The organism is Streptomyces sp. NPDC041784, assembly GCF_055591025.1.
Window position 1 is genome coordinate 1 of record NZ_JBVJAB010000017.1, and the last position, 55080, is coordinate 55080.

General features: G+C 72.0%; 55 protein-coding genes and 1 pseudogene (1 of these 56 only partly in view). 28 read left to right on the forward strand and 28 right to left on the reverse strand.

The window, feature by feature from the left end:
* The first annotated feature begins 609 nt into the window (after positions 1-609).
* Both ACZ6D7_RS31375 and ACZ6D7_RS31380 read left to right on the forward strand, forming a co-directional pair.
* Complete coding sequence (locus ACZ6D7_RS31375) at positions 610-1989, forward strand: HEAT repeat domain-containing protein (protein ID WP_469498020.1); 1380 nt, start codon at positions 610-612, stop codon at positions 1987-1989.
* An 81-nt stretch (positions 1990-2070) separates the two neighbouring features.
* Positions 2071-2355: a DUF6332 family protein gene (locus tag ACZ6D7_RS31380; protein ID WP_469498023.1), complete on the forward strand. Its 285-nt coding sequence runs from the start codon at positions 2071-2073 to the stop codon at positions 2353-2355.
* On the opposite strand, the gene ACZ6D7_RS31385 is transcribed toward ACZ6D7_RS31380, so the two are convergent.
* The 3 genes from ACZ6D7_RS31385 to ACZ6D7_RS31395 all read right to left on the reverse strand — a co-directional run bounded on the left by ACZ6D7_RS31385 (position 2316) and on the right by ACZ6D7_RS31395 (position 5057).
* Positions 2316-2981, reverse strand: coding sequence for a response regulator (locus ACZ6D7_RS31385; RefSeq protein WP_469498028.1), 666 nt, complete (start codon positions 2979-2981; stop codon positions 2316-2318). The two genes, ACZ6D7_RS31380 and ACZ6D7_RS31385, sit on opposite strands and share 40 nt — an antisense overlap.
* Positions 2978-4213, reverse strand: a complete 1236-nt coding sequence (locus tag ACZ6D7_RS31390) for a sensor histidine kinase (RefSeq protein ID WP_469498032.1) — start codon at positions 4211-4213, stop codon at positions 2978-2980. Before ACZ6D7_RS31390 ends, ACZ6D7_RS31385 begins: the two co-directional genes overlap by 4 nt.
* Positions 4214-4298: 85 nt before the next feature.
* Positions 4299-5057: a TetR/AcrR family transcriptional regulator gene (locus tag ACZ6D7_RS31395; RefSeq protein ID WP_469498035.1), complete on the reverse strand. Its 759-nt coding sequence runs from the start codon at positions 5055-5057 to the stop codon at positions 4299-4301.
* 155 nt (positions 5058-5212) lie between these two features.
* Here ACZ6D7_RS31395 and ACZ6D7_RS31400 point away from each other — a divergent pair, with 155 nt between their 5' ends.
* Complete coding sequence (locus ACZ6D7_RS31400; protein ID WP_469498038.1) at positions 5213-5668, forward strand: nitroreductase family deazaflavin-dependent oxidoreductase; 456 nt, start codon at positions 5213-5215, stop codon at positions 5666-5668.
* 33 nt (positions 5669-5701) lie between these two features.
* On the opposite strand, the gene ACZ6D7_RS31405 is transcribed toward ACZ6D7_RS31400, so the two are convergent.
* A complete protein-coding gene (locus tag ACZ6D7_RS31405) occupies positions 5702-6940 on the reverse strand; it encodes a geranylgeranyl reductase family protein (protein WP_469498041.1) in 1239 nt (412 codons plus the stop codon).
* Positions 6941-7142: 202 nt separating this feature from the next.
* Between ACZ6D7_RS31405 and ACZ6D7_RS31410 the strand changes: the two genes are divergently transcribed.
* The gene (locus tag ACZ6D7_RS31410) at positions 7143-8495 is read left to right on the forward strand and encodes a M20/M25/M40 family metallo-hydrolase (RefSeq protein ID WP_469498043.1); all 1353 of its coding nucleotides are present in this window, start codon (positions 7143-7145) and stop codon (positions 8493-8495) included.
* A gap of 1078 nt (positions 8496-9573) precedes the next feature.
* On the opposite strand, the gene ACZ6D7_RS31415 is transcribed toward ACZ6D7_RS31410, so the two are convergent.
* The 4 genes from ACZ6D7_RS31415 to ACZ6D7_RS31430 all read right to left on the reverse strand — a co-directional run bounded on the left by ACZ6D7_RS31415 (position 9574) and on the right by ACZ6D7_RS31430 (position 12679).
* Positions 9574-10617 carry an NUDIX hydrolase gene (locus tag ACZ6D7_RS31415; RefSeq protein ID WP_469498048.1) on the reverse strand — a complete coding sequence of 348 codons (1044 nt, stop codon included), beginning with the start codon at positions 10615-10617 and terminating at the stop codon, positions 9574-9576.
* A 147-nt stretch (positions 10618-10764) separates the two neighbouring features.
* A complete protein-coding gene (locus ACZ6D7_RS31420; protein WP_469498050.1) occupies positions 10765-10959 on the reverse strand; it encodes a hypothetical protein in 195 nt (64 codons plus the stop codon).
* A gap of 160 nt (positions 10960-11119) precedes the next feature.
* Entirely contained in the window at positions 11120-11596 is a 477-nt protein-coding gene (locus ACZ6D7_RS31425; protein WP_469498052.1) for a hypothetical protein, read from the reverse strand.
* A 138-nt stretch (positions 11597-11734) separates the two neighbouring features.
* Positions 11735-12679 (reverse strand): ROK family protein, encoded by a 945-nt coding sequence (locus ACZ6D7_RS31430; protein WP_469498055.1) that lies wholly within the window; start codon positions 12677-12679, stop codon positions 11735-11737.
* A gap of 236 nt (positions 12680-12915) precedes the next feature.
* Here ACZ6D7_RS31430 and ACZ6D7_RS31435 point away from each other — a divergent pair, with 236 nt between their 5' ends.
* From ACZ6D7_RS31435 to ACZ6D7_RS31445, 3 genes are all read left to right on the forward strand, one after another.
* Positions 12916-13953 carry a LacI family DNA-binding transcriptional regulator gene (locus ACZ6D7_RS31435; RefSeq protein ID WP_469498058.1) on the forward strand — a complete coding sequence of 346 codons (1038 nt, stop codon included), beginning with the start codon at positions 12916-12918 and terminating at the stop codon, positions 13951-13953.
* 207 nt (positions 13954-14160) lie between these two features.
* Positions 14161-14898: a hypothetical protein gene (locus ACZ6D7_RS31440; RefSeq protein WP_469498061.1), complete on the forward strand. Its 738-nt coding sequence runs from the start codon at positions 14161-14163 to the stop codon at positions 14896-14898.
* 86 nt (positions 14899-14984) lie between these two features.
* Positions 14985-15374: a VOC family protein gene (locus ACZ6D7_RS31445; RefSeq protein WP_469498063.1), complete on the forward strand. Its 390-nt coding sequence runs from the start codon at positions 14985-14987 to the stop codon at positions 15372-15374.
* 52 nt (positions 15375-15426) lie between these two features.
* Here ACZ6D7_RS31445 and ACZ6D7_RS31450 read toward each other — a convergent pair whose 3' ends face one another.
* The gene (locus tag ACZ6D7_RS31450; protein ID WP_469498066.1) at positions 15427-16731 is read right to left on the reverse strand and encodes a DUF6986 family protein; all 1305 of its coding nucleotides are present in this window, start codon (positions 16729-16731) and stop codon (positions 15427-15429) included.
* 182 nt (positions 16732-16913) lie between these two features.
* Between ACZ6D7_RS31450 and ACZ6D7_RS31455 the strand changes: the two genes are divergently transcribed.
* Positions 16914-17825: an endonuclease/exonuclease/phosphatase family protein gene (locus ACZ6D7_RS31455; RefSeq protein WP_469498069.1), complete on the forward strand. Its 912-nt coding sequence runs from the start codon at positions 16914-16916 to the stop codon at positions 17823-17825.
* 58 nt (positions 17826-17883) lie between these two features.
* Here the strand turns inward: ACZ6D7_RS31455 and ACZ6D7_RS31460 are convergent, their stop codons facing one another.
* From ACZ6D7_RS31460 to ACZ6D7_RS31475, 4 genes are all read right to left on the reverse strand, one after another.
* The gene (locus ACZ6D7_RS31460; protein ID WP_469498072.1) at positions 17884-18846 is read right to left on the reverse strand and encodes an electron transfer flavoprotein subunit alpha/FixB family protein; all 963 of its coding nucleotides are present in this window, start codon (positions 18844-18846) and stop codon (positions 17884-17886) included.
* Positions 18847-18897: 51 nt separating this feature from the next.
* The gene (locus tag ACZ6D7_RS31465) at positions 18898-19686 is read right to left on the reverse strand and encodes an electron transfer flavoprotein subunit beta/FixA family protein (RefSeq protein ID WP_469498075.1); all 789 of its coding nucleotides are present in this window, start codon (positions 19684-19686) and stop codon (positions 18898-18900) included.
* 217 nt (positions 19687-19903) lie between these two features.
* Positions 19904-20413 carry a flavin reductase family protein gene (locus tag ACZ6D7_RS31470; protein WP_469498079.1) on the reverse strand — a complete coding sequence of 170 codons (510 nt, stop codon included), beginning with the start codon at positions 20411-20413 and terminating at the stop codon, positions 19904-19906.
* Positions 20414-20622: 209 nt separating this feature from the next.
* Positions 20623-21036 carry a TlpA family protein disulfide reductase gene (locus tag ACZ6D7_RS31475; protein WP_469498082.1) on the reverse strand — a complete coding sequence of 138 codons (414 nt, stop codon included), beginning with the start codon at positions 21034-21036 and terminating at the stop codon, positions 20623-20625.
* 75 nt (positions 21037-21111) lie between these two features.
* Between ACZ6D7_RS31475 and ACZ6D7_RS31480 the strand changes: the two genes are divergently transcribed.
* Together ACZ6D7_RS31480 and ACZ6D7_RS31485 are read left to right on the forward strand one after the other, a co-directional pair.
* Positions 21112-21528, forward strand: coding sequence for a DUF4395 domain-containing protein (locus ACZ6D7_RS31480; RefSeq protein WP_469498086.1), 417 nt, complete (start codon positions 21112-21114; stop codon positions 21526-21528).
* A 186-nt stretch (positions 21529-21714) separates the two neighbouring features.
* Positions 21715-22443 (forward strand): lysophospholipid acyltransferase family protein, encoded by a 729-nt coding sequence (locus ACZ6D7_RS31485; RefSeq protein WP_469498090.1) that lies wholly within the window; start codon positions 21715-21717, stop codon positions 22441-22443.
* Between the two features lie 220 nt (positions 22444-22663).
* Here ACZ6D7_RS31485 and ACZ6D7_RS31490 read toward each other — a convergent pair whose 3' ends face one another.
* The 4 genes from ACZ6D7_RS31490 to ACZ6D7_RS31505 form a co-directional block, all read right to left on the reverse strand.
* A complete protein-coding gene (locus ACZ6D7_RS31490; protein ID WP_469498092.1) occupies positions 22664-23239 on the reverse strand; it encodes a transglutaminase-like domain-containing protein in 576 nt (191 codons plus the stop codon).
* A gap of 83 nt (positions 23240-23322) precedes the next feature.
* On the reverse strand, positions 23323-24396 hold the full coding sequence (locus ACZ6D7_RS31495; RefSeq protein ID WP_469498095.1) for a threonine aldolase family protein: 1074 nt from the start codon (positions 24394-24396) through the stop codon (positions 23323-23325).
* Positions 24393-25139, reverse strand: coding sequence for an SDR family NAD(P)-dependent oxidoreductase (locus ACZ6D7_RS31500; RefSeq protein ID WP_469498098.1), 747 nt, complete (start codon positions 25137-25139; stop codon positions 24393-24395). The genes ACZ6D7_RS31495 and ACZ6D7_RS31500 overlap by 4 nt, the downstream gene beginning before the upstream one ends.
* Positions 25140-25174: 35 nt before the next feature.
* Positions 25175-26572 carry a DUF6421 family protein gene (locus ACZ6D7_RS31505; protein WP_469498101.1) on the reverse strand — a complete coding sequence of 466 codons (1398 nt, stop codon included), beginning with the start codon at positions 26570-26572 and terminating at the stop codon, positions 25175-25177.
* 254 nt (positions 26573-26826) lie between these two features.
* Between ACZ6D7_RS31505 and ACZ6D7_RS31510 the strand changes: the two genes are divergently transcribed.
* Complete coding sequence (locus tag ACZ6D7_RS31510; protein ID WP_469498103.1) at positions 26827-27510, forward strand: glycerophosphodiester phosphodiesterase; 684 nt, start codon at positions 26827-26829, stop codon at positions 27508-27510.
* Between the two features lie 68 nt (positions 27511-27578).
* On the opposite strand, the gene ACZ6D7_RS31515 is transcribed toward ACZ6D7_RS31510, so the two are convergent.
* Positions 27579-28163 carry a GNAT family N-acetyltransferase gene (locus ACZ6D7_RS31515; protein WP_469498105.1) on the reverse strand — a complete coding sequence of 195 codons (585 nt, stop codon included), beginning with the start codon at positions 28161-28163 and terminating at the stop codon, positions 27579-27581.
* Between the two features lie 81 nt (positions 28164-28244).
* On the opposite strand from ACZ6D7_RS31515, the gene ACZ6D7_RS31520 reads away from it, so the two are divergent.
* Positions 28245-28640, forward strand: a complete 396-nt coding sequence (locus ACZ6D7_RS31520; RefSeq protein ID WP_469498108.1) for a VOC family protein — start codon at positions 28245-28247, stop codon at positions 28638-28640.
* A gap of 306 nt (positions 28641-28946) precedes the next feature.
* Entirely contained in the window at positions 28947-29711 is a 765-nt protein-coding gene (locus ACZ6D7_RS31525) for a VOC family protein (RefSeq protein ID WP_469498111.1), read from the forward strand.
* A gap of 10 nt (positions 29712-29721) precedes the next feature.
* On the opposite strand, the gene ACZ6D7_RS31530 is transcribed toward ACZ6D7_RS31525, so the two are convergent.
* The 4 genes from ACZ6D7_RS31530 to ACZ6D7_RS31545 all read right to left on the reverse strand — a co-directional run bounded on the left by ACZ6D7_RS31530 (position 29722) and on the right by ACZ6D7_RS31545 (position 33294).
* On the reverse strand, positions 29722-30342 hold the full coding sequence (locus tag ACZ6D7_RS31530) for a hypothetical protein (protein ID WP_469498114.1): 621 nt from the start codon (positions 30340-30342) through the stop codon (positions 29722-29724).
* Positions 30339-30500, reverse strand: a complete 162-nt coding sequence (locus ACZ6D7_RS31535) for a hypothetical protein (protein ID WP_469498117.1) — start codon at positions 30498-30500, stop codon at positions 30339-30341. Before ACZ6D7_RS31535 ends, ACZ6D7_RS31530 begins: the two co-directional genes overlap by 4 nt.
* A 329-nt stretch (positions 30501-30829) precedes the next feature.
* Positions 30830-31615 (reverse strand): MarR family winged helix-turn-helix transcriptional regulator, encoded by a 786-nt coding sequence (locus ACZ6D7_RS31540; RefSeq protein WP_469498120.1) that lies wholly within the window; start codon positions 31613-31615, stop codon positions 30830-30832.
* Positions 31612-33294, reverse strand: coding sequence for an FUSC family protein (locus tag ACZ6D7_RS31545; protein ID WP_469498122.1), 1683 nt, complete (start codon positions 33292-33294; stop codon positions 31612-31614). Before ACZ6D7_RS31545 ends, ACZ6D7_RS31540 begins: the two co-directional genes overlap by 4 nt.
* A 158-nt stretch (positions 33295-33452) precedes the next feature.
* Between ACZ6D7_RS31545 and ACZ6D7_RS31550 the strand changes: the two genes are divergently transcribed.
* From ACZ6D7_RS31550 to ACZ6D7_RS31575, 6 genes are all read left to right on the forward strand, one after another.
* On the forward strand, positions 33453-34031 hold the full coding sequence (locus tag ACZ6D7_RS31550) for a DUF5134 domain-containing protein (RefSeq protein ID WP_469498127.1): 579 nt from the start codon (positions 33453-33455) through the stop codon (positions 34029-34031).
* Positions 34032-34199: 168 nt separating this feature from the next.
* The gene (locus tag ACZ6D7_RS31555; RefSeq protein ID WP_469498131.1) at positions 34200-35135 is read left to right on the forward strand and encodes a M56 family metallopeptidase; all 936 of its coding nucleotides are present in this window, start codon (positions 34200-34202) and stop codon (positions 35133-35135) included.
* A 329-nt stretch (positions 35136-35464) separates the two neighbouring features.
* Entirely contained in the window at positions 35465-36142 is a 678-nt protein-coding gene (locus ACZ6D7_RS31560; RefSeq protein WP_469498134.1) for a phosphatase PAP2 family protein, read from the forward strand.
* Entirely contained in the window at positions 36139-36639 is a 501-nt protein-coding gene (locus tag ACZ6D7_RS31565; RefSeq protein WP_469498137.1) for a hypothetical protein, read from the forward strand. Before ACZ6D7_RS31560 ends, ACZ6D7_RS31565 begins: the two co-directional genes overlap by 4 nt.
* A gap of 44 nt (positions 36640-36683) precedes the next feature.
* Complete coding sequence (locus ACZ6D7_RS31570) at positions 36684-37397, forward strand: HAD family hydrolase (RefSeq protein ID WP_469498139.1); 714 nt, start codon at positions 36684-36686, stop codon at positions 37395-37397.
* Positions 37398-37548: 151 nt separating this feature from the next.
* On the forward strand, positions 37549-38313 hold the full coding sequence (locus ACZ6D7_RS31575; RefSeq protein ID WP_469498141.1) for a TetR/AcrR family transcriptional regulator: 765 nt from the start codon (positions 37549-37551) through the stop codon (positions 38311-38313).
* Here ACZ6D7_RS31575 and ACZ6D7_RS31580 read toward each other — a convergent pair.
* Entirely contained in the window at positions 38301-39803 is a 1503-nt protein-coding gene (locus tag ACZ6D7_RS31580; protein WP_469498144.1) for an LVIVD repeat-containing protein, read from the reverse strand. The genes ACZ6D7_RS31575 and ACZ6D7_RS31580 overlap by 13 nt on opposite strands.
* Positions 39804-39980: 177 nt before the next feature.
* Between ACZ6D7_RS31580 and ACZ6D7_RS31585 the strand changes: the two genes are divergently transcribed.
* From ACZ6D7_RS31585 to ACZ6D7_RS31595, 3 genes are all read left to right on the forward strand, one after another.
* A complete protein-coding gene (locus ACZ6D7_RS31585) occupies positions 39981-40619 on the forward strand; it encodes a DUF305 domain-containing protein (RefSeq protein ID WP_469498146.1) in 639 nt (212 codons plus the stop codon).
* Between the two features lie 415 nt (positions 40620-41034).
* Positions 41035-42369: an FAD-dependent oxidoreductase gene (locus tag ACZ6D7_RS31590; RefSeq protein ID WP_469498147.1), complete on the forward strand. Its 1335-nt coding sequence runs from the start codon at positions 41035-41037 to the stop codon at positions 42367-42369.
* 191 nt (positions 42370-42560) lie between these two features.
* Entirely contained in the window at positions 42561-43946 is a 1386-nt protein-coding gene (locus ACZ6D7_RS31595; protein WP_469498150.1) for a nucleobase:cation symporter-2 family protein, read from the forward strand.
* A 152-nt stretch (positions 43947-44098) separates the two neighbouring features.
* On the opposite strand, the gene ACZ6D7_RS31600 is transcribed toward ACZ6D7_RS31595, so the two are convergent.
* Positions 44099-45403, reverse strand: coding sequence for an extracellular catalytic domain type 1 short-chain-length polyhydroxyalkanoate depolymerase (locus ACZ6D7_RS31600; RefSeq protein ID WP_469498152.1), 1305 nt, complete (start codon positions 45401-45403; stop codon positions 44099-44101).
* A 54-nt stretch (positions 45404-45457) separates the two neighbouring features.
* Entirely contained in the window at positions 45458-46144 is a 687-nt protein-coding gene (locus ACZ6D7_RS31605; RefSeq protein ID WP_469498155.1) for a non-reducing end alpha-L-arabinofuranosidase family hydrolase, read from the reverse strand.
* Positions 46145-46449: 305 nt separating this feature from the next.
* On the opposite strand from ACZ6D7_RS31605, the gene ACZ6D7_RS31610 reads away from it, so the two are divergent.
* Entirely contained in the window at positions 46450-47427 is a 978-nt protein-coding gene (locus tag ACZ6D7_RS31610) for a pectate lyase family protein (RefSeq protein ID WP_469498158.1), read from the forward strand.
* Positions 47428-47459: 32 nt separating this feature from the next.
* The gene (locus ACZ6D7_RS31615) at positions 47460-48266 is read left to right on the forward strand and encodes a pectate lyase (RefSeq protein ID WP_469498161.1); all 807 of its coding nucleotides are present in this window, start codon (positions 47460-47462) and stop codon (positions 48264-48266) included.
* A 98-nt stretch (positions 48267-48364) separates the two neighbouring features.
* On the opposite strand, the gene ACZ6D7_RS31620 is transcribed toward ACZ6D7_RS31615, so the two are convergent.
* Positions 48365-49111, reverse strand: coding sequence for a PaaX family transcriptional regulator C-terminal domain-containing protein (locus tag ACZ6D7_RS31620; protein WP_469498164.1), 747 nt, complete (start codon positions 49109-49111; stop codon positions 48365-48367).
* 129 nt (positions 49112-49240) lie between these two features.
* Between ACZ6D7_RS31620 and ACZ6D7_RS31625 the strand changes: the two genes are divergently transcribed.
* The gene (locus ACZ6D7_RS31625; RefSeq protein WP_469498166.1) at positions 49241-50893 is read left to right on the forward strand and encodes an acyl-CoA dehydrogenase family protein; all 1653 of its coding nucleotides are present in this window, start codon (positions 49241-49243) and stop codon (positions 50891-50893) included.
* Between the two features lie 331 nt (positions 50894-51224).
* Here ACZ6D7_RS31625 and ACZ6D7_RS31630 read toward each other — a convergent pair.
* Positions 51225-51353, reverse strand: a pseudogene (locus tag ACZ6D7_RS31630) (helix-turn-helix domain-containing protein); the annotation flags it as partial.
* Positions 51354-51773: 420 nt separating this feature from the next.
* Here ACZ6D7_RS31630 and ACZ6D7_RS31635 point away from each other — a divergent pair.
* Positions 51774-52571, forward strand: a complete 798-nt coding sequence (locus ACZ6D7_RS31635; RefSeq protein ID WP_469498169.1) for a maleylpyruvate isomerase family mycothiol-dependent enzyme — start codon at positions 51774-51776, stop codon at positions 52569-52571.
* A gap of 72 nt (positions 52572-52643) precedes the next feature.
* Positions 52644-53090 (forward strand): hypothetical protein, encoded by a 447-nt coding sequence (locus ACZ6D7_RS31640; protein ID WP_469498172.1) that lies wholly within the window; start codon positions 52644-52646, stop codon positions 53088-53090.
* 436 nt (positions 53091-53526) lie between these two features.
* Here the strand turns inward: ACZ6D7_RS31640 and ACZ6D7_RS31645 are convergent, their stop codons facing one another.
* The gene (locus tag ACZ6D7_RS31645; protein WP_469498175.1) at positions 53527-54105 is read right to left on the reverse strand and encodes an Rv1733c family protein; all 579 of its coding nucleotides are present in this window, start codon (positions 54103-54105) and stop codon (positions 53527-53529) included.
* Between the two features lie 272 nt (positions 54106-54377).
* Here ACZ6D7_RS31645 and ACZ6D7_RS31650 point away from each other — a divergent pair, with 272 nt between their 5' ends.
* Positions 54378-55080, forward strand: partial view of a WD40/YVTN/BNR-like repeat-containing protein gene (locus ACZ6D7_RS31650; RefSeq protein ID WP_469498178.1) — the 5' portion only. The gene runs 383 nt beyond the window's last position; only the first 703 of its 1086 coding nucleotides appear in the window; the start codon lies at positions 54378-54380; its stop codon lies beyond the right edge, outside the window.

A 55080-nucleotide genomic window follows, 5' to 3' on the forward strand; every position in this document is an offset into this window, starting at 1 on the left:
TTCGAGGGCCGCACCTGGGGCGGCTGGCACCACCACGTCACCCTCGTCTCCGCCGCCCACGCCTTCTGCACCCTGCAACGACTGACGCGAGACCCGAAAGACACAGCGCTGGTCTGAGCCTCTACCGGGTCGTCCGCGACCTGCAGACACTCCTCGCCCTCTGGACCGGCGCCTGCCCCACCTGCCACCGCGACATACCCACACTCATACGAACCTGACCAAGCCCTACTAGGACCTGCCACTGTCCGCCTGCTCGGCGGTGACGCGGTGACGCGGTGACGCGGTGACGCGTCTCCCGCACCCGCACCCGCTCTCCGTCGAAGTCGGCCGGCCGTCCACCGCGCGCTCCTGCGAGGGTGGGCGGCCCGGCCGTCGGTGCGGTCCGGGTGCGGGCATCCGGTGGGCGCGTCTGGTCCCCTCCCCAGAGAGGACCCCTCCAGCGCACCGCCGCGCACCACGCACCGCCGCGCACCACGCACCGCCGCACACCACGCGCCGCCGCACACCACGCTTCGGCGGCCGAGTGCCTTACCCGGCCGACGCGCCGTGTGGGATGATCCACGGCATGATCGATTCTCCCGCACGGAAGGGCGTCCACCGCCCCGCCCGATGACGTGGCCGGACGAGGCCGTGGCCGACGGCACCGCCACGACACCCGCCCACCCTTCTCGCATCGCGCTCTTCGACGCCGTACGCGCCGACCCCACCGGCCCCGTCGCCACGAGGCTGCTGCGGCTCGCCCACGCCGACGCTCCCTTCGTACGCCGCGAGGCCCTGGATCTCCTGGACAGCCTGGCCTGGCGTCGGCCCTGGCCCGAGGCCGTCGACGCGGCGCTGGCCCGGCTCGACGACCCCGACGAAGAGGTCCGGCGCCGAGCGGCGCGTCTCTTCGGGTACCGGGGACACCCCGACCGGGTTCTCGCGGCCCTCGGCCGACTCACCGACCCCGTCGTGCGGACCGTCCTGGCCAGAGCGCTCGGCCCCGCCGTCGCCCACCTCGGGGACGACGACCTCGCGTCGGTCCGCTTCCTCGCCCGGCTGCACACCCTGCGCACGGCGCCGCCCACGCGATGGCGCACCCTGGACGCGGCGCTCATGGCCGACGCCGCGCAGGCCGCGCTCCATCTGGAGGACACCGGACAGCTGTGGGGCTCGGCCCTTCACGGGCTGGGGCGCGAGCACCACACATACGCCCTCGTGGCCCGTCTCCTCGCCGACTCCCCGACCCGGGACATCGGCGCCGGCCTCGCGCGCGAGGCGTGCCACAACTGGCGGGCGGCCCCGGTCGAGTTGCTGCCGCAGCTCGTCCGGTATCGCGGCCGGGAGAACACCCCGGCGCTCGGGGAGGCCCTCACCACGGCGCTGATCTCCGAGGCCGCGAGGCGGACTCATGAGGCTCTGGTCGCCGGACTGCCGGGCATGCCCTCCCCGAGCCCCGGCCGGCCACCGTCCGGTACGGCGGCGGTGTACACCGGCGCGTCCGCCGCGGCGCTGCTCGCCGCCCGGCCGGTGGGGATCGTCCGCCTCCGTCACGCCGCCGAGGTCTTCGGCAGCCTGCTGGACGCCGGCCCGCTGACATTCCGGCAGGCGGCCCAGCTGTACAACCTCACCTTCCGCCGGCCCGGCCGCTCGCAGGCGGAGTGCGCCCCGCTGTGGCTGCGGCACGCCGGTCCTTCCGCGCTGTCCCGGCTCCTGGCCCTGATGACACCGCACCTGGCCGACTACGCGGTGGGTGAGTACTACCTGGAGGGGCTCGCGCGGATGGGCCGCCACGCACGGCCCGCGCTGCCGGCCGTGACGGCGCTGATCGACCGGCGTACCCGCATCCCCGTCAACGACTCCACGCGCGATGCCGAGATGCGCCTGGACGAGCGTCTCCTGGCCGCGGCTCTCCGTACCCGCCGCGCGATCCTCGCTGACGCTGACGCGGAGGCGGAGGCGGAGGCGCCGCCGCCTCCGGATCCGCCTCCGACTCCGCGGTCCTCATGATCCGGTGTCGCACCCGGCCGCCCGGACCCGTCCCGGCGGGAGCGGTTGCCCCGCCGGGCGTGCGGCTGTGAGACTCGGCGCATGGGCGGGTACGGGGAACGGCGCACACAGGCCGAACGGGACGCGGTCACCGTGGAGATCGGGTACGCGCTGTTCAGCGCGGCGTTCGTGGCGGCGGTGACCCTCGGGGCGGTCGCCGGCCCGGCGCTGCTCCTCGAACTCCCGGACCTGGCCGAGGTGTTCCTGAAGCGGGCGGGACTCGTGCTCGCGCCCGTGGTGTTCGTGGTCCGGCTGGTCTCCGTGCTCCTCGCCTTCCGGCAGCGGCCTCAGCCCAGCCAGCCCGGCCGGACCAGCCCCGACTCATAGGCGAGAACGACCAGTTGGGCCCGGTCGCGGGCGCCCAGCTTCACCATGGTGCGGCTGACGTGGGTCTTGGCGGTGAGCGGGCTGACGACCAGTCGGCGGGCGATCTCCTCGTTGGACAGGCCGATGCCGACCAGCGCCATCACCTCCCGCTCCCGCTCGGTCAGCCGGCCCAGCTCGGCCGCCGCGGCGGGCTCCTTGGAGCGGGCCGCGAACTCGGCGATGAGCCGGCGTGTCACGCCCGGCGAGAGCAGCGCGTCCCCGGCCACCACCGCCCGTACGGCACGCAGGAGTTCCTCCGGTTCGGTGTCCTTCACCAGGAAGCCCGAGGCGCCGGACCGGATCGCCTCGAAGACGTACTCGTCGAGTTCGAAGGTGGTGAGCATGACCACCTTGACCTCGGCGAGCGCCGCGTCGTCGGTGATCCGGCGGGTGGCGGCCAGCCCGTCGAGCAGCGGCATGCGGATGTCCATCAGGACGACGTCCGGCCGCAGTGCGCGCACCTGGCACACCGCCTCCTCGCCGTCGGCGGCCTCCCCGGCCACCTCGATGTCGGACTGCGCGTCGAGCAACGCCCTGAATCCCGCCCGGACCAGCGACTGGTCGTCGGCGAGCAGTACGCGGATCACTGGTCCTCCCCAGCCTCGGCCGGCAGTACGGCGAGCACCCGGAAGCCGCCGTCGGGGCGCGGGCCCGCCTCGATCGTGCCACCCAGGGCGGCGGCCCGCTCCCGCATTCCGGCAAGGCCGTTGCCGCTGCCGCCCGCGTCCGCCCCGGTCGCCGGGCCGTCGTCGTCGATCCGCAGCCGTACCGCCCCGCCCGCCCGCTCCAGCCGCACGCGCGCGTACCGCGAACCGGAGTGGCGTACGACGTTGGTGAGGGCCTCCTGGACGATCCGGAACGCGGCGAGGTCGGTGCCGGGCGGCAGCCGGGGCGGGTCCCCCTGCACATCGACGGTGAGGCCGGCCCGCGCCGCCTGTTCCACCAGCTCGGTCAGCCGGTCCAGGCCGGGCGCCGGAGCGCGCGGCGCGTCCCCGGGCGTGCGAAGCGTGTCAAGCACCTGGCGCACCTCGCCGAGCGCCTCCTTGCTGGCGGACTTGATGGTGGTGAGGGCGGTACGGGCCTGGTTCGGGTCGGAGTCGAGGAGGGCGAGGCCGACGCCGGCCTGCACGTTGATCACGGAGAGGCTGTGCGCGAGGACGTCGTGCAACTCCCGGGCGATCCGCAGCCGTTCCTCGTCGGCGCGCCGCCGGGCCGCCTGCGCGCGCTCGGCGCGCTCCCTGGCCCACTGCTCGCGCCGGGCCCGGGCCAGCTCCGCCACCGCCACGATCGCCACCACCCAGCCGGTGACGACGATCTCCTGCCCGAAGGAGGCCGGTGCGTCCCCGGAGGGCGGCAGCCACCGGTACAGCCAGTGCGCGACCAGCAGATGGACGGCGCACAGGATGCCCAGCGCCGTCCACGCGGCCCGGCGGTGCCCCGCGACCACGGCGCTGAAGCATGCCACGGCCACGGTGAGGAAGACCGGTCCGTACGGGTATCCGGCGCCCAGGTAGACGGCGGCCGTGACCGCCGTGCCGAGGACGACCGCCACCGGGTACCGGTGCCGCCACAGCAGCAGGCCGCAGGCGACGAGGAGGAGCACGCGCGCGAAGGGGTCGAGCGGGGCCCGCTCGCCCTCCTGGGCATGGGCGGCGAAGGTGGAGCCGGCGAGGACGAAGACCGTGAGCAGCAGGGTGGAGCGCCAGGGCCGGCGGGCCGTGCGCGGCTCGTCGTCGTCCGCCCAGCGGCGCAGCCACGGCGGCCCGTGCCGCCACCACTGCCTCGGGCCGCCGCCCCCGCGCACGTGCTGTTCGTCCATGTCCGCCACGCTAGACGCCCTCGGCCGGGCCGGACGTCCGCCGGACGAGGTGACCGGCCGTACTCCCCCCGTCGTACGACACCCTCTAGCGAAGCCCCACGCCGTGCGCGAGCCGGGTCACCGCGTGCCGGAAGAACGGCTCGCGGTCCTCCACGACCCGATGGAACTGCCCGAACACCTCGAACCCGACCAGTCCGTACAGCTGGGACCAGGCCGCGACCAGGGCCGCGACCGTCTCCGGGGGCAGGTCCGGGGCCAGGTCGGCGGTCATCCGCTCGGCCTCGGGGCGCAGCTCGGCCGGCAGCGGGGGCAGTGGCGGCGCGGCCGGTCCCGGGTCCTGGTGGGCGTCCCGCACGATGCCGATGAGGAGGAGGCCGACCCTGGACGCGGCGGGGACCGTCGACTGCGGAGCGCTGTAGCCCGGCACCGGCGAGCCGTAGATCAGCGCGTACTCGTGCGGATGATCCAGCGCCCAGCCGCGGACCGCCTCACAGACCGCGACCCAGCGCCGGACGGGTCCGGCATCGGCAGGAAGGTCACCGCCACCGCCACCCTCACTGTCACCACCACCGTCAGCCTCCGCTTCCACCACCACGGCGTGCGCCGCCTCCGCGCGCTCGCCGAGGGAGTCGTAGGCATCGATGATGAGCGCGGTCAGCAGGTCGTCGCGGCTCGGGAAGTAGCGGTACAGGGCGGAGGAGACCATGCCCAGCTCACGGGCCACGGCGCGCAGCGAGAGCTTGGCGGCGCCCTCGGCCGCGAGCCGGCGGCGCGCCTCCTCCTTGATGGCGGCCGTCACTTCCATCCGGGCGCGGGCCCGGGCCCCCTGGGCGGTGCTGGTCATACGGGCCAGTCTCGCACGGAAGCGAGAGCGGTGCACTCATTCGAGAGCGGCAGACAAAACAGAGAGCACTGCTCTTGCTATGGAGCACCGATCTCAGGCAGACTCGACATCGAGCGAGAGCAGTGCTCACACTTTCCGCCCAGGAGGCAGCAGCCATGTCCACGCACGTGCAGAAGCCCGGCTGGTTCACCGTCAACGTCCTCAACCGTGCCGTTGCCTGGCTGACCCGCCGTGGTCTGAGCGTCTGGGGGTCCCGGGTCCTGGCGGTCCGCGGCCGCAAGAGCGGCGCGTGGCGGACCACGCCCGTGAACCTGCTGACCGTGGACGGACAGCAGTACCTGGTCGCGCCGCGCGGTCACGTCCAGTGGACGCACAACATGCGCGCGGCCGGCGGCGGTGAGCTGCACCTGGGCAAGCGCGTGGAGGAGTTCACCGCGACCGAGGTCTCCGACCACGACAAGACGCCGCTGCTGCGGGCCTACCTCAAGCGCTGGAAGGCCGAGGTCGGCGTCTTCTTCAACGGGGTCGGCCCGGACTCACCGGACGCCGAGCTGCGCCGTATCGCCCCCGACCACCCGGTGTTCCGGATCACCGTCACGAACCGACGGTGATCCGCGCGCCGCACGCCGAGGAAAACGGCTCCTTCAGGAACCGCTCTCCTCGGCCACCGGCGTCTCCCGCCGGTCCATCGCCGTCAGCACCCGCTGGGCCATCGGGTGCGAGCGGATCAGCTCGCCGAGGGTGGTGCGCCCGCGCGTGATGTCCGTGAACGCCCGCCAGGCCGGGCGGACGCCGGTGAGCGCCGCGTGGAAGAGACCGGGACGGCGCTCGAAGAGTGCCAGCATCCGCTTGCCGACGGCCATCTCCACGCCGAGGCCCGCCTTGACGGCGAACGCGTAGTTCAGGGCCTGGCGGCGGGTGTCCACCGCGTCGTGCGCTTCGGAGATGCGGACCGCCCACTCGCCCGCGAGCCGGCCCGAACGCAGGGCGAAGGAGATGCCCTCGCGGGTCCACGGCTCCAGCAGACCCGCCGCGTCGCCGCAGACCAGCACCCGGCCGCGCGACAAGGGGGAGTCGTCGGCACGGCAACGGGTCAGATGGCCGGAGGAGATGCTCGGTTCGAAGCCGGCGAGGCCGAGCCGGCCGATGAAGTCCTCCAGATACCGCTTGGTGGCGGCGCCCTCGCCGCGCGCCGAGATCACCCCGACCGTCAGCGTGTCGCCCTTGGGGAAGACCCAGCCGTAGCTGCCGGGCATCGGCCCCCAGTCGATGAGGACGCGCCCCTTCCAGTCCTCGGCGACCGTGTCGGGCACCGGGATCTCCGCCTCCAGGCCGAGATCGACCTGGTCCAGCTTCACCCCGACGTGCGCTCCTATGCGGCTGGCGCTGCCGTCCGCGCCGACGACGGCCCGAGCCAGGAGGGTCTCGCCGCCCTGGAGGACGACCGCGACCGTGCGCCGGTCAGGCACCGCCGAGCCGTGCTGCTCGACCCGGGTGACCGTGACGCCCGTGCGCAGCTCGGCGCCCGCCTTCTGGGCGTGCTCGACGAGCTGCTGGTCGAACTCGGGCCGGTTGATCAGCCCGAACAGCATCTGCCGGGAGCGGCGCGTGCGGGTGAAGCGCCCGTTGTTCGAGAAGGTCACCGCGTGCACCCGGTCGCGGAAGGGCAGTTCGAAGCCGGGTGGCAGCGCGTCGCGCGAGGGGCCGATGATGCCGCCGCCGCACGTCTTGTAGCGGGGCAGCTCCGCCTTCTCCAGCAACAGGACGCGCCGCCCCGTGACCGCCGCCGCGTAGGCGGCCGAAGCCCCCGCCGGTCCCGCGCCCACCACGACGACGTCCCACACCTGCCGCACGTCGTCCGCCGAAGAGTTCTCGCTGCTCACGATGGTCTACTGCTCCCGATCAAGCCGCTTGCCGCACCTGTCCCCCGCATCCTACGGCGGAGATCGTCACGGTCCGATGACGGTCCGCTGTGGCAGGATCGGCGGCGTGCGCGACCCCGACCCGGCGGCGCGTACGCTCGCACGGTCCCACGAACGGACCAGTGCCACCCGGTACAACGTCGCACCCACAAGGAGCGTGCCCATGTCGTCGAATCCGGTCGCCGAGACCGTCGCCTCGCTGCTGCCCAGGGCGCGGGCGGAGCTCACCGAGCTGGTGGCCTTCAAGTCGGTGGCGGACTTCGACCAGTTCCCCAGGAGCGAGAGCGAGGCCGCGGCGCGCTGGATCGTGGACGCGCTGCGCGCCGAGGGCTTCCAGGATGTCGCCGTTCTCGACACGCCGGACGGCACCCAGTCGGTCTACGGCCACCTCCCCGGCCCCGAGGGCGCGAAGACGGTTCTCCTCTACGCCCACTACGACGTGCAGCCGCCGCTGGACGAGGCCGCCTGGACCACCCCGCCGTTCGAGCTGACCGAGCGCGACGGCCGCTGGTACGGGCGCGGCAGCGCCGACTGCAAGGGCGGCGTCATCATGCACCTGCTCGCACTGCGCGCCCTCAAGGCGAACGGCGGCGTCCCGGTCCACGTCAAGGTGATCGTGGAGGGCTCGGAGGAGCAGGGCACCGGCGGTCTGGAGCGGTACGCCGAGGAACACCCGGAGCTGCTCGCCGCGGACACGATCGTGATCGGCGACGCGGGCAACTTCCGTGTGGGTCTGCCCACCGTCACCTCCACCCTGCGCGGCATGACCATGCTGCGGGTGAGCGTCGACACCCTCGCGGGCAACCTGCACTCCGGACAGTTCGGCGGCGCCGCGCCCGACGCGCTGGGCGCGCTGATCCGCGTCCTGGACTCGCTGCGCGCCGAGGACGGCTCGACCACCGTGGACGGGCTGACCGACGGCCCGCGCTGGGAGGGCCTCCAGTACGACGAGGAGCAGTTCCGCCAGGACGCCAAGGTGCTGGACGGCGTGCGGCTGATCGGCTCCGGCACGGTCGCCGACCGCATCTGGGCCCGCCCCGCCGTCACCGTGCTCGGCATCGACTGCCCGCCGGTGGTCGGTGCCACCCCGTCGGTGCAGGCGAGCGCCCGCGCGGTGATCAGCCTGCGGGTGCCGCCGGGCATGGACGCGGCCGTGGCGACCAAGCTGCTCGAGGCCCACCTCCAGGCGCACACCCCGTGGGGCGCCCGGGTGAGGACCGAGCAGGTCGGCCAGGGCCAGCCGTTCAGCGCCGACACCACCAGCCCGGCGTACGCGGCGATGGCCGAGGCGATGGCGGTGGCCTACCCGGGCCAGGAGATGCAGTACGCCGGCCAGGGCGGCTCCATCCCGCTGTGCAACACCCTCGCGACCCTGTACCCGGACGCGGAGATCCTGCTCATCGGGCTGAGCGAGCCGGAGGCACAGATCCACGCGGTCGACGAGAGCGTGTCGCCGCAGGAGCTGGAGCGTCTGTCGGTGGCCGAGGCGCTCTTCCTGCGCAACTACGCGGGCTGACCGTCCGGCGGGGAACGGCGGACAACCGCCGTTCCCCGCGCCGATGATGGGGTCGTGTCCCCGAACCGCCGCGTCGCCCACCACGCCGTCGCCGCCCGGCTCGATCGGCTGAGCGACGACGGCCTCACGGACCTGCTGGTGTCCGGCGTCCCGCTGGGCCGCGGTATCGGCGGGCAGGTGCTGCGGGTGGAGGTGGAGGGGCGGCCGGTCTTCGTGAAGCGGATCCGGCTGACCGACACCGAACGGCTCCCCCGGCACACGCGGTCGACGGCGAACACCTTCGGGCTGCCGCCCTTCTGCCACTACGGCATCGGCAGCCCGGGGTTCGGGGCCTGGCGCGAGCTTGCCGCGACGGCGCTGACCACGCGCTGGGTGCTGTCCGGCCACCACCCCGGCTTCCCGCTGCTGCACCACTGGCGGGTCCTGCCCGACGAACCCCGCCCGCTGCCGCCCGAACTGGCCGACGTGGACCGGGCCGTGGCGTTCTGGGGCGGCGCCCCCGGCCTGCGCGAGCGCGTCGAGGCGCTGCGCTCGGCGTCGGCGAGCCTGACGCTGTTCCTGGAGTACGTCCCGGACACCCTCCACGCCTGGCTGGGCGCCCAGTTGCGTACCGAGGGCGCGGACGCCGCGTGCGCGCTGGTGGAGCGGGAGCTGTCGGCCCTCACCGGCTTCCTCCGCGACCGCCGGCTCGTCCATTTCGACGCGCACTTCCACAACATCCTCACGGACGGGCGGCGGCTCCGTCTCGCCGACCACGGCCTCGCCCTCTCCGCCCGGTTCCGGCTCGACCCGCGGGAGCGGGAGTTCCTCGGCGTCCATCGGGAGTACGACCGCGCCTACACCCACGCGTACCTGGTGAAGTGGCTGGTCACCGATCTGTACGGGTACACCGGCGACGCCCGCGAGGCCTTCGTGCGGGCCTGTGCCGAGGGGCTGCGGCCGGAGGGGATCCCCCAGGGTGCCGCCTCGCTGGTGAGCCGTCACGCGCCGGTGGCCGTGGTCATGGAGGACTTCGAGCGCCGGCTGCGGGAACAGAGCACCGCGACGCCGTTCCCGGCGGAGCGGGTGCGGCAGGCCCTCAGCCGAGCGGAGTCCCGGCCTCCAGGTACAACGCCGCCCCGCGCTCCCGCGCCCGCAGCGCCCAGCGCAGCCGCTCGTAGCGGACCGGCGGAAGCAGACCGGCCGCCTCCTCCTCGGTGACGAAGCGCCAGCCGCGCAGCTCGGGGCCGGGCAGCAGCAGGCCCTCGACGGCGGCGGAATCGAGCCGTCCGCCGTCGAAGAGGAGGCGCAGTCCGCCGTACCCGGGCGGCAGCGGCCGCTCCCAGTCGACGACGAGCAGCCGGGGTACGTCGTCCAGGCGGATCCCGGTCTCCTCCTCGACCTCGCGCATCCCCGCGCGCGCGGGCGCCTCCCCCGGTTCCACGACCCCGCCGGGGAACTCCCAGCCGGGCTTGTAGGTCGGGTCGACCAGGAGCACCCGGTCCTGTTCGTCGAAGAGCAGCACGCCGGCGGCCAGCGTCTCGGCGGTGGGCTCGGGGGTCTGCACGATCTCGCAGGCGGAGGCGGCGCCGCTGCCGACGGCCTCGGCGATCCGGGCGGCGGTCTCGTACGGGGTGAGGGCGCCGGTGTCGATCAGGTGGGCGTCGGCGGTGAGCCAGGAGGCGAGCGCCGCCCGGTACGGCTCGATGTGGTCGTAGGACCACTGGCGGATCCGTATCTCGCCGTCGGGGAGGTCGGGCGGGACCTCCCGGCCGGCTATCCGCTCGCGCAGGATCGTTTCCGCCGGAGCGAGGAGGACATGGCGGACGGCAATCCTGCGGGCGGCGAGACCGCCGAAGATCTCGTCCCGGTACTCCTGGCGGAGCAGGGTCATGGGGACGACGAGGGTGCCGCCGAGTTCGCCGAGCAGCGCGGCGGCGGTGTCGATCACGAGGCGGCGCCAGATCGGCAGGTCCTGAAAGTCGCCGACCTCGGCGAGGCGCTTGGCGGGCAGCAGCTGCGGCAGCGCTCCGCCGATGACCTCGGGGTCGAAGAGCGTGCTGTTCGGGAGCAGGTCGATCAGTTCCCGTGCGGTGGTGGTCTTGCCCGCACCGAACGCGCCGTTGATCCAAACGACGGTCACGGTTCCCCCTCTTCTGTTGGCCCCCTGTGGCTTGCCCGCTCCACCCTGCCATGGAAACCAGTTCCCGTTGAGGGCGCGGGAACGCCGCGGCGCCGGTGCCCCTTCCCTGCGGGGCACCGGCGCCACGGCCTCCTGCGTCGCGTCGCGTCAGTCGCTCTGCCCGAGCGCGTCGTCGTCGACGGCCAGGCTCTCGCTGGCGATCGTGTGGTCGAGGGTGCTGAGGGTGTCCCCCACGTTCAGACCGTCGAGGTCCTCGGCCCCCAGGCCGTTCGAGGGGGTGATCGCCGCGACGACGAATCCGGTGGCGAGGGAGGCGATGGCGAGCATGCTGCGCTTCTTCATGCCCGGATCAACTGCGCGGGCGGGCCCGGGGTCACGCGGTTTCCCACGCGGGAGCAGTCGTGGCTCGTGGCGAACGCCCCGACGGCAGGAGCACGACCGGAGAACGTCACCGCACGGCCCGCGAGGGCATCGTCGAGGAGCCGGGCAGAACCGGTCACTGTCAGGCGGCTCCGACACTGCTGACCCACACCCGCAAGGGCACGATCTCCCGCTCGGCCGCGGGCTGTTCCGCGTGGTCGTGCACCTCGACCAGGTCCGACCAGGCGACGACGCCCGGCTCGCCGTCGGTCAGGAACTCCTCGACGACCGGCCCGAGATCGTCGCACACCACGTAGGCGCCGCCGAACGGCAACGCGTCCGGGGGCACCGATCCGGTCGAGCACCGGAGCTGCCCGGCCTGCTCGTCGTGCCACACATAGAACGTCGCCGCCCCGGGAAAGCCCAGCTCGCGGACGCGGTCCCGGATGACGGCGGCGGTCCGCTCGAAGGCGGCCACCACCTCGGAGCCGGACAACGCCGTCCGGTCCTCGTCCCGCGCCCCCAGCGACCAGGTGTTGGTCTCCCACTCGACCTGCCGGTCGGCGGGTTCCAGCACCAGGGGTTCGTCCGCCACCTCGGCGATCCACGTCAACAGCACCGCAGCAGTATCCCCGCCCGGTTCGGGTCCCCGGCACCGTCGCAGGAGACGGCCTCTCGGCCAGGGCGGCCGAACGTTTCCGACGGCAGCGGCGCTCCATGCCCGCCACCCCGCCGGAACGTTCCTCCCGACACTCCGTCAGACGCCGGCCGCCGCCACCCGGGCCAGCGCCGCCGCGGCCGCCCCCACCAGCCCCGCATCCGTGCCCATCCGGGCCGGGGCCACCGTCAGGCGACGGACGAAGGAGAGGGTCGCGTACTCGGCGAGGGAGCGGCGCAGCGGGGTGAAGAGGACCTCGCCCGCCTTGGCCACGCCGCCGCCGATCACCGCGATGTCGATCTCGACGAGGGTCGCGGTGGCCGCGATTCCGGCGGCCAGGGCCTGGGCGGCACGCTCGAAGGAGGCCACCGCGACCGGATCACCGGCCCGGGCTGCGGCGGCCACGGCGGCGGCGGAGGTGTCACCGTCGGGACCGGGCCGCCAGCCGTTCTCCAGGGCCCGGCGGGCGATGTGGGGACCGCTCGCGATGCGTTCCACACAGCCCCGGGCGCCGCACGCACACGGGTCGCCGTCGAGATCGACGCTGATGTGGCCGATGTGGCCCGCGTTGCCGGTGGGGCCGGCGTGCAGCCGTCCGCCCAGGACCAGCCCGCCGCCCACCCCGGTGGAGACCACCATGCACAGGGCGTTGTCATGGCCGCGGGCGGCGCCCTGCCAGTGCTCGGCCGCCGTGATCGCCACGCCGTCCCCGATCAGCTCGACCGGCAGGTTCCCGGCCGCCGCCCGGACCCGGTCGACCAGCGGGTAGTCGCGCCAGCCGGGCACGTTCACCGGGCTGACCGTGCCGGCCGAGGCGTCCACCGGACCCGCGCTGCCGATGCCGAGGGCGTAGGCGCGCGGCCACAGCGGTGACGCGGTCAGCTCGCCCAGCACCTCCTCGACGGCCCGCATCACCGTGTCGCCGTTCTCCCGCGCGGGCGTGGGCCGCTGCGCGCGGACCAGGATCGTGCCGTCGCCGTCCACCAGCGCTCCGGCGATCTTGGTGCCGCCGATGTCGAGCGCGGCCACGAGGTCGGTCTGCATCAAGGTTTCGGTTCTCCCCGTCAGCCATCGAAAAAGGCCCGCCGGTCCTGCGCTGGGGGACGAGGGCCGGAGATTGTGATGGACAGTGTCTCCCGCATCTGACAACGTTGTCCAGGCTCTATGCTCGACGCCACATCCTCATACAACCCCAGGGACCCGCGCATCCCCCCCTCGCAACATTCTGTGGAAGAGGCGTGGCCGGCCTCCCGTGGACGACAGGAACAGGACACCGCATCGTGCCCGAGACGCCCCGCCGCCCCGACAGCCGTTACGGCAACCGTCCCACCATGAAGGACGTCGCCGCCCGCGCCGGAGTGGGACTCAAGACGGTCTCGCGCGTGGTGAACGGCGAACCGGGCGTCACCCCCGAGACCGAACGGCGCGTCCAGGAGTCCATCGAGGCCCTCGGCTTCCGCCGCAACGACAGCGCGCGCGTGCTGCGCAAGGGCCGCACCGCGAGCATCGGCCTGGTCCTGGAGGACCTCGCCGACCCGTTCTACGGTGCCCTCAGCCGCGCGGTGGAGGAGGTCGCCCGCGCCCACGGCACGCTGCTCATCAACGGCTCCAGCGCCGAGGACCCGGACCGCGAGCAGGAACTGGCGCTGGCGCTGTGCGCCCGCCGGGTGGACGGGCTCGTGGTGATCCCGGCCGGGGACGACCACCGCTATCTGGAGCCGGAGATCAAGGCAGGCGTGGCCACGGTCTTCGTCGACCGGCCGGCCGGCCGGATCGACGCCGACTGCGTCCTGTCGGACAACTACGGCGGCGCCCGCGCGGGCGTCGCCCATCTCATCGCGCACGGGCACCGCCGGATCGGCTTCATCGGCGACATGCCGCGCATCCACACCGCGGCGGAGCGGCTGCGCGGCTACCGGACCGCCATGGACGACGCGGGGATACCCGTCGAGGACGCCTGGATGTCCCTGGGCGCCACCGATCCGCGGCGGGTACGCCGCGCGGCCGAGGAGATGCTGGCCGGGCCGGAGCCGGTCACGGCCGTCTTCTCCGGCAACAACCGGGTGACGGTCACCGTGATCCGGGTACTCGCGGAGCAGACGCGCCGGGTCGCTCTGGTGGGCTTCGACGACCTGGAGCTGGCCGATCTGCTCCAGCCGGCCGTCACCGTGGTCGCCCAGGACGCGGCGGCCCTCGGCCGTACGGCGGCGGAGCGGCTGTTCCGGCAGCTGGAGGGCGGCCCGGTCACCCCCGAGCGCATCGAGCTGCCGACCCGGCTGATCACCCGGGGCTCGGGCGAGCTGCCCCCGGCGGACTGAGACGGACCACGCGGGCGAGCCGCACCGGACGGACTGGGACGGACCACGCCGGCGAGCCGCACCAGACTGACTGGGACGGACCACGCGGGCGAACCGCCCCGGACTGACTAGGACGAACCACGCCGGCGAGCCGCACCAGACTGACTGGGACGAACCACGCGGGCTAACCGCACCGGACGGACTGGGGACGAACGGACGGGGGACGAGATGAACGAGCGTCATGAGCACCGCACCCTGGAGGCGCTGGGCCTGGCGGGCGCGCCCCGCGACCAGCCGCTGTCCTACCCCGGCGCCTGGCCGGCGGAGTCCGGGCTGCTCGACGGGGATCTGCTGCTCCCGCTGGACCGTCTCACCCATCCCGGCCGCACCCCGGTCCTGGCCGTCGGCTCCAACGCCAGCCCCGCCCAGCTGCGGCACAAGATGGCCGCGCCGGGCGCCGGCTCACCCGTCCCGATGGTGAAGGCCCGCGTCACCGGCATCGACATCGGCGTCTCCGCGCACGTCAGCCTTCTCGGGTACGTGTCCGCCTCGCCCGTCGAAGCTCCGGGTGTCACCCGCGAGTTGTTCGTCATCTGGCTGGACGACGAGCAACTCGCCGTCGTCGACGCCACGGAGCCGAACTACGACCGGGTCCTGCTGCCCGCCCCGGAGTTCCGCGTCGAGCTGGAGAACGGGGAGACGCTCCCCGAAGTGTTCTCTTACGTGAATCGCCACGGTGTCCTGCACAACGGCACCGGGGCCCCGCGCAGCCATCCCGGGCAGCGGCCGCTGATCGCCGAACTCCTGGCGGGATCACCGGCGTTGCGGATCCTGTTCGGGGTGACCCCGGAGGAGTTCGTGGCCCGCGCGCGGGCCGACGCGGGGCTCTGCGCACGGGGTACGCGACTGTTCGCGGAGGAGAAGCTGGTGACGAACTCCGGGCTGGAACACCGGCGTTGTGGTTAGGATCATGGCACGGCATCGCGTGTCGGTCACCGTCCGGGTGAGGCATGGAGGTGCCCGTGAGTTTGCCTTACGGAGGCATTCCACACATGTCAGTCGAGCTGAATCACACCATCGTCCACTCCCGTGACAACCGGGAGTCCGCCGAATTCCTCGCCCACATCCTCGGACTCGAGGTCGGGACCGAGTGGGGCCCGTTCGTCCCGGTCGGCACCAGCAACGGAGTCACCCTGGACTTCGCCACCATCCCGGCGGAGTCGATCGTCATGCAGCACTACGCGTTCCTCGTCTCCGACGACGAGTTCGACGCCGCCTTCGAGCGGATCACGCGGGCCGGGATCACGTACTTCGCGGATCCGCACGGCAGGCAGCCGGGGGAGATCAACCACCACTACGGCGGCCGCGGCCTGTACTTCATGGACCCCGCCGGGCACGGGATGGAGATCATCACGCGCCCGTACGAGTTCCCGGAGCAGTAGTCCCTGACGGCTTCCCCGAGCAGTGGTCCCGGACGGCCCGCCGGGGCCGTGACTACTGCTCCGAGGCCGTGAGATCGCCTCGCCGAGGTGCCGCGAAGCCCTCCAGGGCAGCCCGGGTCAGCCCGGTCGCGCCGGTCACCTCGGCGAGGTCGAGGGCGCCGCAGTCCAGGCCGCGCAGCAGATAGCCGCCGAGGGCCTTGGCGGTGGCCGGCTCGTCCATCACGTCGCCGCCGGCCCGGTTCGCGTACCGGGACAGGCGCTCGGCGGCCTGCGCGAAGCCCTCACGGTAGAAGGCGAAGACGGCCGCGTACCGGGTGGGGATGTGGCCGGGGTGCATGTCCCAGCCCTGGTAGTAGGCACGGGCGAGGGCACGCCGGGTGAGGCCGTAGTGCAGCCGCCAGGCGTCATGGACCTTCTCGGTCGGGCCCACGGGCAGGACGTTCGTGGAGCCGTCCGAGACACGTACGCCGGTGCCGGCCGCGGCGACCTGCATGACCGCCTTGGCGTGGTCGGCGGCCGGGTGGTCGCTGGCCTGGTGGGCGGCGGAGACGCCGAGGCAGGCGCTGTAGTCGAAGGTGCCGTAGTGCAGGCCGGTGGCGCGGCCCTCGGCCGCCTGGATCATCCGGGCGACGGTCGCGGTGCCGTCGGCGGCGAGGATGGCCTGGCTGGTCTCGATCTGGATCTCGAAGCCGAGCCGCCCCGCGTCCAGCCCGCGTGCCTTCTCGAAGGCATCCAGAAGCCGGACCATGGCGGTGACCTGTTCGGGGTAGGTCACCTTCGGCAGGGTCAGCACCAGGCCGTCGGGCAGGCCGCCCGCCTCCATCAGGCCGGTGAGGAAGATGTCGAGGGTGCGGATGCCCCGGTCGCGCACCGCCGCCTCCATGCACTTCATCCGGATGCCCATGTACGGGGCCGCCGTGCCGTGCGCGTAGGCCTCGGCGACCAGCCGGGCCGCACGGGCGGCGGTCTCGTCCTCCTCGGCGTCCGGGCGGGGGCCGTAGCCGTCCTCGAAGTCGACGCGCAGGTCCTCGATGGGCTCGCGCTCCAGTTTTGCCCGCACGCGCGTGTACACGGGCTCGGCGAGGTCGTCGGAGAGGCCGAGGACGGCGGCGAAGGAGGAGGCGTCGGGGGCGTGCGCGTCGAGGGCGGCGAGGGCCTGGTCGCCCCAGGAGCGGATCGTGTCGGCGGCGAAGGCGTCGCCGGGGACGTAGACGGTGTGGACGGGCTGGCGGGTGCCGGGGTCCCCGGGGTAGAGGCGGTCGAGTTCGGCGTCGACCGGGGCGAGGGAGGCGCTGATCTCCTGGCTGACGGCGCCCGCGAGGCTCGTCGCGACCGTCTCCTGCTGGCCCTGACCCATCCCACACCCTCCTGTTTTCCGCTGTACGGAATCAACAATCCGTAGAATGAAGCTATCCATGGACCTTCCGGCGGGTCAACACCTTGTCCACGCCGTGGGCCGCTGTGATCACTTACGCACCCTGACCCCCTTCCGCACAGCCGTGCTCACCTTCATCCTGGCTCACGAGGCGAGGGGGTCACATGACGGGCAGTGCGGGGCCGACCCGGCGGGCGGGGCTGAGAACGTTGGTGGCGGGCATCGCCGCCGTGCCGCTGCTCGGCACGGTCGGGGCGTCCCAGGCCCGCAACGAGAGTCTCGCGCTGCGCAGGAGGACCAGGCGGGTACCGCCGTTGGAGGTCATGACCCTCAATCTGCGGGTCCCCGCCGCCAAGGACCCCTGGCCGGTCCGCCGTCCGGTCATGCGCACGCTGTTACACCGGTCGGCCCCGCATGTCATCGGCACCCAGGAGGGCCAGTTCAAACAGCTGCGGAACGTCTGGGCCGACCTCGGGCCGCACTACGACTGGATCGGCACGCCCGGCAGTGGCAACGAGGAGTCGACGGCCGTCTACTACGACATCCGCCGGCTCGACCCGGTCGAGCACGACGTCTTCCGGCTCTCCGACACTCCCACCGTGCCGGGCTCGAACACCTGGGGTGGGGCCTTCCCCAGGCTGGTCACCCGGGTCCGCTTCCGCGACCGGCTCGACGCGGGACGGGAGTTCCACGTCCTCAACACCCACCTCGACCACCGCAGCGAGTACGCACGCACGCGTGCCGCCGGCCTGATCGCCGAGCGGATCCGCGGCCTCGGCGCCGGCCTGCCGGTCCTGCTGACCGGCGACTTCAACGCCGTCGCACACGCCAGTACGGCCTACGACACGCTGCTGGCCTGCGGTCTCGTCGACACCTGGGACACGGCGCGGCGGCGCGGACCGGCGTACGGGACGTTCCACGGGTACAAGCCGCTGAGGCCCGACGGGGACCGGATCGACTGGATCCTGGCGACGCCGGGCGTCACGGTGCACCGGTCGTGGGCCGACACGTTCGCCGTGGACGGGCAGTACCCGAGCGACCATCTGCCGGTGGTGGCGTCGGTGAGTCTGGGCTGAACGAGCGAAAGGCCCCCGTGACCGGTGCGGTCACGGGGGCCGTACAGCCTGGCGGCGATCAGCCCTTGCGGGTGTTGATCTCCTCGGTGAGCTGCGGGACGACGTCGAACAGGTCGCCGACGACGCCGTAGTCGACCAGGTCGAAGATCGGGGCCTCGGCGTCCTTGTTGACGGCCACGATGGTCTTCGAGGTCTGCATGCCGGCGCGGTGCTGGATGGCGCCGGAGATGCCGTTGGCGATGTAGAGCTGCGGCGAGACGGACTTGCCGGTCTGGCCGACCTGGTTGGTGTGCGGGTACCAGCCCGCGTCCACCGCGGCGCGGGAGGCGCCGACGGCCGCGCCGAGGGAGTCGGCGAGGGCCTCGATGATCGCGAAGTTCTCCGCGCCGTTGACGCCACGGCCGCCGGAGACCACGATCGCGGCCTCGGTCAGCTCCGGACGGCCGGTCGACTCACGGGCCGTGCGGCCGGTGACCTTGGTGCCGGTGGCCTGCGCGGAGAAGGTCACCGCGAGGGCCTCGACCGCGCCGGCGGCCGGGGCGGCCTCGACCGCCGCGCTGTTGGGCTTGACGGTGATGACCGGGGTGCCCTTGGAGACACGGGACTTGGTGGTGAAGGACGCGGCGAACACCGACTGGGTGGCCACCGGGCCCTCGTCGCCGGCCTCGAGGTCGACGGCGTCGGTGATGATGCCGGAGCCGATGCGCAGCGCCAGACGGGCGGCGATCTCCTTGCCCTCCGCGGAGGACGGGACCAGGACGGCGGCCGGGGAGACGGCGGCGACGGCGGCCTGCAGCGCGTCGACCTTCGGTACGACGAGGTAGTCGGCGTACTCGGAGGCGTCGTGCGTCAGCACCTTGACGGCGCCGTGCTCGGCGAGCGCGGCGGCGGTGTTCTCGGCACCGGCGCCGAGCGCGACGGCGACGGGCTCGCCGATGCGGCGGGCGAGGGTCAGCAGCTCGAGGGTCGGCTTGCGGACGGCACCGTCCACGTGGTCGACGTAGACGAGGACTTCAGCCATGGGGTTGCTCTCCTGCGAAACGAAGTTGAGGGGCGGTCTGCGTGTCGAGCCTTAGATGAACTTCTGGCTCGCGAGGTACTCGGCGAGCTGCTTGCCGCCCTCGCCCTCGTCCTTGACGATCGTGCCGGCGGTGCGGGCCGGGCGCTCGGCCGCGGTGTCGACCGCGGTCCAGGAACCCTCCAGGCCGACCTCCTCCGCCTCGATGTCGAGGTCGGACAGGTCCCAGGACTGCACCGGCTTCTTCTTGGCCGCCATGATGCCCTTGAAGGACGGGTAGCGCGCCTCGCCCGACTGGTCGGTGACCGACACGACGGCCGGCAGGGAGGCCTCGAGCTGCTCGGAGGCGGCGTCGCCGTCCCGGCGGCCCTTGACCGTGCCGTCCTCGACGGAGACCTCGGACAGCAGGGTGACCTGCGGGACGCCCAGGCGCTCGGCCAGCAGGGCGGGGACCACACCGGCGGTGCCGTCGGTGGAGGCCATGCCGGAGATGACGAGGTCGTAGCCCGCCTTCTCGATGGCCTTGGCCAGCACCAGGGAGGTGCCGATGGCGTCGGTGCCGTGCAGGTCGTCGTCCTCGACGTGGATCGCCTTGTCGGCGCCCATCGACAGGGCCTTGCGGAGCGCGTCCTTGGCGTCCTCGGGGCCCACCGTCAGAACGGTGATCTCCACGTCGTCGTCGGAGTTCTCGGAGATCTGCAGCGCCTGCTCGACGGCGTACTCGTCGAGCTCGGAGAGCAGACCGTCCACGTCGTCCCGGTCGACGGTCAGGTCATCGGCGAAGTGCCGGTCGCCAGTGGCGTCGGGCACGTACTTCACAGTGACAACGATCCTCAAGCTCACGCCGGCTCTCCTACTGCATCGTCAGTTCTCGGCTGCCTTTCTTCAGGCAGCATAGGCGCCACAAGCGGCCGATCCCGATCGGGGCGGCCCGCGCTCCGAACGAAATATTACTCGTCAGTACACCCAGTTCCTGCCCGCTAAGCAAGCGCTTTGAACTGTGACGTCTGCAACGCAGCGTAATCGGAACTCGACGGCTTCGCAGGAGAGCGGGCAGTGATCAATCCCGCAGAGCGGTGAACCGCCCCTGGTGGTAGAGCAACGGACGGCCCGCTCCCGCGGGGTCGCCCAGGACGACCTCGGCCAGCACGATGCGGTGATCCCCGGCCGGCACCCGCGTCACGACCCGGCACACCAGCCAGGCGAGCACGTCGTCCAGGACGGGCACCCCCTCGGGCCCCTCCCGCCAGACGGTGGGGGCGCCGAAGCGGTCGGCGCCGCTGCGGGCGAAGGTGGCGGCCAGGTCCCGCTGGTGCTCGCCGAGCAGATGCACGCCCACGTGCTCGGCCCCGGATATCGCGGGCCAGCTGGAGGCGCCCGTGCCGATGCCGAAGGAGAGCATCGGGGGCTCGGCGGAGACGGAGGTGAGGGAGGTGGCGGTGAAGCCGACCGGCCCGCCCTCACCGGACGCGGTGATCACGGCGACTCCGGCCGCATGCCGCCGGAAGACGGAGCGCAGGAGATCGGGGGAGGCGAGCTGAGGGGTGCGGAGGTCGGGCGTGGCCGTCATGGAGTTGTCCTTCTGCGGGAAACGGGGTGCCGGTCCGGGAGGTGCTCAGCCACCCGGACAGCGCGCGCTCGCGGTACGGGCGAGGTCGATGTGCACCCGTCCGTGGAGAAGGAGTTCCTGAGGCATACGGTCAGGCTGACGATAGGTGGCGGGCGCAGTCAAGTACGTCCCGGAATCTGGGAGATGCCTCACCGTCCCCCGACGGCCCGTCACACGGCCTCGCCCAGGGCCGCGATGACGTCGGCCCTGCGCGGCTGGCCGGTGGCGCGCCGGACCACCCGGCCGTCGGCGTCGAGGACCAGGACGGTGGGGGTCTTGAGGATCTCCAGCTCGCGCACGAGGTCCAGATGCTCCTCGGCGTCGATCTCGATGTGGGCGACGCCGGGGACCATTCCGGCCACCTCGCCGAGGACCCGTCGGGTGGCCCGGCAGGGCGCGCAGAAGGCGCTGGAGAACTGCACGAGCGTGGCCCGCTCCCCCAGTTCGCCGCCGAGCCGGCCGGCGTCGAGCCGCTTTCCGTCGTCGCGCCCGCGCACCCGCACTCTCCCGCTCCGCCGCCGTTGCAGCACCCCGAAGGCGCTCGCGACGGCGAGCACCGCCACGCACACCCACACTCCGCTCATCAGCCGCTCCAGCGTTCATGAGACTGCAAAGATTCCCGACCCCAAGAATCGTTTCTTCTGCGGAATGCTTGATTCATGGACATCGATGCGAGAGGCCCGCGTTTCGGGGCCGCCGTGACGACCGTAGTGCTCGCGGTCGTTCTGGTCACGGGCAGTGCCTGGCTGCTGGCCTGGCAGACGCTGGCGTTCGCGCTCGGCGCGGCGGGCGGGGTGGCGCGCTCACCGTACGGATGGGTGTTCCGCACGGCGGTACGGCCGCGGATCGGGCCGCCGACCGCCTTCGAGTCGCCGGAGCCGCCCCGGTTCGCCCAGGCTGTCGGCCTCGCCTTCGCGGTCGTGGGGCTGGCCGGCCTCGCGCTGGGGCCGCAGTGGCTGGGGCTCGCCGCGACCGGCGCGGCGCTCGCGGCCGCCTTCCTCAATGCCGCTTTCGGGTACTGCCTGGGATGCGAGATGTACCTGCTCGTACGTCGGGTAACGGTACGCGCGGAGTAAAGGCGACTTAAAAGCCCGAGGTGGATCAAGGGGACGAAGTGACGAGGATCTCGTCGCCGCGGGGCACCAGGGCTGGCCCCTCAGCCGTTCTTCGGGCACGATCTGCGAGATGCCGTAAACCTACGGCTGCGTAACTTTGCCGGCGGAGTCCCTCCCCGGGCAGAGCAGGAAGGGTCCGCCCCACCCATGGCAGAGCTTGTCTACCGTCCCGCCGTCGGCCTCGCCCTGACCTTGTTCAAGGCCTGGGACCTCAAGATCGACTGCAAGGGGTCGGAGAACATCCCGCGCACGGGCGGTGCCGTCCTGGTGAGCAATCACATCAGCTACCTCGACTTCATCTTCGACGGCCTGGCGGCCCTCCCGCAGAAACGTCTCGTTCGGTTCATGGCGAAGGAGTCCGTCTTCCGCCACAAGGTCTCCGGCCCGCTGATGCGCGGTATGAAGCACATCCCGGTGGACCGCAACCAGGGCGAGAAGGCCTACCAGCACGCGCTCGACTCCCTGCGTTCGGGCGAGATCGTCGGGGTCTTCCCCGAGGCGACGATCTCGCAGTCGTTCACGCTGAAGAGCTTCAAGTCGGGCGCGGCCCGAATGGCGCAGGAGGCGGGCGTCCCGCTGATCCCGATGGCCGTGTGGGGCACGCAGCGGCTGTGGACGAAGGGCCACCCGCGCAACTTCAAGCGCAGCCACACCCCGATCACCATCCGGGTCGGCGAGGCGATCGAGGCTTCGCGCGACAAGTACGCGGGCGCGATCACCCGTCAGCTGCGCGAGCGTGTCCAGGAGCTGCTGGAGGCCGCCCAGCGCGCCTACCCGGTCCGCCCCAAGGACGCGGGCGACACCTGGTGGATGCCGGCCCATCTGGGCGGTACGGCGCCGACGCCGGAGCAGGTGCGCGAGGCCGAGGCCCGCTGACCTCCGCCGTACCGGTGCGCACCGGTACGGCCCCCGGGCGCCTCGCGCGTCGGTGACGGCCGCGGTGGTGCTCGGCCTGGACGGCTGGATCGCCGCGCCGTACGCCCAGGACTGAAGGCTGGTGCGCACCGTCTGCGACGGGGCGCTCCCCGCCGACGCGGTACGGCACATCGCGCCGGGCCCCGCGGGCCGGTCCCCTGTCCGGGGTGCGGCGGGGCCGTCAGGGCAGGGTGGTGGGGAGAGTGGCCCAGAGGTGGGGGCGGTCGCGGGCGGCCTTCAGCGCGTTCAGGACGGCCGGGTGCGGGGTGGCGTACAGGCGCGGGTGGTCCAGTTCGCCCGCCTCGGGGTCGGGCAGGAAGGCCAGTCGCTCGCCGTCCAGGGAGAACCGGGCGTCCACGCCCGGCTTGTTGCCGCGTGGGTCCTGTCGGTGCCAGGCGCCGTTGAACCGTACGGCGACCAGTCCGTGCACGATGTCGAACCTCTGGTAGCAGAGCGCCGTGGGGATGTCCTCGGCCCGCAGCAGCGCGGCCAGCGCGTGGGACTTGGCGTAGCAGATACCCGTGCCCTGCTCCAGGACGTCGGAGGCGCGCCAGGTGACCCGCGGATCGCCGGAGTCCTGGGAATGCGGGATGGTGTCGCGCACGAACTCGAAGGCCAGTCGCGCATAGGCATACGAGTCGGTGGCGTTCCTGGCCAGCCGCGCGGCCGTTTCGCGGACGAGCGGGTGGTGATGGTCAATGACCTCGTCAGCGGCCAAGTAGGCGGACAGGTCAGGGTTCTCCTGGATCAGCTCCATGGTCGCAGAGCATAGAAACGCGATCACCCGCCGTCAATGATTTTTCGGGTGACCGCATATCTATGCAGGGGTCCAGCGTGGGACTACTGGCGCGCCATCTCCTCCTTGACCGCCGCGACGAACGTGTCCACGTCGTCCTCGGTCGTGTCGAACGCGCACATCCAGCGCACGACGCCCGCCGCCTCGTCCCAGAAGTAGAAGCGGAACCGCTTCTGCAGCCGCTCGCTCACCTCGTGCGGGAGCTTGGCGAACACGCCGTTGGCCTGCACCGGGTAGAGGATCTCCACACCGTGGACCGCGCGCACGCCCTCGGCGAGCCGCTGGGCCATCTCGTTGGCGTGCCGGGCGTTGCGCAGCCACAGGTCCTTGGCCAGCAGCGCCTCCAGCTGCACCGAGACGAACCGCATCTTGGAGGCGAGCTGCATGGACAGCTTGCGCAGGTGCTTCATGCGGCGGACGGCGTCCTGGTTGATGACGACGACCGCTTCGCCGAAGAGGGCACCGTTCTTCGTGCCGCCCAGGGAGAGGATGTCGACGCCGACCGCGTTGGTGAACGTCCGCATGGGGACATTCAGGGAGGCGGCCGCGTTGGCTATGCGAGAGCCGTCCAGGTGCACCTTCATGCCGTGCGCGTGGGCATGGTCGCAGATCGCGCGGATCTCGTCCGGGGTGTAGAGGGTGCCGAGTTCCGTGCTCTGGGTGATCGAGACGACCTGCGGCATCGCGCGGTGCTCGTCGTCCCAGCCCCAGGCCTGCCGGTCGATCAGCTCGGGGGTGAGCTTGCCGTCCGGCGTGGGCACGGTGAGCAGCTTCAGGCCGCCCATGCGCTCGGGCGCGCCGCCCTCGTCCACGTTGATGTGGGCGCTCTCGGCGCAGATCACCGCGCCCCAGCGGTCGGTGACCGCCTGGAGCGCGACGACGTTGGCGCCGGTGCCGTTGAAGACCGGGAACGCCTCCGCCGTAGGACCGAAGTGGCCGCGGACGATCCGCTGGAGGTTCTCGGTGTAGTCGTCCTCGCCGTACGCGACCTGGTGGCCGCCGTTGGCCAGGGCCAGGGCGGCCATCACCTCCGGGTGGGCCCCGGCGTAGTTGTCGCTGGCGAAACCGCGGACCTCCGGGTCGTGGTGGCGACGCGCGTCGGTCTTCGGGGGGTTCACGGCTTCTCGGTGAGCCACAGACGCTGTCCGTTCACTTCGGTGGCGGGCTTCTCCCAGACTCCGGCGATGGCCTCGGCCAGGTCCTTGACGTCCGTGAAGCCCGCGAACTTCGCGTTGGGGCGATCGGCACGCATCGCGTCGTGCACCAACGCCTTCACCACCAGGATCGCAGCCGCGGAGGTCTGGCCGTCGCCGCCGCCAGCCTTGTGGAAGGCGTCGGCGAGCGCGAGGATCCAGGCCTCGGCGGCGGCCTTGGCGGCGGCGTACGCGGCGTTGCCCGCGGTGGGGTTCGAGGCGCCGGCGGCGCTGATCAGCACGTACCGGCCGCGCTCGCTGCGCTGGAGGCCGTCGAAGAAGGCGAGCGAGGTGTGCTGCACGGTCTTGACGAGCAGCAGCTCCAGGAAGTCCCAGTCGTCCAGGCTGGTCTTCACGAACGTCTCGCTGCCCCGCCAGCCGCCGACGAGGTGGACCAGGCCGTCGATCCGGCCGAAGTCCTTCTCCACGCGGTTGGCCCAGTCACGGGTCGAGTCCAGGTCGAGCAGGTCGACCGGTTCACCGGTGACCGTGGCGCCCCCGGCCCCGTAGCGGGCCGCGTCGACGGCCTCCGCCAGGCGCTCGGGGTCGTTGTCCGCGCCGACGACGGTCGCGCCGGCCTCGGCGAGCCTGAGCAGTGCCGCCCGGCCGGCGGGTCCGCCCGCGCCGGCCACCGCGATCACCGCACCGTTGAGAGCCCCGTTCCCCATCCTTGCCTCCTGCTGAGCGGTGTTCGTACGGTCGCTCACGCGGCGACCCTCTCGGCGCTGTAGGCCGTGATGCCCTTGGTGGAGGCGATCACGTTCTTCAGCTTCTTGGACAGTGCCTCATAGAACATGCTCAGCGGAAACTCGTCCGCAAGCACGTCATCGACGAGCTTGCGCGGCGGCAGGGACAGGTCGAGGGCGTCCGGGCCCTTGGCCCACTTGGAGCCCGGGTGCGGGGAAAGGTAGGTCGAGACCAGCTCGTAGCCGGCGAACCAGTGGACCAGCTTCGGACGGTCGATGCCGTCGCGGTACAGCGTCTCGATGTCGGCGCAGAGCTGGTTGGTGACCTGCGGGGCGCGCTCCCAGTCGATGATCAGCTTGTTGTCGGTCCAGCGGACGACGTCGTGCTTGTGCAGGTAGGCGAAGAGCAGCTGGCCGCCGAGGCCGTCGTAGTTGCGGACGCGCTCGCCGGTGACCGGGAAGCGGAACATCCGGTCGAAGAGCACCGCGTACTGCACGTCACGGGCCTGCGGGACGCCGTCGGCCTCCAGCTTCACGGCCTCCTTGAAGGCGGTGAGGTCGCAGCGCAGCTCCTCCAGGCCGTACATCCAGAACGGCTGGCGCTGCTTGATCATGAACGGGTCGAAGGGCAGGTCGCCGTGGCTGTGGGTGCGGTCGTGGACCATGTCCCACAGGACGAAGGCCTCCTCGCAGCGCTTCTGGTCGTGGACCATGGTCGCGATGTCCTCGGGCAGCTCCATGCCCAGGATGTCGACGGCCGCGTCGGTGACCCGGCGGAAGCGGGCGGCCTCGCGGTCGCAGAAGATGCCACCCCAGGAGAAACGTTCCGGCGCCTCACGGACGGCGATGGTCTCCGGGAAGAGCACGGCGGAGTTGGTGTCGTACCCGGCCGTGAAGTCCTCGAAGGTGATCCCGCAGAACAGCGGGTTGTCGTAGCGGGTGCGCTCCAGCTCGGCCAGCCACTCCGGCCACACCATGCGCAGCACGACCGCCTCGAGGTTGCGGTCGGGGTTGCCGTTCTGCGTGTACATGGGGAAGACGACCAGATGCTGGAGGCCGTCACGGCGGTCGGCTGCGGGCTGGAAGGCCAGCAGCGAGTCGAGGAAGTCCGGCACCTCGAAGCCGCCGTCGGCCCAGGCGCGCAGGTCCGCGACCAGGGCCCGGTGGTAGGCCGCGTCGTGCGGGAGCAGCGGGGACAGCTCCTCGACGGCCTCGGTCACCCGGCGGACGGCCTGCTCGGCCTCCGCACGCTCCGGCGCGCCGTCGGCCGTGAAGTCGATCGCCCCGTCGTTGGACTGCCAGGGGCGGATCCGCTCCACGGCATCCTTGAGCACCGGCCAGGCCGGGTGCTCCACCACCCTGGTCCCCGGAGGAACGCTCTCCCCCATAGCCGCCTGCACAAGAATTTCCGTCATGTCCCATCCTCCACGGGAGAACCTCGCGTATGGAGACCGTATACATACGGGGTTTCCTCCAGCAAGTGGGACCCCGGGAAATTATCCTGCGTGCCCGCAACTTCACCGCACTTTTTCCTGTTGGACATCGCAGGAGCGAGCGCTTCCGCTACCGGCTGCCCACGGATCGGCGGGCTACACGTGTCCATGGCCACTCGGCGGCGGCTAGGCTGCGAGCTTCTCCAGCCACGCCGTCGACGGAAACGAGTCCCGTCTTGAACCTCCTCACCATCGGTCACCGCGGAGTCATGGGTGTCGAGCCCGAGAACACCCTGCGCTCCTTCGTCGCCGCCGAGCAGGCCGGTCTCGATGTGATCGAACTCGATCTGCACCTGAGCGGAGACGGCGCACTGGTGGTCATGCACGATCCCGACGTGGACCGGACGACCGATGGGAGCGGTTCCATCGCGGACCACACGCTCGAGGAACTGCGCGCGCTGGACGCAGGGCGCGGTGAGCGGGTGCCGGTGTTCGAGGAGGTCCTGGACGCTGTGACGCTGCCGCTCCAGGCCGAGATCAAGGACGTCCAGGCGGCGCGGGCGCTCGCCGAGGTGATCCGGGAGCGGGAGCTGACGGAGCGGGTCGAGGTGTCCTCGTTCCACGACGCGGCCGTCGCCGAGATGGCCCGGCTGGTGCCCGGGGTGCGCACGGCGCTGATCGGCAGCCGGTACGGCCTCGACATCGTGGACCGCGCCGTGGACGCCGGTGCCGCGACCGTGTGCCTGAACCTGCGCCGGCTCACCCTGGAGATCGTCGAGGAGGCGCGGAAGCGGGACCTGAGGATCATCGGCTGGGTGGTGAACACCCAGGACCAGCTGCGTCTCGTCCGCACCCTGGAGCTGGACGGCGCCACCACCGACTATCCGGAACTGGCCCGCGCGGCCCGCGCCGGGGGCTGACCCGGCTCGCCTCCAGCGGCTTGATCAGTCAGTGCAGCAGCGATCAGTCAGTGCAGCAGCTTGACCAGTCAGCCCAGCGGCTTGACCAGCAGCTCGAACCGGAGGTCGGCGCGCTGCGGGATGCCGAAGCGGTCGTCGCCGTACGGGAAAGGGGTCATCCGGCCCGTACGGCGGTAGCCGCGGCGTTCGTACCAGGCGATGAGGTCGTCGCGTACGGAGATCACCGTCATGTGCATCTCGGAGACGCCCCAGGTCGCGCGGGCCTGCCGCTCGGCCTCCGCGATGACGGTCTTGCCGAGCCCGGCGCCCTGGAGCGTGGGGCTGACCGCGAACATGCCGAAGTACGCGTGGTCGCCGCGGTGTTCGAGCTGGCAGCAGGCGACTGTACGGCCGTCCCGCTCTACGACCAGCAGCCGGCTGTCGGGTGACTTGATGACCTCCCGCACCCCCTCGGGGTCGGTCCGCTGTCCCTCCAGGATGTCCGCCTCGGTGGTCCAGCCGACCCGGCTGGCGTCCCCTCGGTACGCCGACTCCACGAGCGCGACCAGCGTGTCCACGTCGGCGTCGGTGGCGTCGCGGAAGATGAGTCCGGTGGCATCGGTGGCAGCGGTGTCATCGGTGGAAGCGGTGGCAGCGGTGGCAGCGGTGTCCATGGGGTGGCTCTCCGATCTCTGGGCGCGGCTCGGCACGGACGAGCGTAATGCCCTTCCCGGTAGGGCCTAGGCTCCGGGTGCATGGTGCACGTACTCAGCAGCAGGACCCTGCTCCGCCCCACCGACCCCGAGCGTTCCCGCCGCTTCTACGGCGAGCAACTGGGCCTGGCCGTCTACCGCGAGTTCGGTACGGGGCCGGAGCGCGGCGTCGTCTACTTCCTCGGCGGAGGCTTCCTGGAGGTCTCCGGCCGCCGATCCGAGACACCGCCCGACCCCGCCGTACGCCTCTGGCTCCAGGTCGCGGACATGACGGCGGCGCAGGAGGAACTACGGGCGAAGGGGGTCGGGATCGTGCGGCCTCCGATGAAGGAACCGTGGGGCCTGGTCGAAATGTGGATCGAGGACCCGGACGGCACACCGATCGTCCTGGTGGAGGTACCACCGGACCATCCGATCCGATACCGGCCGGGGGTTTGAGGGGGGTGGGGTCGGGGGGTGCAACCCCGCTGGGGACCGGGACGCACCACCCCACGGACCGTAGTGCCGCGCCGCCGTCTCCCCACCGGTCACCGCAGCGCCGTACCCGCCCCAGCAAGCGGGTCGGCAGCGTCCGCACCCGATCTCGCAAGCCGTGCCCGCGGCCCGGCGCCCCGCCCGCGCTCCGGCCTGACCACCGCGCCGCACCCCGTCGTGGTCAGGGGATGCCGGAGGGCGAGGTGGGGCATAGCGTGCTGGAGGGGGTTCTATTTCGGGAGACCGGGGCGGAAAACCGGAAGGAACGCCATGAAGCTCGACGCGCCCGTGCCCGGCGGACCCTGCTGGGTGGAGCTGGGGACCAGTGATCTGGAGGCCGCGAAGCGGTTCTACGCGGAGCTGTTCGGCTGGCGTGCGGAGCAGGATCCGCGGCAGGAGGCCGGCGGATACACGGTGGCGCACCTCGGCGAGGCGGCCGTCGCCGCGCTGACCCCCCTGTACCAGGAGGCGCAGCCGTGTGCCTGGAGCGTGTCGTTCGCGGTGTCGGACGCCGATGTGAGCGCCCGGCTGGTGGCCGAGGCCGGCGGCAAGGTGATGGTGGGGCCGATGGACGTGTTCGACGTGGGCCGTTTCGTGGTCGCCGTCGATCCGGGCGGCGCCTCGTTCCAGCTGTGGCAGGCGCGTACCTTCCCCGGCGCGGGGCTGTTCAACGCGCCGGGCTCGCTGGGCTGGGTGGAGCTGATGACCCGCGATCCCGAACGGGCGGAGGCCTTCTACACGACGGTGTTCGGCTGGACCGTCCGCCCGTCGGAGAACTACATCCAGTGGGGCGTCGGCGGCGCGGACTTCGGCGGGATGATCAGGATGGACGAGAAGTTCCCGCCGGAGGTGCCGCCGCACTGGCTGCCGTACTTCGCGGTGACCGACGTCGACGCCGGCGCGCAAACGGCGGTGGAGGCGGGCGGAACCGTGCTCATGGAGCCCACCTCCGTGCCGGACGGCCCGCGGATCGCCGTGCTGCGCGATCCGCAGGGCGCGGTGTTCGGCGTGTACCGGGCGGGCGACGAGGGGTGACCGCCCGCCGTCAGACGAGCGGCGTCACGGTCACCCGGTCCAGCACGGGGGCGTACGCGGAGCGCTGACAGTGGGTGGCGCGGGTGACGCCGTCGAAGTCCGGGAGGGTGTCGGCGGTGAAGGTGAGCGTGTTGATGCCCCGGTTCAGGGTGACGGGCACGGACAGCTGGGCGAAGTTGTTGAAGTGGAAGGTGGTGGGGAACAGCACGCGCCGTGGGGCGCCGCCGTTGACGGAGAGGTCGGCGTGGCGGCAGACGGGGTCGGGGTTGTAGTGGGTGGCGGGCGCCTGTTCGCCGTCGGAGGAGCGGATGGTGAGGGCGTGGCGGCCGTCGCGTTCGGCGGTCACGGCGAGGGTGAGCGCGTTCGCGGGTCCGGCGCCGACCCCGGTGACCGCCTTGCCGCCGGTGGCGTACGGGTGGGCGCCGGTGACGCGCGCGGTGCCCGTCAGGACGCCTTCCTCGGCCGGGTGGGTGGCGGTCGGCAACTGTCCGCGTGAGGGCCCGATTCGCAGCCGGTCCACGACCAGCGACTCCGAAGTCCCGGTGATCGTCAGCTTGTTGACGCCCCCGGACAGGAAGAGAGGTACGGCACCCTCCCGAAGGTCGCCGGCCTCCTCGTCGTTGACGGTCACCTTCCCTTCCCCGGGCCGGGTCGGCCGACCGTCACGCTCGCCTCGCCGTCGGCGGCCGCGTGCACCCAGAAGGTGACCGTGCCGCCCGGCGGGAGCACGACGGCGCCCCGGTCGACTCGGGCGCCGGCGCCGAGGACGGCGAGTTCGGCGTCGTACACCGCGTCGGTGCCGGGGTAGAGGGCCAGTTCGAGGCGGTCGACGACGGCATCGCCCCGGGTGGCGCCGAGTTCGGGGTCGCGGGCGGCCAGGGTGAGCGTGTGGTGTCCGGCGGTGAGGTCGATCCGGGTGTCGGTGCGGGCCCAAACGGCCCACTGGGAGCCGAGGGGCAGCAGCAGTTCCTGGGGGTGTGCGCCGTCGACGCGCAGGAAGACGTTGGTCGTTCGACATGTCGAGCGGCGGTCGATCGATCGAATCGACCCGCTCGAACGTAGAGAGGACCGCCGGTCGGCGTCAACGGTCCGTGCGGCAACGGCCCGCGTGCCGGCGGTCAGGGCCGCAGCGCCCGCATCTGCCCTTCCAGCCGGCTCAGCAACTCCCCCAACAGGTCGGCGAGTTCGCCCTGCCGGTCGCCGTCCAGAGCGGAGAGTACGGCGCTCTCGTAGGCGAGCTGCTCGGGCAGGATGCCGTCGACGAGGTCCCGGCCGGCGTCCGTGAGCCGGAGGTGGGAGACGCGGCGGTCACGGGAGTCGCCGCGGCGCTCCACCAGGCCGCGTTCGGTGAGCTGCTTGAGCCGTTTGGTGACGGCGGCCCCGGAGGAGAAGGTCTCTCGGGCCAGCTCACCGGGGGTCAGCTCGTGCCCGGTCCGCCGGAGCGCGCCGAGCAGGTCGAATTCGGGGCGGCTCAGCCCGGCCCGTCGCAGCGGCGCGTCCTCGGCCTGCTGAAGGAGGGCGGCACAGCGGTTGACCCGCCCGATGATCTCCATCGGCCCGGTGTCCAGATCGGGCCGGACGACCCGCCACTGCCGTACGACACCGGCGACCGTGTCACTCCGGGCGGGGGCGTCGGACCGGGGCGGACCGGGCTGGGCGCCACGGGTCGGGGCGAGGCCGTGCGGCGCCTCCTCGCCCTCCGGCGGCCGGGGTGAGGCGGGCGAGGGGTCGGCCGGTCCGTGCGGGACACCACCCGCGTCGTCCTGCGCCGGCCCCTGCCCCGCCGCCGGTTCACCCTGGTGCGTCCCCCGCGCCGCGGACCGCCCCTGTGACTCCCCCGTGGTGGCGGGGGCGCTGTCGTTCGCCTCGTCTCCGGCCGCCGGTGGTCCCTGCGTCGCCGTCATCGCCGTACGTCCTCCGCTCGCGCGTGGGTGTTTCGGGCCAGGTGGAGTCCCTGGCGTCGTACCGTCGCGGCGAGCGTACGGTGTGCCGACTGTTCGGCCGTGGCGACCCGCTCCTCGGGGAGGACACGCTGCCACCACTCGCCGGAGGCGGCGTCGGCGGTGGTACGCAGGTCGACCAGGGCGGCGGCGAGGCGCCGGCGGGCGGACTCCAGGGCGGTGGGGGCGGGGCGCGGCTCCGTCAGGAGGTGCGCGGCGTGGTCGCGGGCGCTTTCGACGGCCGTCAGCGCGGTTCCGAGACGGTCCCCGGCGCGGCGGTTGGTCACGGCGACCGCGGCGACGAAACCGACCGCGGCGCCCACGAGGGTGTCCACGACCCGTTCGGTGATCAGCCGGCCCGAGTCCTGGTACTGGGCGAACTCGGTGATGAGCAGCGCCATCGGGGTCACGCAGACGCTGCCGAGCCAGTAGTTGCGGCTGATCAGCGCCTCCGCACCGAAGTTCAGCGCGAGGCAGACCAGCACGAGCGCCGCCCGGTGGACATGGGCGAGCGGGACGAGCGCGGCGAAGGCGAGGACGCCCGCGAGATTGCCGACGACCCGCTGGACGGCACGGTTCCAGGTGAGGGTGAGGTTCGCCTGGTAGAGGGACGCGGCCGTGACCAGGGCCCAGTACGGGCGGCCGATGCCCAGCGCGAGGGAGGCGTATCCGGCTAGGGCGCAGCCCAGGGCGGTGCGTACGGCGATGGGGGCGAGGGGGCCGAGCCGGTGCCACAACGGGGGCTGTCCGGCGGCCCGTTCGGCCTCGGCGCCCAGGAGTTCGTCGCCGTCCACGAGAGCGTCCACGAGATCGTCGTCCACGAGGTGGTCGGGATCGTCGGGGCGCGGGAGCGCTCCGGTTCCGCGCAGGTCGCGGGCCCAGGCGCGCAGCCGTGCCGGGTCGGTGTCGGCGGGTGCGGCGAGCGCCACCTCGGCGCGGACGACGAGCCGTTCCAGGGCGCGGCGCGTCTCCTCGCCACGGACCGGCAGCAGCGTCTGCCAGGCCGCGTGTACGGCGGCGGCCGCGGCGGCGCGGGCTCGGGGCTCGCCCGTCGCGCTCGTCCCGGCCTGGTCGGCGTATCCGGCGGCCAGGGTCAGCGCGTGGGCGGTGGCGCGGCGCTCCGGGCCGTGCGGGCGCGGCAGGCCCGGCGCCATGCCGATGAGCCAGGCCCAGGCGCCCGCGGCGAGGGCCAGTGCCAGATGGCCGGGGACCTGCCCGAGGGTCTGGGGCACGAAGAGCGAGGCGGAGCTGATGAAGGTGAGGACGACATTGGCGGGCGGGCCGAGCCGGGTCGCGTCGCAGAGCGCCTTCTGCACGGCCGCCAGCAGGGCGCCGACGGTGACGAGGACGACGGCGTTCGTGGTGAGCGAGGCCGCGACCAGGGCGACGGCCAGACCGCCGGTCATGCCCAGCACCACCCACGCCAGGACCCGCGCGCGGGACGCGTAGGGGCGGTTGTGGGCGTACAGGGCGCACAGGGACCCGGCCATCGTGTACATCGCCAGGTCCAGCCGGCCGAGGGCCAGCAGGAGCAGGTTCGGCGGGGCGACGGCGGCGACCACGCTGAGGGCGGGCTTGAACCAGATGTCGGACGGGCGATTGAGGCGCAGCACGCCGGCGAGAGGGAGGCGGGATCCAGGCATGCCTATCAATTTAGCATGTGTTTTACTTGTGAAATAATTCGGGATGATTGCCGCGCTCCGTCGAGTGCTCCCCGTGTACACCCTTGCGCTTGCGTGCGCGCCGCGTGCCGTGGGCATCGCATCCCTCGACCGACGCGACGTCGAGCGGGGAGGTGCGCGTGCACGGACCGGCTTCGCCCGGCTGGCTGCTGGTCGCGCTGTGTGCGGCGACCGGCGCCTACTGTCTGCTGCGGATGCGCAGCAATGTCGAGGAACAGCGCCGGGCCGCGGGCGGCGAGGCTCTCATGGGCTTCGGCATGGCCGCGATGGCCGTGCCCGCCGCGGTGTTCACCCCGCCCGCGTGGGCCTGGCCGGCCTACGCGGCGGTGTTCGGCGCGGCCGCGCTGCGGGCCCTGTGGGCGTCGCGCACGCACGCGCACCATCTGCACCATCTCGTCGGGGCCTCGGCGATGGTCTACATGGCGGCGGTCATGGCCGGCTCCCCGGCCCACGCGCACGGGCACGTCGACACCGGCGGCGTCCCGCTGCTGACGGGCGTGCTGCTGCTGTATTTCACCGGGTACGTCCTGGTGTCCGGGGTCCGGCTGCTGCCGGTGGCGCCGGGTACGGGAGCGGGGGCGGGGGCGGTGCCGAGGGCGGGCGGGTCCGCCGTCGCCTGGAGCGACCGGCCCGAGCTGGCGCGGGTGTGCCGACTGTCGATGGGGATCGGGATGCTGGCGATGCTGCTGACCATGTGATCCGCCAGGTGATCCGCAAGCAATCCGCCAGGTGATCCGCCAAGTGGCTCATTCGATACTCAAGTACCCGTCCGGCGAAGGCACTCGGCACCGCCCGGCCGTGGTCTGCGTCACTTTGCCGTGACAACGCGTACCCCTGAGCGGCGCGCCGCTCATAGGGTGCTGCCCATGATGGTCCCCGCGGTCCTGCTGTTGCTCGGCGCCCTGACCGCCGTGGCCGCGCCCCGGCTCATCGCCTGGGCGGACTGGCCGGACCGTGAACCGGTGGTCGCGCTGTGGGCGTGGCAGTGCGTGGTGGCCGCGGTCCTGCTGTGCTGCGCCCTGTCGATGACGCTCAGCGCGGCGTCGGCCTGGCAGGCGGTGCGCGGCCATGTCTTCGCGCCGGCTCCGCAGGCGGTCGTGGAGGCCTACGCGCTGGGGCCGACCGGCCCCTGGGCGGCGGCGACCGCGGTGGCGCTCGCGTGCGGCGGGCTGTGGAGCGGGGCGATGCTGGTCCGGGAGATCGTGCGGGCCAGGGCCCGACGCCGGTCGCGGCGGACCGAACTGCGGCTGCGGGCCCCGCTGTTGCCGGGCGAGGCGGCGACGAGCGGGCGGCTCGTGGTGCTGGAGGGCGAGCGGCCCGACGCCTGGTGGCTGCCGGGCACGGCACCCCAACTGGTCGTCACCACGGCCGCGCTGCAGCGCCTGAAGGGGCGTCAGCTGGACGCCGTACTCGCGCACGAGCAGGGTCACGCGCAGGCCCGGCACGACTGGCTGCTGCACTCCTCGTCCGCGCTGGCGACCGGGTTTCCGCAGGTCCCGGTGTTCGCCGCGTTCCAGGACGAGATGCACCGGCTGGTCGAGCTGGCCGCCGACGACATGGCCTCCCGCCGCTTCGGCCGCCTCACCACCGCGCTGGCGCTGGTCGAACTCAACGAGGACCGGGGGATGTTCGGTCCCGCCCCCACCCCGCAGGCGCATGTCCCGCAGCGGGTGAACCGGCTGCTCACCCCGCCGGACCGGCTCACGGCGGCCCGTCGGCTGCGGCTGACGGCGGCGGCCTCGCTGGTACCGGTGATCCCGGTACTGGTGACCCTGGTGCCGGGGCTGCGGGCACTGGGCTGAGACCCGCAGCGGCGGCAGCCCGGCGACGTCTGGCCGCCGGCCCCATGAACCGATGTGGATCCCCTGGGTCGAGGCCGCTCCCCCAGGTCGACGCGGATCGGCCACCCCCGACCTCCCACCCCAGGGCTCGACGCGGATCGGCCGCCTCGGGCTTCCGGCCTCGGACCTCACGCGTCGACACACGGGTCCGCCACCCCCGGTCGACCTCCGCCCTCCATGGTCCCGGCGCTGATCGGCCACCCCACGTCAACCTCCACTCCTCCGCCGGACCGTCCTGATCGATCACCCCGGGTTGGCCTCCGACCCCATGGGTCGGCGAGGATCGCAGCATGCACAACGTGTCCGTCGACTCCCCGCCCCGCCCCCCGGCCCCACGCACGGCCCACAGCCTCTCCGTGCTCCTCGGCCTGGGCCTGGGCTCGCTGGTGCTGTTCGTGCTGGTGGCAGCCGAGTGGCGCCCCCTGCTCTCCGTCGACGAGGACATCGCGCGCACCACCCACCGCTGGGCCCTCGCCGACCCCGACGTCACCCAGCTGTGCCGCATCCTCACGGACTGGGTCTGGGATCCGTTGACCATGCGTCTGCTGGGGGCCGCGGTGGCCGTGTGGCTGATGTGGCGGTTGGCGGACTGGTGGACGGCGGCGTGGCTGGTCGCCACCTCGGCCGTGGGCACCTTGGTCCAGCAGGGCCTCAAGGCCGCGGTCGGGCGTGAGCGCCCGGTCTGGCCCGACCCCGTCGACTCCGCCCACTACGCGGCGTACCCCTCCGGCCACGCCCTGACCGCCACGGTGATGTGCGGCCTCCTCCTGTGGCTGCTCCACCGCCACGGAGTCGGCTTCGCCCTGTGGCGTACGGCGGTGACGGTGGCCGCGGTCTCCGTGGTGGGCGTCGGTCTGACCCGGGTCTGGCTGGGCGTGCACTGGCCCTCGGACGTGCTCGGCGGCTGGCTCCTGGGCGCCCTGCTGGTCGCCCTGGCGATCGCCGCCCACCTGCGCTGGCGCCCGTGAGCGGCGTTCCGGGGCGGCGGTACGGCTATGTGGGACCCGAGGAGATCCGGCGGGCCGTCGTTCCCGGCGCCGGCGGCCGGGTGATCCGGGAGGCCGCCGACCTGGACGCGCACGCGACGGGGGACGGTGAGCCGTACACGTACGTCGTCGGGCCGGACGGACTGCTGCGGCTGGCGCCCCGCCGCAGCGAGCACGTGGCGTGTGCCGGCGGCGGTGACGTCCTGGGCGCGGGCGAGATCGCGTTCCGGCGCGGGCCGGGCGGCTGGGAGGTCCGGGAGGTCAGCAACCAGTCGACCGGCTACTGCCCCGATCCCGACTGCTGGCCGGCGGTCGCCGCCGCCCTGGACCGGGCGGGCGTAGGACGGCCCGACGGGTTCACCCATGCACTGGTGTTCCGGCGCTGCGAGCGCTGCCGGGAGATCAACGTGGTGCGTGAGGGGGTGTTCGTCTGCGTGTTCTGCGATGGCGATCTCCCGCTCGTATGGAACCTGTCGTAGGGAACACGCCCCCGCAAGATCCACCGGGATTTTAGGATCGCCCCATGACTGCCGTTCTGTTCGACTTCTCCGGGACCCTCTTCCGGGTCGAGTCCACCGAGTCGTGGTTGCGTGCCGTGCTGGACCAAGCGGGTCTGGTGCTGCCCGAGGCGGAGGTCGCCGAGGCGGCGCGGGCGCTGGAGACGGCCGGCGCGCTGCCGGGCGGCGCGGATCCCGTGCGGGTGCCCGACGAGCTGGCGCGAGTGTGGGGGGTGCGGGACGAGAGCGCCGCGTCGCACCGGGCCGCGTACACCGGCCTGTCCCACCAGGTGCCGCTGCCCGAGCCGGGCCTGCACGACGCGCTGTACGACCGGCACATGACGCCGGCGGCCTGGGCTCCGTACCCGGACGCCCACGAGGTGCTGAGCGGGCTGCGCGAGCGCGGCGCGAAAGTGGGCGTGGTCAGCAACATCGGCTGGGATCTGCGGCCGGTGTTCCGGGAACACGGCCTGGACCCGTTCGTCGACGTGTACGTGCTGTCGTACGAGCACGGGGTGCAGAAGCCTGACCCGCGGCTGTTCACGGTGGCCTGCGAAGCGCTCGGAGTCGATCCGCGGGCGACGCTGATGGTGGGGGACAACCGGCGGGCGGACGGCGGGGCGGCGGCGCTGGGCTGCGGGGTGCACTTCGTGGATCATCTGCCGGCGGCCGAGCGCCCGAACGCGCTGCGACCGGTCCTGGACCTGGTGGGCCGGGGCACCGACACCGCCGACCGGTAGCCCAAGGCCACCATCGGGGAGAAAGCACGCCCACTCTGGACGATCCCCCGCGTCGCCCAGAGCAGGCGGCAGCCCGGCCCACTCCGTACGGAGCCGTCCGGGATGCGTTGAGTATAGTTGGCTGGCAGCCAGTCAACGCAGGAGTTACAGGATGTCCCCGCGCAGCGCCTCGGTCAATGAAGAATTGCGACGGCGTTCCCGGGAGCGGCTGCTTCAGGCGGCCGTGGAGTCGGTGAGCGAGCACGGCTACGAGGCGACGACGCTCGGCGACATCGCGGACCGCGCGGGCTCGGCCCGCGGTCTGGTGTCGTACTACTTCCCCGGCAAGCGCCAGCTGGTGCAGTCGGCGGTGCACCGGCTGATGCACCGCACGCTGGAGGAGGCGCTGGAGCGCGAGCCGCGCACCGAGGACGGCCGGGAGCGAATGGCGCGGGCCATCGACGCGATCCTGGGGCTGGCCGGGAACCGTACGGTGCTGATGCGCCAGCACATGGCCGGCCTGCTCCAGGCCGAGGGGTTCGTGCGCTGCGCGGAGCAGCAGCGGCTGGCCGAACTGCTGCGGGACACGCTGGCCCGGTACGGGGCGCGGAACGTGGACGCCGACTACCCGATGCTGCGCTCGGTGCTGATGGGCGCCGTCTACGCGATCGTGCTGCCCAATGTGGGCATGCCGGTCGCGGCGATGCGGGCGGAGCTGTTCGAGCGCTACGGGCTGGGCTGGGAGCTGGGGGTCCCGCCGGACGCCGAGGCGCCCGGCGGGAGGTGTGACACGGACCTGTCGCGCTTCTTCGCGACGGACCCGCCGGAGTCGACGGACCCACCGCGGCCGACGGATCCCCCGGAGCTGACGGATCCGCCGCAGCCGGCGGGCCCGCCAGAGCCGACGGACCCGCCGGCCGGGGATCAGTCGAAGTAGTCCGGCTGGGTCTGGACGTTCAGCTCACGCAGGTGGACCCGCTTCGCCGGATCCGTGCGCCGGTCGCTGAGCTTCAGCACGTCGAAGCCCTTCGCCATGTCGTTCGAGTAGATGTAACCGTTGTAGTAGTACGCCGACCAGGCACCGCCGCTGCGCAGCGTGTCGGTGGACAGCGGACCGCGCTCGAAGTACGCGATCTCCTTCGGGTTCGACGAGTCGGTGAAGTCCCAGACCGAGACACCGCCCTGGTACCAGGCCTGGACCATGAGGTCCTTGCCCTTGACGGGGATCAGCGAGCCGTTGTGGGCCACGCAGTTCTCGGTGGCCGCCTGATGGCGGGGGATCTTGTAGTAGCTGCGGAAGACGAGCTTGCGCTTGTCGCCCTTGCCGACGATGTCGTAGATGCCGTCGGCGCCGCGGTTCGGGCCGATCTCCGCGTTGCAGGTGGCCGCGCCGCCGCCGCCCAGCTCGTCGGTGAAGACGACCTTGTTCGCCCTCTGGTTGAAGGTCGCCGAGTGCCAGAACGCGAAGTTGACGTTGTCCTGCACCTGGTCGATGACCTTCGGGTTCTCCGGGTCCTCGATGGAGAACAGGATGCCGTCGCCCATGCAGGCGCCCGCCGCCAGGTCCTTCTCGGGCAGCACCGTGATGTCGTGGCAGCCGGTGGTCTTGGACACGCCCGGGTTGGTGGGCGAGCCCGGGTTGCCGCCGCCGTCCGCGCCCTCGCCCGGGAAGAGGACGGGGAAGCTCACGATCGCCGCCCGCTCGGGGGCCTTGCGCGGCACCTTGATGACGGAGATGCCGTCGTGCGGGGGCTGGCAGTCGGGGTAGGTGGCGTTGGGCGAGTACGAGGAGACGTACACGTACACGTTCTTGCGCTCGGGCACCAGGGTGTGGGTGTGCGAGCCGCAGGCGGTCTCGACGGCGGCGACGTACTTCGGGTTCGCCTTGTCGCTGATGTCGAAGACCTTCATGCCCTCCCAGGAGGACTTCTCGGTCGCGGGCTGCGTGGTGCTGTTGCAACTGCTGTCGCTGCGCGAGGAGTCGGTGGAGAGGAAGAGCAGGTCTCCGGAGACGGAGATGTCGTTCTGCGAGCCGGGGCAGAGGACCTGCGAGACGGTCTTCGGTGCCTTCGGGTCGCTGATGTCGAAGATGCGGAAGCCGTCGTAGTTGCCGGCGAAGGCGTACTTGCCCTGGAACGCCAGGTCCGAGTTGGTGCCCGGCAGGACGTCCTTGGGGATGTTCACGAGGTGCTGGATGTTGTCGGAGTGGACGATCTCGTCCTGCCCGGGTATCTCGCCCTCGGCGATCGCCTCGGCCGCCTCGGCCTGGACGCCTTGGGAGACCTCGCGCTCGGCGGTCGGGACGTCCCCCGGGTCGGGGGTCGCGGCCGCCGGGACCGCCGTGAGAAGCGCGGCCAGGAGCCCGGTACAGGCGGCGACGACACCCATGCGTCTGCGCCGCGTTCGGGGATCGTTCAACAGGGTCACTGCATCCTCCCTTGTTGCCGTTCACTCGGGAACGGTTCACGGTGCTCCGAAGTATCGTCTTCATCATGCACAGAACAAAGGTTGGCAACGCATTCGTCATGAATGATTTTGATCAGTAGGGCAAAGATCCCCCAGTGAACGGTCCGTCCCCCAACCCCCTCGTCCCTGGAGGTCGTTGTGCTCAACCGCCGCGCATCGCTCGTCACCGCGGCCGCGCTGCTCGCCCTGGCCCTCGCCGCCTGCGACTCGGACACGGACCCCAAGTCGGGTGCGGCGAGCGGACCTTCGGTGATCGCGCCGGGCCGGCCGGGCGAGGCGAACAGGACGCTCTCCGCCGAGGACGCGGCAGCTCAGCGCTCCGAGGACGACACCCCGAACGCGGCTGACGTGTCGTTCGCCCGGATGATGATCGAGCACCACAGCCAGGCCCTGGAGATGACCGAACTCGTGCCGGAACGGGCCCGGTCGGGGGATCTGAAACGCCTCGCCCTGCGCATCTCCTCCGCACAGGGCCCGGAGATCGAGGCGATGCGGGGCTGGCTGACCACGCACGGCAAGGCGGAGACCGCCGACACCCACACGCACACCGCGATGCCCGGCATGGCCACCGAGGCTCAGCTGACGAAGCTGCGCGCGGCGGACGGCAAGGCGTTCGACGACCTCTTCCTCACCCTGATGATCACCCATCACGAGGGAGCGATCACCATGGCCACGGACGTCAAGGCGCAGGGCAACAACCTGCTGATCGAGGAGATGGCGGACGACGTGGTGGCCCAGCAGACGAGTGAGATCACCCGGATGCGTGGGATGCGCTGATCCGCCGGACCAACGATGCGCCGAGCCATCGATCCGCTCGCTCAACGCCTGGCGTGACGAGGCGCCAGACAGCCGGCGTCCCGCCGCCCGGGCGATCAGGCGCAGGGACCGCCCCGGACCGCCCCTTCAGGGAGAGGGCCGGCTCGGCGCGGACGTCCTCGATGGAGACGTGGCACCGGCACCTTCCCGCACCTCCCACGGCGGCCACACGGCCACCGTGCCGTCCTCGGCGGACCGATCGGAGAGATCGAGAAACGACGCTTCCAGCGCACACGCAACGTAATCCCATGATCACTTTCCATCCGAACGGAACGCACGGGTCCCACAGGCGCGGCACCCTGTCAGCGGAGCACCGGCGGTGCGATGCTGGAGGCACCAGCGATCTCCTCCGTCCCGTGGGGGAAGGGGTACCGCCGTGCTGCGTGTCGCCGTCGTCGGATCGGGGCCGAGCGGGGTCTATACCGCCCAGTGCCTGGTCCAGCAGGATCCCGAGGTGCTCGTCGACGTCCTCGACCGGCTGCCGTGCCCGTACGGCCTGGTGCGGTACGGCGTCGCCCCGGACCACGAGAAGATCAAGTCGCTCCAGCGCAACCTGCGGACGGTGCTGGAGCACGAGCGGGTGCGCTTCCTCGGCGGGGTGCCGGTCGGCGCGGACGGGGTGCCCGTCGCCCGGCTGCGCGAGCTGTACCACGCGGTCGTGTACTGCGTGGGCGCCTCCGCCGACCGGCGTCTGGGCATCCCGGGCGAGGAACTGCCGGGCAGCTGGTCGGCGACGGAGTTCGTGTCCTGGTACAGCGCCCACCCGGACACCGTCGCCGGCGGCTTCGTACAGGGCGCCCGCTCGGCCGTAGTGATCGGCGTGGGCAATGTCGCGGTGGACGTCACCCGGATCCTGGCCCGCGGCGAGGCCGAGCTGAGCCCCACGGACATGCCCGAGGCGGCCCTGTCCGCGCTGGCCGCGAGCGGGGTGACCGAGATCCACATGGTGGGGCGGCGCGGCCCCTCCCAGGCCCGCTTCACCACCAAGGAGCTGCGGGAGCTGGGCGGGCTGCCGGACACCGACGTGTCCGTGGACGAGGCGGAGCTGGCGCTGGACCCGGCGTACGGCGACCCTTCCGGGCTGCCCCCGGCACAGCGCCGCAACGTCGAGGTGCTGCGCGGCTGGACGGCCCTGCCCTCGCGGGGCGTACGGCGGCGGATCCGGCTGCGGTTCTTCCTGCGGCCGGTCGAACTGCTCGCGGACGGCGGCCGGGTGGGCGCGGTGCGGTTCGAACGGACCACGCCGGACGGGCACGGCGGGGTGACGGGCACCGGCCGATTCGAGGACATCGAGGCGCAGTTGGTGCTGCGGTCGGTGGGCTATCTCGGGGTGCCGCCGGCGGGGCTGCCGTTCGACACGCAGCGGGGCACGGTGCCGCACAGCGCCGGCCGGGTGCTGCGCGGGGACACGGTCGCGCCGGGCGAGTACGTGGCGGGCTGGATCAAGCGCGGCCCGACCGGTGTCATCGGCAGCAACCGGCCGTGCGCGAAGGAGACGGTGGCCTCCCTCCTCGAGGACGCCCCCGCCCTCGTCACCCGGCCGGTGCCCGGCGACGTGCTGCCACCGCTGCGGGACGCCGGGGCCGAGCCGGTCGGATGGGACGGGTGGCTGGCGATCGAGCGGGCCGAGGCGGCGCTCGGCGCCTCCCTGGGGCGGGACGTGGTGAAACTGCCGGACTGGGAAGCCCTGTGGGCGGCCGCGGGCCGCTGAGCGGGTCACACACCGGCAACACCGGCGAAATCAACATTCTGTGTAAGCGTCGTACGGTCTCGTGCTGTCCGGATCTCGCCCCCGCCCGCGCCCTCTCCTGCCGTCCCCTGCCGTCCCCTGCCCTGCCCTCCCCTGCCGTCCCCTGCCCTCCCCTTCCACCCTCTTCCGTCCTCCGCCGCTCTGGAGTGCCCATGACCACCAGCCCGACCGCGCCCGTCCATCCCGTCGACGAGGTACCACCCGTACGGCAGTTGGCCGCCTTCGGACTTCAGCACGTGCTCGCGATGTACGCGGGCGCGGTCGCCGTACCGTTGATCGTGGGCGGCGCGATGAAGCTGTCGGCCGCCGACCTGGCGTATCTGATCACCGCCGACCTGCTGGTGTGCGGCATAGCCACGCTGATCCAGTGCGTCGGGTTCTGGCGCTTCGGGGTGCGGCTGCCGATCATGCAGGGCTGTACGTTCGCCGCCGTGTCACCGATGGTGCTGATCGGGACGACGGGCGGCGGACTGCCCGCGATCTACGGCTCGGTGATCGTGGCGGGCCTCGCGATCGTGCTGCTGGCGCCCGTGTTCGGCAGACTGCTGCGCTTCTTCCCGCCGCTGGTCACCGGAACGGTGATCCTGATCATCGGCCTCTCGCTGCTGCCGGTCGCCGGCAACTGGGCCGCGGGCGGCGTGGGTTCGGCGGACTTCGGGGAGCCGAAGAACCTCGCGCTCGCCGCGTTCGTGCTGGCGGTGGTGCTCGGCGTGCAGCGGTTCGCGCCGGAGTTCCTGAGCCGGATCGCAGTGCTGGTGGGCATCGCGGTGGGGCTCGCGGTGGCGGTGCCGTTCGGCTTCACGGACTTCGGCGGGGTCGGCGACGCCGACTGGATCGGGGTCAGCACGCCGTTCCACTTCGGCGCGCCCACGTTCGAGACCTCGGCCGTCATCTCCATGCTGGTCGTGGCGCTGGTGACGATGACCGAGACGACCGGTGACCTGATCGCGGTGGGCGAGATGACCGACCGCAAGGTCGAGCGGCGCTCGCTCGCGGACGGACTGCGCGCCGACGGCCTCTCCACCGTCCTGGGCGGTGTCTTCAACACCTTCCCCTACACGGCGTACGCGCAGAACGTGGGCCTGGTCGGCATGACCCGGGTGCGCAGCCGCTGGGTGGTGGCCGCCGCGGGCGGCATCCTCGTGCTGCTCGGGCTGCTGCCCAAGCTGGGCGCGGTGGTGGCGGCGATTCCGGCGCCGGTGCTCGGCGGCGCGGGTCTGGTGATGTTCGGGACGGTCGCGGCGAGCGGACTGCGCACCCTGGCCGAGGTCGACTTCAAGGGCAACCACAATCTGACGGTGGTGGCGGTCTCGGTCGCGATGGGCGTGCTGCCGGTGGGCGTGCCGACGATCTACGCGAAGTTCCCCGACTGGTTCCAGACGGTGATGAACAGCGGGATCAGCGCGGGCTGTGTGACCGCGATCGTGCTGAATCTCGTCTTCAACCACCTTCCCGCGAGGGGTGCCTCGGCCGGGAAGCCGTCCGCCGCGCCGCTCGCCGAGGACGTGGCCGGGCAGCCCCGCGAGAAGACCGTGTAGGCCGGTCCTGGCGCGGCCCGGGTGCGGATGCCTCGCGGGCAAGGGCGAAAGGGGGTTAGCACACCACCTCGGGGGTGCCGGGGGCTGAACCCCCTCTCCCGGTTTCCCCGGGGGGGCCGGGCCGGGCCACCGCCCGCCCACCTTCGTGGGTCTCAACCCGCCGTGCAGACCGCCCCGTTGAGCGTGAACGCGCCGGGCGCCGCGCTGTTGCCCGTGTGGTTCGCCTGGTAGCCGATGGTGACGCTCGCGTTCGGCGCGATCGTGCCGTTGTACGTCGCGTTGGCCGCCGTCACCGCTCCGGAGGCCGGGGTGTAGGTGGCGCCCCAGCCGTTGGTGATGGTCTGCCCGGAGGGCAGGGTGAAGCCGAGCCGCCACCCGTCGACCACCGTCGTCCCGGTGTTGGTGACGGTCACGGAGGTGGTCAGCCCGGTGTTCCACGCATTGGTGGTGGCCGTCACCTTGCAGCTGCCGGGCTCGGGCTCCGGTACGGGGCCGGAGCTGTCGAGGCCGAAGAAGGTGATCACGCGAGCGGCCATGCCCCAGGCGTACAGGTTGTGGCCGACGCCCTGGAGGCTGATGGCCTCGACCGGGGCCTGGTCACCGGTGCCGCCGTAGCGGGTGCGGGTCCAGCCGGCGGCGGGCGAGTCGGTGGCGGCCGGGGTCTGGTTCAGGCCCCGTACGTCGGTCCACTGCTTGATCTCCTCGCCGAAGTTGGGGTAGCGCAGCACGTCGTCCTCGGTGCCGTGCCACAGCTGCATCCGCGGCCGGGGTCCGCTGTAGCCGGGGTAGGCGCCACGGACCAGGTCGCCCCACGCCTGCGCGGTGCGGATCACGGTGCCGCCGGAACAGGCGCTGTTCCACTCGGAGCCGTCGGTGGTGGCGAAGCATCCGAAGGGCACTCCGGCGAAGGCGGCACCGGCGGCAAACACGTCCGGGTAGTCGCCGAGCAGGACGTTGGTCATCATCGCCCCGGAGGAGATACCGGTGGCGTAGACGCGGGCGGTGTCGGCGGAGTAGTGGGCGGTGACCCAGTCGATCATCGACTTGACGCCGACGGGGTCACTGCCGCCGCCGCGCCGGAGCGCCTGGGGCGAGGAGACGTCGAAGCACTTGCTGCTGCGGGTGACGGACGGGTAGACGATCACGAACCCGTAGCGGTCGGCGAGTTGGGAGTACTCGGTGCCGGAGTGCATCGCGGGGCCTGACCCGCCGCACCAGTGGACGGCGACCAGAACCGCCGGGTGTTCGGTGACCCCGGCCGGGACGTACACGTACATCTGGAGGTTGCTGGGGTTGGTGCCGAAGCCGGTGACCTCGGTGAGGGTGGCGGCGGGGACGGGCGCCTCGGCGGCTCCGGTCCGGGCGGCGGCGGAGGGTGCGGTGAGCAGGGCGGCGGTGAGGAGGAGCGCGAGGGCGCCGAGTAACGAACGCAGCGCTCTCCCGGGGGAGTTGGACACGTGCCGGTCCCTTTCTGGTAGCGGCTCGGGGGACGTCGTACGTGTGGAGCGGATTCAGCAGGCGGAGCTGGCCTGGCTCACCAGGGCGAGGAGCCAGGGGAGTCGGGAGTAGTCGCTGCCTGCGGCGGGGTCCATGCCCTGATAGAGGTAGCGGAGCCGGCAGGGGGCGATCGTGAGGGTCTGGTCGACGCCGTCGCGGATCATCTCGCCGTGGCTGAAGTCCCTGGTCCATGAGGGCTGTCCGGCGACGAAGGCGACGTTGGTGGGGCGCAGGAAGGGGTTGGCCTCGGTGTCGGCCAGCGGGGTCCAGGTGCCGTCGAGGCGGTCGGCGGTCCAGGCGCGGAAGTAGCGGCGCCAGTCGGAGCCGGTGGCCAGGGCCTCGACGAGCATGAGGTAGCCGCCGCTGTCGAAGAAGTACTTCGACGGGCTCCAACTGGCGGGGTTCGAGGGGTCCTTGGTGGTCGAGTAGGACGGTGGTCCGGTCTGGTGGACCATGTACCACGTCTTCTGCGGCGCGAAGGAGAAGGCCTGCGGCGCGGCCGCGTACCGGTCGCCGATGTTCGGGTCGGCGTCGAGGAAGGTCTGCGGCGCGGAGGCGGCCTGCGACCAGTCGGTGAAGCTGGTGCGTCCGAGGCTCCACGCGCCGGCCGTGTCGGCGGTGGTGAAGTAGACGTGCCAGCGGTTCTTGTTACCTGTACCTGTACCTGTACGCGTGCGCGTGTACGTGCGCGGAGTCGGCATCGACTCGCCCCTCTCCGACAGGTCATGAAGGGAAGCGTCCGCATCGCATGGTGGCATGCGCATGCCCGCCATGGAAGCGCTCCCACGCCATCTTCCCGAATGCTCCTGTCGCGGGACGGGTGGCCGAATGTGTTCTGCGCAAAGCGTTGACTAGAAAGCGCTTGCCCCCTACGTTCCGTTCAACAGTGTGACCGAACCGCTCGCCAAGGTCCCTAAAAGGCAGCACTGCACTCTGCACAGCGTTCAACATGGCGCACGTTGTTCATATATGCGTTCACCCAGTCCTTTCGAAGGGACGCACCCGCATGCGTACAGGCCCCCCACGTACACACGCGCAAAGAACCACTCTCGTCGCGGCGACCGCCGCACTCGCGACGGCGGCGGTCCTCGCCCTCCCCCGGCCGGCCGGCGCGGCCGACCCCTCGCCGGTCGGGTTCGGCGCCGGGACGACCGGCGGCGGCAGCACCACGGCGGTCACCGTCTCGACGCTCGCCGCGTTCCAGACCGCCGTGACCGGCAGCACGGCGAAGGTGGTGAAGGTCAACGGCCTGATCTCGCTGAGCGGTCAGGTCGACATCGGGTCCAACACCACCGTCCTGGGCGTCGGTTCGTCCTCCGGGTTCACCGGGGGCGGGCTGCGGCTGAAGAACGTCACGAACGTCGTCATCCGCAACCTGAACATCAGCAAGCCGCTCGCGCCGGCCGACGGCATCGAGGTGCAGCGGTCCACGAAGGTGTGGATCGACCACAACTCCTTCTCGGCCGACCGCGATCACGACAAGGACCACTACGACGGTCTGCTGGACGTCAACCACGCCTCCGACCTCGTCACGGTCTCCTGGAACACCTTCAAGGAGCACTACAAGGGCTCGCTCGTCGGCCACAGCGACAACAACGCGAGCGAGGACACCGGGCATCTGAGGGTGACGTACCACCACAACCTGTTCAGCAACGTCTACTCGCGCATCCCGAGCCTGCGCTTCGGCACCGGGCACTTCTACGACAACTACGTCGTGGGCGCCGAGACGGCCGTGCACTCGCGGATGGGCGCGCAGATGCTCGTGGAGAACAACGTCTTCCGTGACACCCCGGTCGCGGTGACCACCAACCGCAGCAGCGACGTGGACGGGTACGCCAACCTGACCGGCAACGACCTCGGCGGAGCCGCGACCGAGGTCTCGCAGGTCGGGACGTTCACGAAACCGCCGTACGGCTACACCGCCGAGCCGGCCTCGTCCGTCGTCGCCTCGGTGACGTCCGGCGCGGGCGCCGGGAAGCCCTGACGGCCCCACCCCCACCACAGAAGGAACGGGACATGACTTCTGCGACCCGACCGCGCGCCCGCCGGCGCGCACTGACCGGCTCGTTGGCCGCGGTCAGCATGTCAATTGGCATGATCATGACCAGTGGCAGTCTCACCCCGGCGAGCGCGGCCACCTGGCCCACCGCGACCGGCAGCCAGGCGGTCTCCGCCACCATCCCGGTGTCCGGCACCAAGGACTACGGGATGATCCGCCTCTACGGCACCGGTGACCTGGGCAGCGGCAGCCAGGACGAGGACCAGGGGCCGATCCTGGAACTGGCGGCCGGCGCCGTCCTCAAGAACGTCATCATCGGCGCCCCCGCCGCCGACGGCATCCACTGCAAGGGCAGCTGCACGCTCCAGAACGTCTGGTGGGAGGACGTCGGCGAGGACGCCGCCACCTTCCGCGGCTCGTCATCGTCCAACGTGTACACGGTCTCGGGCGGTGGCGCGCGGTCGGCCAGCGACAAAGTGTTCCAGTTCAACGGCGCCGGGACGCTCAACGTCTCCAACTTCGCGGTGCAGAACTTCGGCACGTTCATCCGTTCCTGCGGCAACTGCTCGACGCAGTACAAGCGGACGATCAACCTCAACACCATCGAGGCGACCTACTCGGGGAGCAGGCTCGTCGGCATCAACACGAACTACGGCGACAGCGCGACCCTGAAGAAGATCACGATCGTCGGCGACAGCAGCAAGAAGATCATCCCGTGCCAGAAGTACATCGGGAACAACACGGGAGCCGAGCCGACCACGAACGGCACCAGCGCGGACGGGACGTACTGCAAGTACGCGTCCTCGGACATCACCTACATGTAGCCCCTCCCTCCCCCACAGCTGTCCCCCCACCACCGTCCCCCACGGTGAAGGCGGCCGTACGAAGCGCCCCCGCACGGCGCTTCGCACGGCCGCCGCTCCTATGCGCCGAGGGTCGCGGCGGTGAGGTCGCGCCGGTACTCCTCGTACGCGGCCCGCAGGGCCGGACCGGGCCAGTCCGCCGGCAGGAGCGCGGCGGGCAGCACGGGGTCGGCGAGCAGATGCCGTACGACCGCCGCGGCAGCGGTGAAGCGGTCGGCGGGGTGGCGGGCGTGCTCGGCGTGGGCCAGCAGGGCCCTGGCGGTGTCCGCCCAGGCGTCCAGCGGCCACAGGTCGGCGGCCAGTTCACGGGCGGGCCGTGCGGGGCGTGCGGTGAAGCGCTGGAGCACCTCGTCGAGACCGGCGGGCCAGGGGCGGCGCAGGTTGGCGGGCCGCAGCCAGACGCCCTCGCGGAGTTCGGCGAGCCGCAGGGCCGTCAACCGGGCACGCAGTTCGGCGCGTTCGGCGGGGCCGCGTCCGATCGTGGTGATCACGGCCGTCTCCCAGTCGCCGTCCCACGCGCGCGTGTCCGGACTCACGGCGTCGTCCTGGCGGCGCTGGCGCTCCAGCAGCCGGTCGCTGAGCCGGTAGACGCCGTCCGCGCGCCGCAGGTCACCGGCCGCCACCATCCGGCTGAGCGCGGCCCGTACCGTCGACCCGCCGACGCCGAAGGGTTCCACTCCGCGCACCAGGTCCTTCGCCGGCAGCTCGGGCGGGTGCGTGCCGAGCAGCAGGCTCAGGACCACCGACCGCGCGGACAGCGGCCGCAGGTCGACCCCGCCGGGTTCCGCCGAGACGTTCATCCGCATGGCCACGACTGTACGTCCCTCTGCACGTCGCCCCTCTCGATGCACGCCTGCTCTATGCACGCCTGCTCCATGCCACGGTTCGATGTTGCACTATTGCTACGACCGCAGCGTGAGTGCAACATGGTGAGCATGACCTCGACACCCGCGCAGTCGCCGCCGTACGCCACGCACGACGTGACCAACCAGCCGCCGCCCCTCGCGCCCTACGACGCCTCCGCCGACGCCGCTCTGCTGGAAGGGCTGCGCCGGGAAGGCGCCGGGTGGGCGGAGCCGGACGTCCGCCGGATCGGGCGGCTGGCCGGCGGTCCCGAGGCGCAGGAGTGGGGCGAGCTGGCCAACCGCCACGAGCCCGTGCTGCGCACGCACGACCGGTACGGCCATCGTGTCGACGAGGTCGACTTCCATCCGAGCTGGCACGAGCTGATGCGGGTCGCCGTCGCCGAGGGGCTCGCCGGGGCGCCCTGGGCGGACGGCCGGCCCGGTGCCCATGTGGCCCGGACGGCGGGCGGGCTGGTGTGGGGCCACACCGAGGCCGGGCACGGCTGCCCCACGTCCATGACGTACGCGGCCGTCCCCGCGCTGCGCCGCGAGCCCGAGCTGGCGAAGGTCTACGAACCGCTGCTGACCGGCCGGGAGTACGACCCGGGGCTGCGGGTGCCGACGCAGAAGCGCGGGCTGCTCGCCGGGATGGGGATGACGGAGAAGCAGGGCGGTTCCGACGTCCGGACGAACACCACGGCGGCCACGCCGACGGCCGAGCCCGGGGTGTACACCCTGCGCGGGCACAAGTGGTTCACCTCGGCGCCGATGTGCGACCTGTTCCTCGTCCTGGCACAGGCTCCCGGCGGGCTGTCCTGTTTCCTCGTGCCGCGCGTGCTGCCGGACGGCAGCCGCAACACGTTCCGCGTCCAGCGGCTGAAGGACAAGCTCGGCAACCGCTCCAACGCGTCGTCCGAGCCGGAGTTCGACGGGACGGTGGCCTGGCTGGTGGGGCCCGAGGGGCAGGGTGTGAAGACCATCATCGAGATGGTCAACTGCACGCGTCTGGACTGCGTGATGTCGTCCGCGACGCTGATGCGCAAGACGCTCGTCGAGGCAGGCCATCACGTACGGCACCGGAGCGCGTTCGGCGCGCTGCTGAGGGACCAGCCGCTGATGCGCAACGTGCTGGCCGACCTGGCGCTGGAGTCGGAGGCGGCGACGACGCTCACGCTGCGGCTGGCCGGCGCGGCGGACCGGGCGGTGCGCGGGGACGCGGGTGAGCAGGCCTTCCGGCGGATCGCGACCGCCGTCGGCAAGTACTGGGTGACCAAGCGGGGGCCGGCCTTCACCGCGGAGGCCCTGGAGTGCCTGGGCGGCAACGGGTACGTGGAGGACTCGGGCATGCCCCGGCACTATCGCGAGGCGCCCCTGCTGTCGATCTGGGAGGGCTCGGGCAACGTCAACGCGCTCGACGTGCTGCGGGCGCTGACCCGCGAGCCGGGCACCGCGGACGCCCTCTTCGGCGAACTGGCCCTGGCCGAGGGAGCGGACGCCCGCCTCGACGCGGCGATCGCACGACTGCGGACCCGGCTGGGCGAGGCGACACCGGCGGGGGCCCGCCGTCTGGTGGAGCAGATGGCCCTCACCCTCCAGGCCTCCCTCCTGGTCCGCCACACCCCGCCCGCCGTCGCCGACGCCTTCTGCGCGACGCGCCTGGCCGGCGACTGGGGCTACGCCTTCGGCACACTGCCGGAGGGGGCGGACGTGGACGGGATCCTGGAACGGAGTCTTTCCTTCTAGGCCCTTTCATCACACTCCGCCTGCTCCGCGACCGGCCGACGGCCACCAGTACATGACCGACGCGTCCCCCGAGCCCACGTGGAGTACATCCGGAGAGGAGAACATGACGGCGCTCCCGCGAGGACGGATCGACGAACGACAGCGTCTGGATGCCCACCGGGCGGCCACCCAGGATCTCCGCCGCCAAGACCTGATGCCCGCCACCGCTGTCGTTCACCACCCGGTCCACCTCGAAGGCCGCCCCGTCACCGACCGGCAGCGGAGACGGCCCGCCCGCACGTCCTCCCCGGGCTGCCAACTGCCCCAGATCAGAGACGGACACGGGTGAACGCAGACTCCGATACACCGTCATCCGCGACAGCGCCGGACTCACCGCTCCGGAACCCTCCAGCACATGAGCGATCCGCCGCGGACCCCACCGCGGATGCTCACGCCGCAGCTCGCACACGGCCGCCGCAACGACGTGCACGGAAAAGCCGATCACGACCGCTGTCATCCGTCAGCTGGGACGGAAGTGTCAAGCATCTACCGGGACCGGACAAGCCCCAAGAGACCGACTGAGTGACAACCTTCTTCACGGGTTCAAGACCATGCCTCCGGCGGGGGCGCTCAGACTCCGGGATGGACGGGGCGACGTATGCGAGTGCCGGCACATCGTGGCGAGTGTCGGAGCCAGACCCGCGAGTCAATCGGAAACCTCGAATCGGGCACGGTAAGAGTGGCTGATGAGGCCTTGCCGGTGCGGCGTTGCGTGACTCACTGATCGTTTCAGAATGTGGACACGGCGTCATCTGAGGGCGCCCGGCCCGTGCCGCGCGCTCGCCGCCTCGGCTGTGAAAATCAATGTCCGATTGTCGGAACACGGTGATAGGGAGTCCATGTGACAACGACACTTACCTTCCCCGCTCTGTTGCGACTGATCGACGAACGGTCGAGCGCCTTCCGCGCCGCGGTCGCCTCCGCGCCCAGCCTCGACGTGCAGGTGCCGACCTGCCCCGAGTGGACGCTGTTCGATCTGGCGCAGCACATCGGCGAGGGGCGCCGCGTCTGGGCCGCCACCGTCGCCGCAGGGCCTGCTCCGGCCAAGTCCGCGGCGGAGGGCGCCCCGGCTGCGCCTCGGGAGGGCGAGGCCCTGCTGGCCTGGTTGGCGGAGTCCACGGAGCAACTGCTGGACGCATTGCGGGAGGCCGGACCGGATCGCGGTTGCTGGACGTGGTGGGGTGCGTCCCAGTCGCCGCAGACCTGTGGCGCCGTCGCCCGGCACCAGCTCCAGCAGATCGCGGTGCACACCTACGACGCCCAGGTCACTGTGGGTGCCCCGGAGCCGCTGCCGGATGAGGTGGCACTCGACGGTGTCGAGGAGTTCCTGTTCACCTGCGTCGCAACGACGAGTGCCTGGCCGCACAAGCCCACTGCCTTCGACTTCCACGCCACCGAGGGCCACTCCTGGCGCCTCACGGTCGACGGCGACGGCGCACGCTCCACCCGAATCTCCGGGCCCGGCACGACGCCTGTCGCCGCTGCCGACGAGGGCCCGAACGCGGCTGGCGTCTCCGTTCGCGGCACGGCCAGTGAGCTGGTTCTCTTCGTGTATGACCGTATACCGGCGGACTCCCTGCAGATCGAGGGAGACGCAGGTTTGTTCGACCTGCTCCGCGCGTGGGACCCGGAGGAGTAGGACGGGTGCTGTAGGGCGGCGAAACTGATTGTCGGAGTCGACGCGGCCAGCAGTGGACCCTAGCCTCACGCCATGAGTGACGACGCAGTCGAGGCAGAGGATGCCGTCAAGAACCGCTGCCTGAGAGCAGCCCGCATGCTTGCCCCATGCGTGAGCTACTTCGTCGAACGGGTCTCGTTCGGGGCCGTGGACGGCGGTGATTGTGTGGATGTCTTCCTCAGGGAGGGTCCGCACAAGCCAGACGTCGTGATCTCGCTTACCTGTCTGCACCACGTCGAGACAGGAGATTTGATCGCGGTCCAGGGCTCCTTCATCGACGAGATCTTGGTGGAGTACCTACCGCGGCTGCCACACCCATGGCCTGACGATGCCATCGGTCTCATCGACCGCTCTTCCGATCTCCCCGCGTTGGTGCGGCTCCGGATCACAGGGCCTTCGGAGGTCGACGTCGTCGCATCCTGCCTCACCATCTACACCGCGATGAGCGACGACGAAGCGAGCTTGCCGCTACATGGATGAGCAAGGCCCAGGCGGTTGCCGTACCGCAGCGAAGTACAGCAACCGACCCCAACCATCAGCGCCCTGCAAAGGCCGTGGAGGGGCTGGTCTGACCGTCAGCGACTGATCTCTAACCAGCCTGCTTCCTGGGGCTCGGACGGGAATGGACACGTCGCGATCACGCGGCCCCGTCGAGCGTGCGCACGGCCCGATCAGCCCCACGGGCTCCGTGCCGCCGCGCGGGCACGCGCCGCTTGTCACCCTGCGGGACCCGTCAGCGCGCCCCGGCCCCATCGGCTTGTTGCGGCCTGCCGGCGTGCCGTGCCACGCAGCTCCTGCCCGTGGCCACCCCAGCCTCACCGACCCTACGGCGCCACACGGCACCCGTCAGTCCCGCACACCCCGCTCGACTCGCCCGAGGTGTCGGCTCGGCTCGGCGACGTAGGCCATCGTGGGGTCAGCCCATGCGTCGTCCCCATACCGCGTCGAAGTGGGCCCAGTCCGTGTCCCACTGGTCGACCCGGCGGCGTTCCAGGCGGCCTCGGAGGAGGCGGCCGGCGGCGAAGGGGAAGGCCGCGGTGCCGACGCCGGCCAGGCCGCCGACCAGGGACGCGCGAAGGCGGGCCTGGGCGGGGGTGGGCGGCTCGGAGACCAGGCGGCCCTGTCGGTCCGTCCAGACGGTGACCGCCGTGCCGGTGGGGCTGCCGGAGCGGACCCGGACCTGGCCGGTGTGGGTGGAGCCGTCCGGGCCGGTCCAGCCGACCTTGGCCCACACCTGGTCGCCCCCGGCGGAGCCGCCCGTGGCCTTCCCTGGCGCCGGTTCGGTCAGCCGGCCCACCAGTGGGCGCCACTCGACGCGTTCCCGGGCCAGGCCCTGCTCGACGGACCCGGCGACCACCCATCCGGCCAGGACCCCGGTGAGGACTGTCAGCGCCCACACGCCGAGCACGACCCAGGCCTCCACCGTGTCGGCGCGACGCTTGAGCGAGTTGCGCCGCCAGCGCCACAGCCACACCTTCGGACCACGGAACGCCATCGAAGGCATCCTCCTCATGAACGCGCGAACATCCAGGACCGCCCTCCCATACGGGGCGGGCGGTCCCGATGCTCAGGACGAGTCGCTCGTCGCGACGGTCCCACGCGCCCGACGGCGCGCGCAGGTGTCCGCCCGAAGGTGGCCGACGTCATGCGGTCGCCGCCCGCCGTCGCCGCTGTGACCTGCGACGACACCGTTCCCGGAGGTGACTGTCAGTGGCGGGGTGCAGACTGGCCGGTGTCTGGGACAAAGATGTCGCGGAGGTGATCGGCATGACCGGGGTACTGCTCGCCGTAGGCACACGAAAAGGCCTGTTCATCGGGCGCCGGCGCGGTGGCGCCTGGGAGTTCGACGAATCCCCCTACTTCAACGCACAAGCGATCTACTCGGTCGCCATCGACACCCGCGGCGCCCGCCCGCGGCTGCTGGCCGGCGGTGACAGCGCGCACTGGGGCCCGTCGGTGTTCCACTCCGACGACCTCGGCCGCACCTGGACCGAACCGGCCAAGCCGGCCGTCAAGTTCCCGCAGGACACGGAGGCCTCGCTGGAGCGGGTGTGGCAGCTGCACCCGGCCGCCGCCGAGCCGGACGTGGTGTACGCGGGTACGGAACCTGCCGCGCTGTACCGCTCCGAGGACCGGGGCGAGACCTTCGAGCTGGTCCGCCCCCTGTGGGAGCATCCGACGCGCTCGCAGTGGGTGCCGGGCGGTGGCGGAGAGGGCCTGCACACCGTCCTCACCGACGAGCGCGACCCGCGTGCGGTGACCGTGGCGGTCTCGACGGCCGGGGTGTTCCGTACGACCGACGCGGGCGCGAGCTGGGAGCCGTCCAACTCCGGTGTCTCCGCGGTGTTCCTGCCGGATCCGAACCCGGAGTTCGGCCAGTGCGTGCACAAGATCGCCCGGGACGCGGCGAACCCCGACCGTCTCTATCTCCAGAACCACTGGGGTGTGTACCGCAGCGACGACGCGGGCG

Bases quoted from the DNA above. Each gene is read 5' to 3' on its own strand.
- ACZ6D7_RS31595 (WP_469498150.1), top strand. From the start codon at position 42,561: ATGACCACCAGCCCGACCGCGCCCGTCCATCCCGTCGACGAGGTACCA.
- ACZ6D7_RS31470 (WP_469498079.1), bottom strand. From the start codon at position 20,413: ATGACGGCCACGCCCGACCTCCGCACCCCTCAGCTCGCCTCCCCCGAT.
- ACZ6D7_RS31380 (WP_469498023.1), top strand. From the start codon at position 2,071: ATGGGCGGGTACGGGGAACGGCGCACACAGGCCGAACGGGACGCGGTC.
- ACZ6D7_RS31410 (WP_469498043.1), top strand. From the start codon at position 7,143: ATGTCGTCGAATCCGGTCGCCGAGACCGTCGCCTCGCTGCTGCCCAGG.
- ACZ6D7_RS31490 (WP_469498092.1), bottom strand. From the start codon at position 23,239: ATGGAGCTGATCCAGGAGAACCCTGACCTGTCCGCCTACTTGGCCGCT.
- ACZ6D7_RS31440 (WP_469498061.1), top strand. From the start codon at position 14,161: ATGAACGAGCGTCATGAGCACCGCACCCTGGAGGCGCTGGGCCTGGCG.
- ACZ6D7_RS31605 (WP_469498155.1), bottom strand. From the start codon at position 46,144: ATGCCGACTCCGCGCACGTACACGCGCACGCGTACAGGTACAGGTACA.
- ACZ6D7_RS31515 (WP_469498105.1), bottom strand. From the start codon at position 28,163: ATGGACACCGCTGCCACCGCTGCCACCGCTTCCACCGATGACACCGCT.
- ACZ6D7_RS31645 (WP_469498175.1), bottom strand. From the start codon at position 54,105: ATGGCGTTCCGTGGTCCGAAGGTGTGGCTGTGGCGCTGGCGGCGCAAC.
- ACZ6D7_RS31615 (WP_469498161.1), top strand. From the start codon at position 47,460: ATGACTTCTGCGACCCGACCGCGCGCCCGCCGGCGCGCACTGACCGGC.
- ACZ6D7_RS31475 (WP_469498082.1), bottom strand. From the start codon at position 21,036: ATGAGCGGAGTGTGGGTGTGCGTGGCGGTGCTCGCCGTCGCGAGCGCC.
- ACZ6D7_RS31445 (WP_469498063.1), top strand. From the start codon at position 14,985: ATGTCAGTCGAGCTGAATCACACCATCGTCCACTCCCGTGACAACCGG.
- ACZ6D7_RS31525 (WP_469498111.1), top strand. From the start codon at position 28,947: ATGAAGCTCGACGCGCCCGTGCCCGGCGGACCCTGCTGGGTGGAGCTG.
- ACZ6D7_RS31485 (WP_469498090.1), top strand. From the start codon at position 21,715: ATGGCAGAGCTTGTCTACCGTCCCGCCGTCGGCCTCGCCCTGACCTTG.
- ACZ6D7_RS31420 (WP_469498050.1), bottom strand. From the start codon at position 10,959: ATGAAGAAGCGCAGCATGCTCGCCATCGCCTCCCTCGCCACCGGATTC.
- ACZ6D7_RS31545 (WP_469498122.1), bottom strand. From the start codon at position 33,294: ATGCCTGGATCCCGCCTCCCTCTCGCCGGCGTGCTGCGCCTCAATCGC.
- ACZ6D7_RS31620 (WP_469498164.1), bottom strand. From the start codon at position 49,111: ATGCGGATGAACGTCTCGGCGGAACCCGGCGGGGTCGACCTGCGGCCG.
- ACZ6D7_RS31640 (WP_469498172.1), top strand. From the start codon at position 52,644: ATGAGTGACGACGCAGTCGAGGCAGAGGATGCCGTCAAGAACCGCTGC.
- ACZ6D7_RS31555 (WP_469498131.1), top strand. From the start codon at position 34,200: ATGATGGTCCCCGCGGTCCTGCTGTTGCTCGGCGCCCTGACCGCCGTG.
- ACZ6D7_RS31460 (WP_469498072.1), bottom strand. From the start codon at position 18,846: ATGGCTGAAGTCCTCGTCTACGTCGACCACGTGGACGGTGCCGTCCGC.
- ACZ6D7_RS31390 (WP_469498032.1), bottom strand. From the start codon at position 4,213: ATGGACGAACAGCACGTGCGCGGGGGCGGCGGCCCGAGGCAGTGGTGG.
- ACZ6D7_RS31575 (WP_469498141.1), top strand. From the start codon at position 37,549: ATGTCCCCGCGCAGCGCCTCGGTCAATGAAGAATTGCGACGGCGTTCC.
- ACZ6D7_RS31505 (WP_469498101.1), bottom strand. From the start codon at position 26,572: ATGACGGAAATTCTTGTGCAGGCGGCTATGGGGGAGAGCGTTCCTCCG.
- ACZ6D7_RS31400 (WP_469498038.1), top strand. From the start codon at position 5,213: ATGTCCACGCACGTGCAGAAGCCCGGCTGGTTCACCGTCAACGTCCTC.
- ACZ6D7_RS31450 (WP_469498066.1), bottom strand. From the start codon at position 16,731: ATGGGTCAGGGCCAGCAGGAGACGGTCGCGACGAGCCTCGCGGGCGCC.
- ACZ6D7_RS31540 (WP_469498120.1), bottom strand. From the start codon at position 31,615: ATGACGGCGACGCAGGGACCACCGGCGGCCGGAGACGAGGCGAACGAC.
- ACZ6D7_RS31570 (WP_469498139.1), top strand. From the start codon at position 36,684: ATGACTGCCGTTCTGTTCGACTTCTCCGGGACCCTCTTCCGGGTCGAG.
- ACZ6D7_RS31455 (WP_469498069.1), top strand. From the start codon at position 16,914: ATGACGGGCAGTGCGGGGCCGACCCGGCGGGCGGGGCTGAGAACGTTG.
- ACZ6D7_RS31480 (WP_469498086.1), top strand. From the start codon at position 21,112: ATGGACATCGATGCGAGAGGCCCGCGTTTCGGGGCCGCCGTGACGACC.
- ACZ6D7_RS31430 (WP_469498055.1), bottom strand. From the start codon at position 12,679: ATGCAGACCGACCTCGTGGCCGCGCTCGACATCGGCGGCACCAAGATC.
- ACZ6D7_RS31560 (WP_469498134.1), top strand. From the start codon at position 35,465: ATGCACAACGTGTCCGTCGACTCCCCGCCCCGCCCCCCGGCCCCACGC.
- ACZ6D7_RS31395 (WP_469498035.1), bottom strand. From the start codon at position 5,057: ATGACCAGCACCGCCCAGGGGGCCCGGGCCCGCGCCCGGATGGAAGTG.
- ACZ6D7_RS31500 (WP_469498098.1), bottom strand. From the start codon at position 25,139: ATGGGGAACGGGGCTCTCAACGGTGCGGTGATCGCGGTGGCCGGCGCG.
- ACZ6D7_RS31520 (WP_469498108.1), top strand. From the start codon at position 28,245: ATGGTGCACGTACTCAGCAGCAGGACCCTGCTCCGCCCCACCGACCCC.
- ACZ6D7_RS31375 (WP_469498020.1), top strand. From the start codon at position 610: ATGACGTGGCCGGACGAGGCCGTGGCCGACGGCACCGCCACGACACCC.
- ACZ6D7_RS31610 (WP_469498158.1), top strand. From the start codon at position 46,450: ATGCGTACAGGCCCCCCACGTACACACGCGCAAAGAACCACTCTCGTC.
- ACZ6D7_RS31625 (WP_469498166.1), top strand. From the start codon at position 49,241: ATGACCTCGACACCCGCGCAGTCGCCGCCGTACGCCACGCACGACGTG.